This window comes from Nostoc paludosum FACHB-159, assembly GCF_014698835.1.
GTDB lineage: Bacteria > Cyanobacteriota > Cyanobacteriia > Cyanobacteriales > Nostocaceae > Nostoc > Nostoc paludosum.
Genome location: NZ_JACJTU010000023.1, coordinates 1 through 57671 on the forward strand (window position 1 = coordinate 1; position 57671 = coordinate 57671).

Sequence of the window (57671 nt, forward strand, 5' to 3'; positions counted from 1 at the left end):
CCATGCCCCATGCCCAATGCCCCATGCCCCATGCCCCATGCCCCATGCCCAATGCCCAATGCCCAATGCCCAATGCCCCATGCCCCATGCCCCATGCCCAATACCCGTTTCATTGTGCAATCAACGGCAAAATTAGGGTTACGAAATAATAAACTAAAGGTGCGGTAAAAATATAACTATCAGTACGGTCTAAAATACCACCATGTCCAGGAATTAACTGTCCAGAGTCCTTGACTCCAGCATCCCGTTTGAGCATGGACTCGGTGAGATCGCCTAAAAGGCTAGCAATGCCTATTAGCAAACCCAATGCTAAACCAGTAAACAGAGATTTAGGCAAGTGCAAATAATAGGCTCCAGCTAAAGCTACAGCAACGCTGGAGGTAATACCAAACACAGCACCTTCTACGGTTTTTTTCGGACTAATTTCAGACAAACGGGTTTTACCAAAGAATTTGCCAATTGTGTAAGCACCGATATCGGCTGCCCAAATACACAGCAAAGTCAGCAGTGTTGCTGTCAAACCTTGTGGTAGAGAAGTAGAATTTGCCTTTTCCCAGAAACCTGCCCAAGTTGTTGGCCAGTAGCCTCCGAAAGGAAGATTGCTAAAAGCAGCAGTATCAATCGCTCTTAAGCGCACCCAATAACTCGGTAAATAACCTACGTAAAATAGCCCCATAATTGAAGCGGAAATATCCGCGATGGTGGCGAATTTGGGTTGAAATAGCAGGTAAAAACAAATAAGTGTGCCAGCTATTGGCATCACAGCATCGGCTAAACTGCCATCAAGGGTACAAATTATCAGCAAGACTTGGCTAGCAGCCATAGTGGTCTTAGCGGCGGGAGCAATGCCTCTGGCTCGCACCAAATTAAAATATTCCTGTTGACCCAAAAAGACAACAACCGCAAACATAATGGTAAAGTACCAACCCCCCAAAAGGGTCGCACTCAGAGCAAGAGCGATCGCAATAATTCCACTAATAATCCGAGACCAAGGCATAGAAGTATTAAATATTGGGCATAGGGCATTGGGCATTGGGCATTAAGAGTGTGGGAGGGGTGAGAGGTGTGGAAAGGGTAGGAAGCTTTTTTCTAATCTCCTCATACTTCCCCATCTCTCTATGCCCCATGCCCTATGCCCTAATCCAGTTTCTCACCACTGAGGATAAAAATGGGATCGACGGCGGTAAAGGTTTGAGAAAAGCCGCGTGTTTCTAAACGGTTGACCGCAGACTGGACGACTTCGATATTTCTAGCCCTTAATAGGGAAAAACTCTGGGAAATAGCATATAGACTCTCTAGATTAGCAGCTGTGGCTACAACCCGACCTGATGGCGGTAAATATTGCCAAGCTGCTTGCAGAATTTCTTGAATGGGGCGTCCTCCCTCGATACAAACGCGGTGAGGGGTCACCTTGAGATCCTGCAAACACTCTGGGGCGCTACCTTCAATGACTTCGACGTTGTTGACTTCAAAGCGATCGCAGTTACGCTTAATCAGATTAGCTACTTCTTCATCCCTTTCAACAGCAATAATCTTTCCTTTTGGGCACAGCAATCCCACTTCTACTGGAATTGTACCCGTCCCTGCACCAATGTCCCACAACACTGAATTTGGTTGTAGCCGCAGTTGAGCAATTAACAACAGTCGGACTTCTCGCTGGCTCAGGGGAATCCCTGGCAAATGCTCGAACAACTCATCGGGAATACCAGGGGTAATATAAGGCCAAAGTTGGGAAGGCATAGAACTACGCAATTATACTAAAGATATTGGCAAACTACATTGAAAAGCCATTAATTATGAAAACTTTTCAAAAGTAGCTTTATCACAAACAATAATGATTGGCGAAATATTGGACGAGCGCTACGAAGTTCAGCAGCTATTAGGAAAAAAAGCAGGGCGACGGACGCTGTTAGCTCGTGACTTGAAAACTCAGGAATTAGTCGTCATCAAGTTACTCTCTTTTGGTAGTGACTTTGAATGGGACGATCTCAAGCTGTTTGAGCGAGAAGCTCAAACGCTAAAATCTTTGTCACATCCTTTAATACCTCGCTATTTAGACTATTTTGAGGTAAATTCACCAACTATCAAAGGATTTGCCCTAGTACAAACTTATATTCCAGCACAAACTTTAGAGCAATATTTACAAACTGGACGGACTTTTACGGAAGCTGAGGTAAAACAGATAGCCTTAGCTCTTTTAGAAATTCTGATTTACTTACATGGGCTGCATCCGCCTGTTATCCATCGTGATATTAAGCCTAGCAATATTTTATTGGGCGATCGCTCTGGCAATAGTGTCGGTGAAGTTTATCTCATCGATTTTGGTTCGGTGCAAACTGTCCTCGCCACAGAAACCGGAACTAGGACTGTGGTGGGAACTTACGGTTATATGCCTCAGGAGCAATTTGGCGGGCGCACCGTTCCGGCTTCTGATATTTACAGTTTAGGCGCGACGTTAATTTACTTGGTAACGGGTACTCACCCCGCGGATTTACCCCAAAAGGATTTTCGGATTCAGTTTGAGCAAGTGGCTAATCTCAGCCAGAATTTTACTCGCGCTTTGCAACAAATGACTGAACCGAGTTTAGAAAAACGTTTGAGTTCTGCCTCACAAGCCTTAAAAATTTTAGAACAGCCACAGTTTGAACTTGATAAAGCTTTAGCTGTTGGCAAACCAATAGGTAGCAAAATTCAAGTAATTAAAAATTGGAATACTCTCGAAATTCTTATTCCATCAGCAGGGTTTCATCCATCAATAATATTTACAGGTTTGTTTGCGATCGCTTGGAATTCATTTACTCTGTTTTGGATAATTGCCGTAATCTCTGCACCTATTACGAACGATTATTCAACCTTCCTGTTTACGTTGTTCTCACTCCCTTTTTGGGGTGCTGGCTTTTACATGATGTATCAATTTTTGTTCCCTTTGTTGGGGCGCATTCGACTGCGTTTAAATGCTCAGCAAGTTACTTTTACAAATGAACTGTTGGGATTTAAATTCAACCGTACCCATCCAACGCCAAGACAACATGTACGCAAGCTGGTTTATAGTCCGAAACGCTATGAGATAGATTTGAACACCGGTACTAGAGTTGAGGTGAAGCCAGAGTTGATCCTTTGGGTTGGAGTGCATAAGTATCAACTGGCTGGTTCTGGTGGTGTAATTAACTCTGAACTGGAAATAGAATGGTTAGCTCAGGAATTGAGTAATTGGTTAGATATACCAATTACGCGAGAATAAACAAAATAAATAATTTTTGATATTTTTACTTTTTATGAGTGGTCAAATATTAGGCGATCGCTACGAAGTCAAGCAAATATTAGGTAAAAAAGCTGGGCGCAGAACGCTATTAGCTTGTGATTTACAAACTCAGGAATTAGTTGTTATTAAATTACTTTCTTTTAGTAATGATTTTGAATGGGATGATTTGAAGTTATTTGAACGGGAAGCTGAAACTTTAAAAAATCTTGCACATCCCTCTATTCCTCGTTATTTAAATTATTTTGAAATCAATTCGCCTCAACAAAAAGCATTTGCCTTAGTCCAAACTTATATTCCAGCCAAAACTCTAGAACACTATTTAAAAAGCGAACGCACTTTTACAGAAGCAGAAACCAAAGAAATAGGTAAAGCTGTTTTAGAAATTTTGATTTATCTGCATCAGCAAAACCCGCCTGTCGTCCATCGCGATATTAAGCCTAGCAATATTTTATTGGGCGACAGGTCTGGCAATAGTGCCGGGCAAGTTTATCTAGTAGATTTTGGCTCAGTACAAAATGTGGCTGCCACTGAAGGCGGGACAATTACTATTGTGGGAACCTATGGCTATATGCCACCAGAACAATTTAGTGGTAAAACGGTTCCAGCTTCCGACCTTTATAGCTTAGGTGCAACTTTAATTTATCTGATGACGGGGACTCATCCTGCCAATTTTCCCCAAAAAGATTTGCGGATACAGTTTGAACATTTAACTAATTCTAGTCTGGCTTTTAACTATTGGTTAAGGTTGATGATTGAGCCTAGTTTAGAGCGGCGTTTAACTTCTGCCTTTGAAGCAATTCAAGTATTACAAAGAAACTTTGCTCCGGTAGCTGTTCAAAAACCAACTGGTAGCAAAATCAAACTTATTAAAGATGAAAACTCTCTGAAAGTTTTCATTCCTCCTGTTGGCTTTCATCCGTTATTTGGGTTAACAAGTTTGTTTGCGATCGCTTGTAATTCGTTTATCCTTTTGTGGACAATAGGTGTTATGACGACGCCTTTTCCGGCAAACTTCATCTTGAGTTTGATATCACTCCCTTTTTGGGGCGCTAGCTTTTTAATGGCAAACACAGTCCTGTTTGCTTTGTTTTTAGGCATCCGTCTGCGGCTCGATCGCCAGAAAATTGCTTTAAACTGGGAAATATTCGGATTGAAATTCCATCGTCCTCGTCCAGCCCCAAGAGAACATATTACTAAGTTGGTGTATATTCCAAAACACTCTCAAACAGGTTTCCTGGGTGCCAAAATCGAGGTTCCGCCCCAATTAACTATTTGGGCAGGAACGCGCAAGTATCAACTGTGTGGTGCAGGTAGCAGTATGAACTCGGAAGCAGAGGTTCAATGGCTAGCTCATGAATTGAGTGATTGGTTGGGCATACCAATTCAGGGAGAATAAACAAAACGCATAATCTTAAAGGGGGTCTAAAAATGGAAACTACAAGCAAAAGAAAATTCCTAATGGAATTAATTGAAAAACATTTAAATATCGCACCCGAAAGCACTTTAGAAAAAGTTTTAGAACTTTTAGAGGATGAAGAAGATATTAGAGATGCTCGTGCTGAAATAGCAGACGCAAAAGTTAACGGTACTATTTCTTGGGATGAATACAAGAAAGAAACCGCGTGACTTACCAAATTGAATTTACCAAGGGAATAAACAACTGAAGAAACTACCAAGCCCTATTAAAGAATGTATCGACTCAAAAATTGAGCAATTAGCAATAGAACCACGTCCAGTGGGTGTTAAAAAATTGGCGGATGAAGAATCTTTATATCGAATTAAAATAGGTGATTATAGAGTAATTTATCAAATATTTGATACGATTTTATTAGTGAGTGTGATTAAAGTGAAACATCGTAGAGACGTTTATAGAGATGAGTCTTGAGAGAGAACAGTTAATTAAAAATTATTGAGAGGAACTGTGTATGTTGTTTGGACTGGGATGGCCAGAAGTAAGTGTAATTGCCATAGTAGCTATTCTAATTTTTGGCCCAAAAAAAATTCCCGAACTGGGAACTGCACTGGGTAAAACCCTACGCGGCTTTAAGCAGGAGATGAAAGCTCCCAGTGACGAAACCAATCCGGAACAAGAAAAACAATAGTCAAGGGTCAAGGGTCAAAAACTTTTAGCTGCTTGACTTTTAACCCTTGACTTTTGACTACAGCAATGTATTTACTACAGAAGAAGGTGCAACTCCATTTTGGGAATCAACGATCGCTGTACCAGTATTTTGTTGGTGTGTCTCTTCTTTAACCACACCACGTGCTCTAATTAATTTAATCGCCCGACTAACGCTTTCTGGTAAAATCACCACGAGGCTGTTATCGGGTGCCATGTCCAAGCCTTTGTTAATCGCTTGTGTTTCATCCAAAATTGATTCGTAGCGACTATCAGGCTTGACTTGGGTAATGCCTTGAATAATCAACTGGGCGGCCGATCCCCGCGGTCTTCCTCTGGTGTCATCGTCTTCTTTGACGATGATGTAATCAAAAATTTGTGCTGCTAGTTTGCCCAAGGTCACAAAGTCTTCGTCACGGCGATCGCCAGGGCCACCAATTACGCCAATGCGTTGTCCGGTCGTCCAGTTCCGCACGAAAGCACCTACAGCTTCGTAACTAGCTGGGTTGTGGGCATAATCCACCAAGGCGTTATAATTCCCTAAATTAAACAAATTCATCCGTCCTGGGGTTTGACTCACGGAAGCCCGGAAGGTCTTCAATCCTGCACGAATCTGCTCAATTGTGACGTTTTGCACGAATGCTGCCAAACTTGCTGCTAAGGCGTTGGCAATCATAAATGGCGCACGTCCGCCCATTGTTAAAGGTATATTTTCTGCTCTTTCTATACGGTGTGTCCAATCGCCTTTGACAATGGACAGATAACCATTTTCATATACCGCTGCGACTCCGCCTTTTTGGATGTGCTTGTGCACCAATTCCGAGTCGGGATTCATGGTGAAGTAAGCAATGTTGGCTTTAGTTTTTTCTGACATGGCAGCGACGCGGCGATCGTCGGCGTTGAGTACTGCATAGCCATCAGGAAATACAGCTTCTGCGACTACGCTCTTGAGGTTAGCTAACTGGTCAATTGTATCTATATCGCCTATTCCTAAGTGGTCGGCGGCTACATTCAATACTACGCCCACATTTGCTGCTTCAAAGCCCAGCCCAGAGCGAAGAATTCCACCGCGAGCTGTTTCCAGCACTGCTACCTCCACTGTGGGGTCTTGCAGGATCAGGTGGGCACTTTGGGGGCCTGTATTATCGCCAGATTCTACTAAGTAATCACCGATATATGTTCCATCTGTAGTAGTATAGCCTACTACCTTTCCAGTCTGCTTATAAATATGTGCTAGGAGTCGGGTAGTGGTGGTTTTACCATTAGTACCCGTGACGCTGAGAATCGGAATTTGGCAAGATTGTTCGTTGGGAAACAACATATCCATCACCGCGCCGGCGACGTTGCGGGGAATGCCAACACTGGGGGCGACGTGCATTCTAAAGCCGGGAGCGGCGTTAACTTCGACAATCACGCCATCTACTTCTCGTAGGGGACGGCTAATGTCGGAGGTGACGATATCTAAGCCGGCGATGTCCAAACCGATAATCTTAACTACTCTTTGTGCCAACCAGATATTTTCTGGGTGGATTTCGTCGGTACGGTCTACAGCAATGCCACCTGTACTCAAGTTAGCTGTTGCCCGCAGGTAGCAAATAGTACCTTTGGGTAGTACGCTGTTTAAGGTGTAGCCTTGCCTTTCTAGCAGTTGGTAGCTAGTGCGATCGAGTTCAATCTTAGTGAGGACATTATCATGCCCTTCGCCGCGATTTGGGTCTTGGTTTGTTTCTTCAATCAATTCGGCGATGGTGGATCTGCCATTACCAGTTACATGAGCCGGGACGCGTTCGGCTACTGCGACTACTTTGCCATTTACTACTAGTACTCTGTGGTCGCGGCCAACATAATATCTTTCGACAATAATTGAGCGAGAAACTTGTCTAGCAGCTTCATAGGCAGCTTCAGCTTCTTCCCAAGTTCTAATATCAATGGTGATACCCCGTCCGTGATTGCCATCAAGGGGCTTAATCACAATTGGATAACCACCTACATATTCAATGGCTTCTTCCAAATCGTCCAAGAAGTTGATGGTTGTACCTCTGGGCACTGGGGTACCAGCGGCTGCGAGGATGCGTTTGGTGGCTTCTTTGTCGCAAGCTAGTTCTACACCCAAAATGCTGGTGTTGTCGGTCATTGTTGCCTGCATTCGCTTTTGGTTGATCCCGTAGCCTAGCTGGATCAAAAAGCGGGCTTCCAGAGCCATCCAGGGAATACCCCTTTTTTCAGCTTCTTTGATGATCGCTTCTGTAGAAGGCCCTAGTGAAGCATCACGGCTAAAATCTTTCAGGTCTTGAATATCTTGTTCTAGCTCTGCTTTGGGATAGCGACCGCGATCGACAATACTCTGGCACAATCGCACCGCAGCTCGTCCGGCGTAACGCCCTGCTTCCTCATTCAAGTACTCAATCACTACTTGGTAAATTCCAGGTGTAGCAGTTTCACGAGTGCGACCAAAGCCGACATGCATTCCAGCTAATTCTTGGAGTTCTAGCGCTACATGTTCCACGATATGGCCCATCATCGTGCCTTCTCTGACTCGCATTAGAAAACCACCACGACAGCCAGGGGAACAATAGTGACCCTCCAGACTTGGCAGCGCCTCAACTAATCCTTCGTAAAAGCCAGGGATTTCATTCGAGGGCGTCTCGGCAAGGTTTTCTAAATCGAGGCGCATGACGATCAGCTTGTGGCGTCGAATGCTCCAGTAGTTTGGGCCGCGTAAGGTCTGGATCTTGAGGATTCTCATGGGAATAGGTAGATGGAGATTCGGAACCAAAATTCTAGTTTCTTACTGCATTTGACCGCTAAACTGTTCACTGCAAACAGTTTTTTCTTTTTACATGCTATTCTCATCATTTTTCTACAACAAAAAATAAATGAGCGGTCAACCAAATTTTGGATTTTAGACTGGCGATTTTGGTGAAGCAGCGCGGTCTTGGTGAGTCCACTTGCCGTCTTGGCGCTTTGCGTCAATGGCAAAGTGACGAACCCGAAGGGGGGTTTCTCCATAAGCGACTGCTGAACCTGAAGGGATTGAAAGAGACCACAAGGGTACTTATGCTCTCTGAATCATTAGATTTACGATAGCGTAGCTAAGCCGAGTGCGGATAACGGTACGCTTTAAAACGAGCATTTTGGAGATTGGTTTCGCCGACTTTGTGGCGAAGGATAAACCAAAAAGCTGTTTTAATCTCAAATCCCCAACCCCAAATCTAAAATTTATGGTCAACTCAGTGTAACCTCAGGTACTTTATCCCGTCAGCTGGAGATTCGGTGTACAGCAGGCAATACAGTGCGCTGGTACAGGTGGAAGCGATCGCCATAGCTGAGGATATGCAGACGTAGATTATGCACCGTTAGGGGTTCGTTAGCACCAACATGAGGTTCGTTTGTGTGGGTTAGCTCAGTGGGATCGACAATGGTGACACTGCCTTTACCCATAACTTGTAGCCAGCCATCACGTTCAAACACAGCACAAGTATCTTCGTCAATGCCAATACCCAAGCGATCGGGATGAGCTGCGATCGCGCTGATCAGCCGTCCCATCCGATTGCGGTTATGAAAGTGTTGGTCAACGATCACTTCAGGAATAAATCCCAAACCCGTTGCCATATCCACTAAAGAACGATTTGGCGACTCTCCACTACCGCCGCCAGCAATCATATGATGCCCCATCACTGCCGCTCCGGCACTGGTGCCTGCTAAGGTAAGTTGCCCTGACCTCACCCGTTGCCGGATAATTTCCATCGCTGGCGTATCTGCCAATACGCCACAGAGACGCAGCTGATCCCCTCCGGTCAAAAATACCCCACTACAGGCTTCTAAGGATGCTTTGATTTGGGAGGCTTCACACTGTTCTCGTTCGCGGATGTCTAAAATCTCTACCTTCTGGGCACCCATTTCTTCAAAAATCCGGATATACCGACCACCGATGATAGCGGGTTCGCGAGAGGCAGATGGAATAATTGTAATATAGCCTTTACTAGCACCGGCACGTCCAAAAAAAGTTCTTAGGATATCCCGCCCATGAACTTTGTCTTCTGCGCCTCCGATAACTAGAACGGCGGTTTTAGTTGCTTGGGGTGTCCTCATTTCCAGCGATTTAGCTTTTAATTCCGGCATTGTGTTTCTCCTGTCAACAACTTCAGGAGCCATCGCCTTGGTAAGGCAGCGCGGTCTTTTTGGTTTCCAAAATGAGCGACTGCCGAAAGGGTTTCCAAGGCACTCCGTTGGGCGGCTTCGCCGACTTGAAGGAAGTGCCGTCGGCTTGTGGCGAATGGCATGTGAATTTAGCAAGATCGGGAGTCCGATGTTTTTGCACTTTGCAACTTCTGAGAGGACACTTTTGTGAAGTTTGGATTCTCCTGGGTCAAAGTTCCAAATTCTTGTTTAACGCACACGAGACCTCAGTTTAAACGTGTTTGTTGTCCTTCCTCTGCTGCTAGCGCCTTGTTTTTCACCTGTCCACTCCAGACTGGCAAAATAGTCCTTACTTAGTAAGCTAGGGAGGACACTTTTTTGGTGGGGTTTACCCTCCATTTGGGAGCCAGTGGTCTGGAGAGACATTGCGCCCTTAAACTTTCGCAAACTTGTTCGCCCTTGGGATTGGCAAAGGTTAACAAGTGGCCTCGATTGTGCCGACTTATTTGCCTTGTGTCTCCCTCAAGAGAAGAAACTGGCATCAAAGTGTCAGTTTTCCCCTTTGAGATTGGGGATGAACAGGTCAGACCACGTTTTTTTCTGAGGCTGGCTCGATGCATCCTGAAAGTTGTTAACTTGATATGATTATTAATTTAAATGTAGTTGTGACAACATTTAAACATAAATTAAGTAATTAGAAAAACTTTAGATCCCATCTAAAATCCAAGAGTCCTGGTACTTTTAGATACTATTGATAAAGTTTAACTGTAGTTTGACCCAACATTGGCTTCTTTTGTTTGCTAGACATTCATTATTTAGATTAGTGTCCTTGAATACGAATTACTGTGCGTTTTGATATAGTTACACTTTTTCCTGACTGTTTTCACTCTGTTCTTAGTTCTGGACTGCTGGGTAAAGCCTTAGCTAAACAGATTGCCCAAGTGCATCTGATTAATCCACGGGACTTTACAACTGACAAGCACCGTAAGGTAGATGATGAACCATATGGTGGCGGCGTAGGGATGCTAATGAAGCCAGAGCCAATCTTCAATGCTGTGGAGTCGCTGCCGATTCTACCTCGAAGAGAAGTTATTTTGATGAGTCCCCAGGGTCAAACAATTAATCAGCCTTTGTTGCGAGAATTAGCAACAAATTATGACCAATTAGTAGTGATTTGTGGGCATTACGAAGGAGTAGATGAGAGGGTGCTGCATTTGGTGACTCGTGAGGTATCTTTAGGAGATTTTATTCTGACTGGCGGTGAAATTCCAGCAATGGCATTAATTAATGGCGTAGTGCGCCTTTTACCAGGAACTGTAGCCAAAACGCAGTCGTTGACAGCAGAAAGTTTTGAAGAGGGATTATTGGACTATCCCCAATACACTCGCCCAGCGAATTTTCGGGGCTTAAAAGTCCCGGAGGTATTGCTATCTGGGAATCACGCCGCCATCGCCCGCTGGCGTTACGAACAACAAATTCAAAAAACACGCGATCGCCGTCCCGATCTGCTGGAAAAATGGGAGGAGGGGAAGGGGAATGGTGAATAGGAAGATGGGGAGTGTGGGGAGTGTGGGAGGAAAGATTTCTTCCCCATCCTCCCACGCCTTCCATACCCCTGTTTGCCTAATGACTAATGACTAATGACTAATGACTAATAACTAAATAACAAATGACTAAAATTCGTATTGGTAACGGCTACGATATTCACCGATTGGTGAGCGATCGCGCTTTAATTTTAGGAGGAATCGAAATTCCCCACGAACTCGGTTTGTTGGGTCACAGTGACGCTGATGTACTCACCCATGCCATTATGGATGCCATGCTTGGGGCATTATCTTTGGGGGATATTGGTCATTATTTTCCTCCCAGCGATCCCCAATGGGCGGGGGCAGATAGTTTAATACTATTAACTCAAGTACATCAACTAATTCGGGAGCAAGGTTGGCAAATAGGAAATATTGACTCGGTGGTAGTGGCAGAACGTCCCAAATTAAAACCGCATATTCACAAGATGCGCGACAAATTAGCGACGGTTTTAGAATTAGAATCAAATCAAATTGGCATCAAAGCTACTACTAACGAAAAATTAGGCCCCGTTGGACGGGAAGAAGGTATCTGTGCTTATGCTGTTGTTTTACTAGTTGCTTTAGAGTAACTTTTCTTGACTCACCAGTGAAGCTATTTAATCATCATCAGGGTGTTAATCACATGGGAATCTAGCTAGAAATATCCTTAAAAAACATTTTATTCATTAGAGAGCGTATAGTTCATCATGCATGGTTACACTCAGATAGAATAAAAATATTTTTCAGCGCTCATCCCAATAAATTTTTTGGGAAGGATGAAGCTCTGGAGGTTTTACAAAATAGTGAAATTCAGTATTTTAATAAAACCTAAAGCTTTCTTAGTTAGCTACAGTCTCAGTCAAATTAATTTTCTTATTCGTGTATTGAAATTATGAGTTTTTTGAGGAAAATATTTCTAGCAATTAAAGATTTTTGGTTACCAATACTTCTAAGTTTAGCAACAGCACTTACACTTACTGCCTGCAACCCTAGTAACTTCAAAACCGCAGCTGCTCAAGTTCCACAAATTGTTAGCGCGGTTTTAAGTGAGCCTTCAACTTTTAATTATGCTTTGAATGAGTCAGCATATAGTGTTTTTGGGTTCATCTATGACTCATTGATTAATGAGAATCCCATCACTACAAAACTAGAACCTGGTTTGGCAGAATCTTGGGAAGTTTCGGAAGATGCACAACGGGTTGTAATCACCCTACGAGAAGGGCTTAAGTGGTCAGATGGTAAGCTAATGACTGCTGATGATGTTGTCTTTACTTATAACGAAATCTACCTTAATCCAAAAATCCCGACTTCTTTAAAAGATAGCTTAAAAGTTGGAGAAAAAGGCACTTTACCGAAGGTAAGCAAAATCGACGATCGCCGGGTTGAATTCACTATTCAGGAACCCTTCGCTCCTTTTGTCAGATATGTAGGCGGCATCCCAATTATGCCAGCCCATGCTCTACAGGAAGCAATTCGCACAACTGAATCTGATGGAAATCCTAAGTTTATTTCTATGTGGGGAACAGGCACAGATCCCAAACAAATTGTTGGCAACGGCCCCTATGTTATGGAAAGTTATGTTCCCAGCCAGCGAGTTATATTTCGACGCAATCCATACTACTGGCGCAAAGATGCTCAAGGTAATTCTCAGCCGTACATCGAGCGTATTGTTTGGCAAATTATTGAATCCACTGAAAACCAGCTAATTAGTTTTCGTTCTGGACAATTAGATGATTTAGAAATTCCTCCAGAAGGTTTTAGTTTAATAAAACGAGAAGAAAAACGAGCGAAGTTTAAAATTTATAACGGCGGCCCAAATACAAGTACAACTTTTATTTCTTTCAATCTCAATAAAGCTAAGAATGCTCAAGGTAAGCCTTTGGTAGACCCCATCAAATCCCGTTGGTTTAATCAAAAGGAATTTAGACAGGCTATAGCTTATGCCCTAGACCGCGAAACAATGAAAATCAATGCTTACCGGGGATTAGGCGAACTGCAAAATTCATTTGTTTATGTGAAAAGCCCCTACTTTCTCCCTCCAGAAAAAGGATTAAAAGTATATAATTTTGACCAAGAAAAATCGAAAAAGCTTCTGTTAGATGCTGGGTTTAAATATAATGCCCAAAATCAACTCCTAGATGCTGATGGCAACCGAGTCAGATTTACACTCTTGACCAATTCTGAAAGAAAAGTTAGAGGAGATATGGCTGCTCAAATCCAACGAGATCTGGCCAGAATTGGAATTCAAGTTGATTTACAAATTCTCAGTTTCAATTCTTATTTAGAAAAACTGAAAGTTACACAAAATTGGGATTGTTATCTTGGAGGGTTTGCTGGAGGTGGTGTTGAACCCCACAGTGCTAGTAATATCTGGAGAATTAATGGTGCATCTCACGCATTTAATCAAGGCGCACAACCAGGAGATCCGCCGTTAATTGGTTGGGAAGTTTCTGATTGGGAAAAACAAATTGATAGCCTTTATATTAAAGGCGCACAGGTATTAGATGAAAACAAGCGCAAAGAAATTTATTACGAATATCAGCGCATCGCCTCAGAACAGCTGCCATTTATTCATTTGGTGGAAGGGTTGAATTTACAAGCAGTGCGCGATCGCTTCCAAGGTATTCAGTATACTGCTCTTGGTGGCCCATTCTGGAACCTCTACGAACTGAAAGTAGTTGATTAAATGGGGCATGGGGCATAGGGCATTGGGCATTGGGCATTGGGCATTAGTTATTTGCAAAAGACTAATGACTAGTGACTAATGACTAATGACTAATGACTAATGACAAAGGACTAATGACTGATGACGAATGAAAAAAATTTGCGATCGCTTTTAGAAGCGGTTGCCAATGGTAAAGTTTCCCCAGATATAGCCTTAGACTCTCTCAAAGGCTTAACCTATGAAAGTGTAGGTGAGTTTGCCAAAATTGACCACCATCGCCAGTTAAGAACCGGTTTCCCAGAGGTGATTTGGGGCCCTGGAAAAACACCAGATCAAATTGCTCAAATTATCGAGGTGATGCGCCTCCGTAACCCGGTAGTAATGGCAACTCGCATTGAAAGTGCAGTTTATAGCGCACTGCAAGCAAAAGTTAGAGGTTTGCGATATTACGAAATGGCGCGAATTTGTGCGATCGCTCCTCCTACCATCGAACCACAATTTCAAGGCGAAATCGGTATTCTTTCGGCTGGTACCGCCGATTTACCTGTTGCTGAAGAAGCCGCTGTTACCGCTGAACTTTCTGGTTTTCAAGTAAAGCGTCTTTGGGATGTCGGCGTTGCAGGTATTCACCGCTTACTAAATAATCGTCACGTCATCGATTCGGCATCGGTATTGATTGTCGTTGCCGGAATGGAAGGCGCTTTACCTAGCGTCGTTGCGGGTTTAGCAAATTGTCCCGTGATTGCTGTACCCACTAGCGTCGGTTATGGTGCCAGTTTTAGCGGTCTGGCACCTCTGTTGACAATGCTCAACTCTTGTGCTGCGGGAGTAGGTGTAGTGAATATCGATAACGGTTTTGGCGCAGCAGTTTTGGCAGGACAAATTTTGCGGACAGCCGAGAAATTGCGGTTGGCATCGCCTGAATCTTGAGTTAAGACATTAAAGTCATAACCAAGCTCTCAGTATTTTTCAGTAATTTATTTATAAATAAACTGGTACTGAAATTTGGCATCTCCAATCTATATAATCAGTGAACATGAGCCACTACAGCGATTTGATATCTCAGTTATTTTGGCATTTACCTGTTAATTTAATGGTGCTAGCACAAACAATTACCGATCCAGACTTGATGGGTCAGATACAAAAATCTTGGAACCATTTTATACAAACAGGTCAAGTGTGGGCATTGTTGATTGGTTTAGTCATTGGCTATATCATTCGGAATCTAACTAGCTACGGTTAAATTAATTTTAGATTTTGGATTTTAGATTTTAGATTAATCCAAAATCTAAAATTTAAAATCCAAAATTGATGCCCAATCTCTCATAATGTATGACTAAAGAACAAACTTGGAGTCAGCGGTTTGAATCAGCATTACATCCAGCGATCGCTCGTTTTAATGCCAGTATCAATTTTGATATTGAATTAATAGAATATGACTTAACTGGTTCTCAAGCTCATGCAAAAATGCTGGCTCACACCAGCATAATTTCCCAAGAAGAAGGCGAGCAATTAATTGCAGGTTTAGAGCAAGTTCGCCAAGAGTACCGCCAAGGAAAATTTCAGCCTGGTGTCGATGCTGAAGATGTGCATTTTGCAGTGGAACGACGATTGACGGAAATTGTCGGTGATGTGGGTAAAAAACTGCATACAGCGCGATCGCGTAATGACCAAGTTGGTACTGATACTAGACTCTACCTCCGCGACCAAATCCAACAAATCAAAAGTCAATTGCGCGAATTTCAAGGTGTTCTGCTAAATATAGCCGAAAAACACGTTGAAACTTTAATTCCTGGCTATACTCACCTGCAACGCGCCCAACCCCTAAGTTTAGCTCATCATCTTTTGGCATACTTTCAAATGGCACAACGCGACTGGGAACGCCTAACTGACGTTTCTCGTCGTGTGAATATTTCACCCTTGGGCTGCGGTGCTTTAGCCGGGACTACATTCCCTATTGACCGCCATTACACAGCTAAACTATTGAATTTTGACAACATTTATGCTAATAGCCTTGATGGAGTGAGCGATCGCGATTTTGCGATCGAATTCTTGTGTGCTGCTAGCTTAATTATGGTTCACCTCAGTCGGCTTGCAGAAGAAGTCATTCTTTGGTCATCTGAAGAATTTCGCTTTGTCACCCTCAAAGATAGCTGTGCAACCGGTTCCAGTATCATGCCCCAAAAGAAAAATCCCGATGTCCCAGAATTAGTACGGGGAAAAACAGGGCGTGTATTTGGTCATCTCCAAGCAATGTTAGTGATTATGAAAGGGCTACCGTTGGCATATAACAAAGACTTGCAAGAAGATAAAGAAGGTTTATTTGATACCGTTAACACAGTCAAAGCCTCTCTAGAAGCAATGACAATTTTATTGGGGGAAGGCTTAGAATTTCGTATCCAGCGCTTAGCCGAAGCTGTGACAGAAGACTTTTCCAACGCCACCGATGTCGCAGATTATCTAGCAGCACGAGGTGTCCCTTTCCGAGAAGCTTACAATCTCGTGGGTAAAGTTGTAAAAACCAGTATTGCCGCAGGTAAACTCCTGAAAGATTTGACACTAGACGAGTGGCAACAACTACATCCAGCATTTGCCCCAGATATTTATGAAGCCATATCCCCCCGTCAAGTCGTGGCTGCCCGCAACAGTTACGGCGGTACCGGCTTTGCACAGGTACATGAAGCACTCATAGCTGCCCGCGCTCAAGTTGGGGAAGATAGCGAGTAGGGGAGATAGGGAAGTGTGGGGAGTGTGGGGAGATGGGGAAGTGTGGGAGAAAGAGAATTTATGCCCCCTTCTCCTCCCTCTCTTCCCACCCCTCCCACCCCTCCCACACCTCCCACACCTCCCACACTTCTCAATGCCCAATGCCCCAAAATAATTGAGGGCGTACAAGTGTACGCCCTCAATTTCTAAAAGACTTAAAAAGTAAGTATATTAACAGGCAACTTACTCAGCGTCAATTGCTGCTGCGCCCTCATCTTCCTCACTCTTCGGTGGTCTTTGTTGGAACCTTCTCTGCATTCTTCCTGTCGTAGTCCGTTTACGAAACTTCCGGGCATATGCCTGGTTCCGTAGCGCCTTTTCTTTTTTCGGGTTACGGCGCTTAGCCATGTTCACCTCATTAATAAACAACAAAAAAATCGCAACTAGGCATAACGTAGGCAATATCAGCTACCAATGTTCTTGATATACTTTTAGCCTAGCGACCAATCGATACGCTTTAAACAGTGTTCTAGTCTACCGTATTCAACCTTATTCTGTCAATCAGAATTTAAAACTATCTGACCAAAGCTAGATAAAAATATCATTTCTGATATTCAAATATCATCTTAAATATATACAGCGATACAGCGTATTTCAGGTAAATAATGAAGTACACGGCTACGGAACATGTTACCTACGATTATCTGTACTTTACTACTTTGCATCTTTTGTATAAATTAGCTAATTAGTTGTTGTAGTGTTGTATCTATAAAAAGCTAATATTATTTATTCAAGGAAAACTTTAATTAAGCTTAGCCGAGTAATATAGCAGTTCTAAATGATTTGTTTTATAAGGTTATGATTTGATTTTTAAAAAGACTTTGTAAAGATTTAAAAACCTGATTCCCTATTCGCTACTCTCAATTCCTTGCCTATCGAGCTTCCCGTGCCACTTAAATAATTTCAACAATCAAATATGATTTTTATATTAGTTATTGTTCATTCTTGATTGGTCATTAACTATTTGCAATGAACAAAGGGCAAAGTGTGAGCACTGCCTTCTGGCGTTGAAAACTTTCTAACAGAGAATAAAGAGGAAATATTATGTGTATATAAATACAGTGCTGCTGAAGGAAACTTGATGTTAGAATTGAGATTGTTCTACGTAAATCGTTAGAATAAAATCTCAAACCACAAACATTTTTGTATAAAACAAAACTCAACAAAATTTTATGAGTTGAGGCTGATGTAAGTGGTAGAGAAATATAGAATACAACACATAAATTTTGAAGATTGAACGTTATTGCTTTTTTTCCGTCAGCTGTCGAGTCCACACGTAGCTTATGGCGTATTGGACAAACAGTATTGGGTATTATATTTCGTCATCCCATTACTGGCACTAGTATCATCCCAATTTTACCCGACGGTCGGATCGTACTGATCCGGCGACGGGACAATGGTCTTTGGTCATTGCCTGGGGGTATGGTTGATTGGGGAGAAGATATTCCCAACACAGTCCGCCGGGAATTAATGGAGGAAACTGGATTAGAATTGGTGAAAATTAACCGTTTAGTAGGAGTTTATTCCTCACCAGAGCGCGATCCCAGAATTCATTCAATTTGTGTTGTGGTTGAAGCCGAAGTAAGTGGGACAATGGAAGTTAAAGATGCTTTGGAAGTGATGGAAATCCAAGCTTTCCCTCCAAATTTGCTACCTCCAGGACAAATGTCTCACGACCATACTCAACAGTTGCAAGATTACTTGAATGGCTTGACAACCTTGGCATAATAATATTTTGTTATTAGTTGTTTGTCATTGGTCATTAGTTATTAGTCATTAATACTCTGTTACAAAGTTCTGTACCCTGTAATGTGGCAAATCAAGACGCTTGCGGACACGGCGAACTGATGATCTATTGCAGGAAGTCTTCTAGAGACTTTACGCTTTGTCCTTGTAAATAACTAATGACCAATGAGCAATGACTATTTATTATGGTGCTAAAGGTTCACTACTAAATTAAAATGGATACACTTTTCCGTAACTCCCGGAGAAAGCTTTCTCAAGGGTTATTATTTTGGCGTGAAGCCGGTGGAGAAATTCCTGTAGTTTTTTTACATGGTGCTTGGAATGATAGCAGTGAATGGTTATCTGTGATGGAGTCCCTTGCAGAAAACTTTCATTGCTTTGCACCTGATTTGTTGGGCTTTGGTGAGTCGGAGAATCCTAATATTCATCATTCGATTGATTTACAAGTCGAGTGTTTAGCTGAGTTCTTGCAAGCTGTCAAGCTAGAGAAAGTTTATTTAGTGGGGCATTCTCTTGGGGGTTGGATTGCTGCTAGTTATGCCTTAAAGTATCCAGAGAATGTTAATGGTATGGTACTGCTAGCACCTGAGGGCGTACAGATAGCAGGACAAGAAGAGTATTGTCGGAAGATGCGGCGATTATTGAATTATTCACCCTTGGTGGTTAAATTATTGCGATCGCTAATTACCTTAACTAAAATCCTGGGCTGGCATGAAAAAATTACACAGGATTTGCAATTACGTCAGGATTTGTTGCGTTACCCCATAGCTTGTCAGTTACTTTTCAAACGGCGACAAGCAGAAATTGAGGCGGAATCACTACAAAAACGCCTTTACATGATTGAAGTCCCAACTTTGATTTTACAAGGTGGCCAAGATACACCAGATGCTTTAGCCAAAAGTCAAGTTTATACCCAACTAATTCCAAAAGTTGAGTTGAAAATGATTCCCCATGCCGGAAATGATTTACCACAATCTTGTGCTGGGGATATAGCAATGGATATTCAAGAGTTTGTGAAAGGTAATTAGAAGAAGTAAAAAAAATTTGGCGTAGCCTCACAAAGAAATGGTATTGTTTCATGTCAATTCTTAATTAAGATGCATTTAATATTTATTTAACAAAATAATGCAATAATCTGTACTAAGCACAAAGCGGCTTTATACAGATAGATCGTTAAATTGGAAAAACTTTTCTGATGAAATTAACTCAAAAGCTTTGTATTGCTACTACTGGAGTAGTGATGAGCCTGGGTTTACAAAAAGCTGCCCCAGTTCACGCAGTTGCACTCAACTTTGATTGGACTGGTGATGCTGGATATTCAGCTAAAGGCTCGTTTTCTTATGATGAAACCCAAGGTTATACAACCATAGACACTTCAAAACTTCAATCCATTACAGTTTCTTTTTTTGATCCAAGTCAAAAACTGTTGAATAGTTTTGCTCCGGTTACTAATGGAAGTATTGTTTATAATTTTTTAGACTTCAACTACGATACAGCCACAAAGTCTTTGTTTGGATTCTTTGATGTAGGTCGAGATAACGGTCAAAGTACAGATTATTATCTGTTCGGAACTGTTGGTTTAGACCTGAGTCTAAGAAATCCTATTGAGGGAACAATAGATCGGAACAATGGATTAATTAATGTTACCTCTATAACCTCAATACCCGAACCATTAACAACAGGTGGCACAGTTCTCACTGCTGGCATCGCTTGGTTGGTGAAGCGTAGAAAAGTTACGGCAAAGAAAGCCAAAGCATAAGCTTCTTAGATAGTTCTCATGAAACTTTATTTTTTTGTTGGGCAAAACATCAAAATTGATTAACTTTTCCCAGACTCATAAAAGCTAGTCACAGACAGTTTAGATGTCCGTAACTAGCTTTCATAAATTTGGGAGAAAAACTCAAAAGCAACTTTTTAACATCAAATAATAACTATATTTTAAGGTCTACTTCCTACTATTGTGCATCTAATACCAATTCTTCGTGAAGCTGCATAGAATTTTACCCCTCCCCAACCCTCCCCTTGGCAAGGGGAGGGTGCGCGCTAGCGCGGGTGGGGTATTTATATGCGTCTTCATATTAAATTGGTATAATCAATCATTTCTTTCAATGAAAACCTAATATTAACAACAGTTAATTTTTCTCTATAGAGAGTGATTAAGAAGTGATTAAAAAAACTATTTAAAACTAAACACTTGTGAAGAAAATTTAAAATTTATTGATATAAAATACCTTTATTAATTGTAGAATTGGTAACAATTGAATGGATGATAAACTCAGCATCAAAATCCAACAAGGATATTTGAGTGTGAGATATCATCTGACAAAATACTACAAGGTATTAGTTCTTTTTCTTTGTACAACGTTGTTTGTCTTGTTTGGTCAGATAGTTATTGCTCAGAGTAACTATAATTTAGGCACTCAAGGGAAGCAAAGAGTAGAACTGATTGTGGGTGGCGATTTCATCGTGACGATGAATGAAGCACAACCGATTATTCAAAATGGTGCGATCGCCATTAAAGACGGGAAAATTGTTGCAGTAGATACACAATACAAAATCATGACATCATACAGAGCCGACAAGACGCTCCCAGGTGATGGTCTGGTGCTGATGCCGGGTCTGGTAAACGGTCATTCTCACTCAGCAATGGTTCTGTTTCGTGGTCTTGCGGACGACTTAGCGTTGCAGGATTGGCTTGAGAATTACATTTTCCCAGCAGAAGGGCAGTTCGTCGATCAAAATTTTGTCCGCGTTGGCGAACAGCTTGCCTGCTGGGAGATGATACGCGGTGGCACAACAACGTTTGTTGATATGTACTTTGAGCCAGATGTTGCTGCTCAAGTGGTTAATGAATGCGGCTTACGTGCCATTATTGCGCCCTCGTCAATAGATTTTCCCAGCCCTGGTTTCAAAGGATGGGATGATGCTTTTGCCTTAGCGATCGATTTTCTCAAACGTTGGAAAGGTAAGAACGAGCGTATAATACCAGCTATTGCTGCCCATGCTCCCTACACCGTCTCTCCAGAGCATCTCACCCAGGCTATTCAAGCTGCGCGTCATTACGATGTCCCCCTGACAATTCACCTGGCAGAAACACAAGGTGAAGTTAAAGATGTCCAGCAGCGCTATAACGCAACCCCTGTCAAACATCTAGATAATCTCAACTTCCTAGACCCGCGTGTATTTGCTGCACACGTTGTCTGGCCTAACGCAAGCGAAATCGCCCTACTGGCGAAACGCGGTGTTGGTGTTATCCACAATCCTGACTCAAATTTGAAATTGGCTTCTGGCTTTGCACCAATTCCGGCGATGTTGCAAGCGGGAGTTAAGGTTGGTCTGGGTACCGATGGAGCCTCGTCAAACAACGTTCTTGATATGTGGAACGCAATTCGCCTCACTGCTCTCATCCACAAAGGAACTACCCTTGACCCCACTGCTGTGCCAGCTAAGACAGTTTTGCGTATGGCAACACTTGGCAGTGCAGAAGCACTCGGCTTATCAAATAAAATTGGTGCGATTAAGGTGGGACTTCAAGCAGACGTGATTCAAATCCAGTTAAAAGAGCCACACTTACTCCCACTTTACGATGTCATCTCCCATCTTGTTTATGCAGCAAATTCCCAAGATGTTGATACTGTGATTGTAAATGGGAAAGTTCTCATGGAAAAACGTCAGATGCTGACACTTGACACTGAAAGAATTCGTCGTGAAGCTACTTCTATTGCCCAGAGGATAAAATCTCAATTCCGACCCTCGAATTAACAGTTGTTTATTCTTGGGGGAAACACTACGCTAAAAGCCGCGATCGCTGTTTACTGTTTTAAGAAATCTCAGCTGCTCTAGGTGTAACCTAGAGCAGTTTAATTATTTCTCGCATTCCCCAAAAGATTAAGTTTGGTTCCACAATTAAATGTGTTGCGATCTCAGGATATAACACTTGGAGATAGTTGATTATTAAAGTGCGATCGCCACCTTTAATTGCAATCTTTCCATTGGGAAATAAATTCCACCACGCCTGAATAAAATCTTTAATTCCACCTAAAAAAGTGTAAATTACCCCACTTTCAATTGCCTCTTTTGTATTCAATGCAAAACGTGGTGGTAGAGACGCATTTTTTGAGATTTCAACTAATGGTAATTGTCCTGTTTTTTGACCGAGAGTTGCAAATTGCAAGCCCAATCCTGGTAGAATTGCACCTCCAACCAAACACTGATTAGCATCCGCAGCCGTAAAAGTTAGCGTTGTTCCTGCATCAATCACCAACATTGGAAAACCCCAGGTTTTTCCCGCACCCCACAAAGCTAAAGCACGGTCAATTCCTAATGTGGGGTACATACCTTTGAGAGGTACTTCATTTAAAGTAATAACCCGAACGTTGGGATAAGTTTCCCAAATAGCAGTTTGGCTGGGAACTACCGAGGCGAGGAGGAGGGGAGGAAGGGATGAGGAGGTGGGGAGATGGGGAGATGGGGGGGATGAACCGCCCGTTTGTTCCTGTGCTTGTTCCCTAGTTTTATTTTGGGTTGCGGAAATTGTCAGTAGTAAATCATCTAATGTTTGAGATTGAGCTAGCTGGCAGATGATAGACTCAGGCAAATACTCAGTATTCCAAGCATTATCGAGAATTTCGCCCCTAAATAATGCCCAGTGCAACCGAGTATTGCCAATTTCCAAAGCTAGCCAAATCTTCTCTCCCGAAGTTCCGTTCGTCGTTCGCGCAGCGTCTCGAAGAGAAGACGTTGGCGTTCGCGGAGCGTCTCGTAGAGAAGCCATCCAAGGAAGCCTTGGCTCAGACTTTTCTCTGTGTTCTCTGTGCCTCTGCGGTTCGATCATTTGATTTTTTTTTAACATGAATATAAATTTTTTAATAAAAATTTACATATAACACGTGGCACAATAAGACAAGAGGAATAAATACTCAATTTGTCAAGGAGGGGGTTATGGTAGCACTCACCGAAAGAACTGAAAAACGGCTCACCATACAGACTGTAGAAATAGCTCAAGATACAACGGCAATTCGCTCACTCGATTGGGATCGCGATCGCTTCGATATTGAGTTCGGTCTGCAAAACGGTACTACATATAACTCGTTTCTCATCCGGGGAGAGCAAACAGCCTTAGTCGATACTTCCCACGAAAAGTTTCGTCAATTATATTTTGATACCCTTACGGGACTAATCAACCCCAAAGAAATAGATTATTTGATTATCAGCCACACCGAGCCAGATCACAGCGGTTTAGTGAAAGATTTACTGCAAATGGCTCCGGATATTACTGTTGTCGCTTCTAAGGTAGCAATTCAATTTTTAGAGGATTTGGTACATCAGCCATTTAAACGGCGGATTGTGAAAAATGGCGATCGCTTGGATTTAGGTAACGGTCATGAATTTGAATTCGTAATTGCACCGAATTTACATTGGCCAGATACCATCTTCAGCTTTGACCACAAAAACCAGATTCTCTTCACCTGCGATGCATTCGGGATGCACTATTGTTCCGATACCACCTTCGATGAAGACTTAAAAACTATTGAAGCAGACTTTAAATATTACTACGAATGTTTGATGGGACCAAACGCCCGGTCAGTGCTGTCTGCCCTCAAGCGGATGGGAGAATTAAAAACCATCGCTATGATTGCCACCGGTCACGGCCCTTTATTATCTCACAATGTTGACGAACTCGTTGGACGTTACCGCACTTGGAGCCAAACCCAAGCCAAGCCAGAAACAGCCATTGGCATATTTTACGTTTCGGAATACGGTTATGGCGATCGCCTCGCCCAAGCAATTGCCAACGGTATCGCTAAAACCAATGTCGCTGTAGAAATTGTGGACTTGGGGTCTGAAATCGATTTACAAGAACTGCGCGAACTAGTCGCCCGCTGTGCGGGATTGGTTGTTGGTTTACCTCCTGCTTCTGGTGCTGCTAACATCCAAGCTGCACTCAGCACAATTTTAGGATCTACCAAAGAAAAGCAAGCCATCGGCGTATTTGAAAGTGGCGGTGGCGATGATGAACCGATAGATCCTTTGCTGAGTAAATTCCGGAATTTGGGTTTGACAACGGTTTTCCCAGCAATTCGGATTAAGGAAACACCCACAGAAAACATCTACAAACTGTGTGAAGAAGCGGGTACAGACTTAGGTCAATGGGTAACGCGCGATCGCAACATCAAAGCCATGAAATCCCTTGGTGCAGACTTAGATAAAGCACTAGGCAGAATCAGCGGCGGACTATATATTATCACTGCCAAAAAAGGCGATGTTTCCAGCGCTATGTTAGCTTCCTGGGTTGCTCAAGCCAGCTTCAAACCTTTAGGATTTTCCATCGCAGTCGCCAAAGACAGAGCAATTGAATCATTGATGCAAGTAGGCGATCGCTTTGTTCTCAACGTCTTAGAAGAAGGCAATTTCCAACCACTGATGAAGCACTTTTTGAAGCGGTTCGCCCCTGGCGCCGATCGCTTTGAAGGAGTGAGAACCCAGCCAGCCGAAAATGGTGCCCCCATCCTCACCGACGCCCTCGCTTACATGGAGTGCGAAGTCGTCAGCAGAATGGACTGCGGCGACCACTGGGCAGTATACAGCACCGTCTACGCCGGACGAGTTTCTAAGCCAGATGCCCTAACTGCGGTGCATCATCGCAAAGTTGGAAACCACTATTAAAAGTTAGGAGTTAGGAGTTAGGAGTTAGGAGTTAAGAGTTAAGAGTTAAAAGTTAAGAGTTAGGAGTTAGGAGTGAGGAGTTGAAGAAAGTAATTAATTCAAAACTCTGAACTCACGTGGAGACAATATATCTTGTTAAAACCATCCCTACCACTCCTAACTTCAAACTCCTGTAGAGATGCGATTGATCGTGTTTGAACTCCAAACTCCAAACTCCAAACTCTTAACTTTTAACTCCAAACTCCTCACTCCTAACTCCTAACTCCTAACTCCTAACTCTCTTTTGTGTTATGTCAACAAACAAACCACGCGACGTTCAGGTTTTCCCCATTGCTACAGATACAAAAATATTGCGATCGCGCAGTTGGTCAAGGCTGAGATTTGAAATAGAATACGCTCTGGCTAAGGGGACAACTGCTAATTCTTATTTAATTGAAAGCGATAAAAATGCTCTGATTGACCCTCCTGGGGAAACGTTTACAGAAATTTATTTAGAAGCGTTGCAGCAGCGATTTGATGTTACAAAACTAGATTATGTAATTTTGGGACACGTCAACCCCAACCGCGCTGCAACTTTAAAAGCTTTACTGGAAATTGCGCCGCAAATCACCTTTGTCTGTTCTAATCCAGGGGCGATAAATTTACGCGGGGCGCTAGAAAATCCAGATTTGCCAATTCTGGTGATGCGGGGAGAAGAAACTTTAGATTTGGGCAATGGGCATAATTTACAATTTATTCCCACCCCCAACCCCCGCTATGCAGACCACCTTTGCACCTACGATCCGCAAACAGAAATTCTCTACTCAGATAAGTTATTTGGGGCGCATGTTTGCGGAGATCAGGTATTTGATGAAGGCTGGGAAATCTATAACGAAGACCGCCGCTATTATTTTGATTGCCTCATGGCTCCCCACGCCCGTCAAGTTGAAACAGCGCTGGAGAAGCTTGCAGATTTACCCGTGCGAATGTACGCGACTGGACATGGCGCTTTGGTGCGCTATGGCTTAATCGAACTTACCAAAGCTTACCGACAATGGAGCCAACAACAAACTTCTGCTGACTTGACAGTAGCGTTGATTTATGCATCAGCCTATGGAAATACAACCACCTTAGCTCAGGCGATCGCTCGTGGCATCACCAAAGCTGGCGTCGCGGTAGAATCGATTAATTGTGAATTCACCGACCCAGAGGACATCCGTGCTGCTGTGGAAAAATCCGCTGGCTTTGTCATCGGTTCTCCTACCCTTGGCGGTCATGCACCTACACCCGTACAAACAGCTTTAGGAATTGTCCTAGCCACAGCTACGAATAATAAACTGGCTGGCGTGTTTGGTTCCTTTGGTTGGAGTGGTGAAGCCGTTGATTTAATTGAAGGCAAATTGAAAGATGCTGGTTATCGGTTTGGTTTTGATACCATCCGCGTCAAGTTTAAACCAAACGATCCTACCTTGCAGCTTTGCGAACAAGCGGGTACTGACTTTGCCCAAACATTGAAGAAAACGAAAAAAGTGCGATCGCAAAGTGTTCCCGCCACTAACGTTGAACAAGCTGTTGGACGAATTGTCGGTTCGCTGTGCGTTCTCACAGCCAAACAAGACGATATATCCAGCGCCATGTTAGCTTCTTGGGTATCCCAGGCTAGCTTTAGTCCCCCTGGTTTAACCATCGCTGTCGCCAAAGACCGCGCCGTGGAAAGTTTGACACATTCAGGAAATAAATTTGTCCTGAATATCCTTAAAGAAGGCAATCACTTGGGATTGATGAAACACTTCCTCAAACCCTTTGGCCCCGGACAAGACCGATTTGCCGATGTCGCCGCCGGAGAAGCACAAAACGGTTCTCCGATTCTGACGGATGCTTTAGCATATCTCGAATGTTCTGTACAAAACCGGATGGAATCTGGCGACCATTGGCTGGTTTATGCAACCGTGGATAATGGCAAATTGTTAGATACTGATGGTGTCACAGCCGTGCATCATCGCAAATCGGCAACTCATTATTAATCAATCCTCGCCAATTTACGACCCCAGGATATTTTTGCCAGTACAATGTTACCCTCCTCGCCTCCCTTGCGGGGTAGGGTACTTTGACTTTGGCTAATCTGGGAAGAAACCGAAAAGTTAATTTTCAACTATTACTTACGCCGTCAACCATCTGTGCTATTATATTTTTGTAAGTGACTTACAAATCAAGTCACTTACAACATAGAAGACAAGCTAAAAAACACTTAAACTCTACTTTTGCAGAAGTAGTGTATAAGCTAAAACAAAACAAACAGAACAACAATTAGATTTTATCTGCGTGCCTACTTCTCCTTTAGTAGTTTTAATACTAAAACTAGAGATTTCAGGATAGAGTCTGTATTGCGTGAAATATAAGCTACTACTACCAGTTGCGGTAAAAGTAGCAAAAAAAGAAGATAGATTTCCTTCACTTTTCTCCTTGTTTTTATTTTGTGGTAGACAAGCAAATAAATTCGACAAGCACCTCGATTTAAATCAAGGTGCAAATCTTTTTTTTTGCATTATTTAGTCATATTGTACTATATTCTATTTTTTTTATTACAGTTGTGCTAAATTTAGAGCCAATTTTTCGCCTTACAGATGAACAGTTTTATCAACTATGCATGGCCAATAAAAATTTAAACTTAGAACTGGATGCAAAAGGAGAACTGATTATTGCGCCACCAGTAGGCGGAGAAAGTGGAAATCAAGAGGCAGACTTAATTACTGATTTGAATATTTGGAATCGCCAAACAAAATTAGGAATAGTTTTTAGTTCTTCAACTATTTTCAGCTTGCCAAATGGAGCAAAGCGATCGCCTGATGCAGCTTGGGTAGAATTGTCACGATGGCAAGCGCTAACTCTTGAGCAACGTCAAAAATTCCCACCATTGACGCCTGACTTTATAATTGAACTGAGATCCCAGAGCGATCGCTTAAAAACTCTGCAAGACAAAATGCAAGAGTATATAGAAAATGGTTTACGCTTGGGTTGGCTGATTGATCCTCAAGGCAAGCAAGTAGAGATTTACCGACCAACACACCCTGTAGAAATAGTTAAAGTGCCAGCATTACTTTCTGGAGAAGAGGTTTTGCCTGGGTTTGAATTAGAAGTTTGATTCTGAGAATTCACGAGTCAGAATAAAGACTTTTACAAAAAATCTATTTTTCCCGATTAAAGTTTCCCTTATCTGTGGCTAATTACTAACATTATTTTTGATTTATCGACTAAAAAGTCAGTTGACAAGACACCGAAAAATCTGTTAATTATTAATCAACTGACAAGTCAGTCGATTAACAAAAATGCCCACAAATAAGAAAATTATCATTATCGGCGGCGGAATTGGCGGCGCTGCAACTGCACTTGCTTTGCACAGAATTGGTTTAGAAGCAGTTGTCTATGAGCAAACAAAGCAACTGCGGGAGGTAGGCGCTGGAATTGCACTTTGGGCAAATGCCACACACATCCTGAAAAATTTTGGTTTGTTAGAAGAAGCCCTTGGGGTTGGTTATGTAACGACAAATTACCAATTCAACTCGCAAAACGGTAAGGAGTTAGTTAATATACCTGTTGATGGTTTTGAGTTGCCTGTTATTGCCATACATAGGGCTGAATTACATCAGCTATTGTGGCGTAATGTACCGAATGAAAATTTTGTTTTAGGGCAAACTTTTGAGAAATTGGAAATCGCAGAAAATAAGGTTTGCGCTCATTTCAGTTCTGGTTTAATTGTTGAGGGAAATGCTTTAATTGGCGCTGATGGTTTGCGATCGCGGGTACAGGATGCCCTCAAGTGCCATGCGCCACTCATCTATCGCAACTTTAAGACTTGGCGCGGTCTGACAGATTACGTTCCCAGAGGATACCGTCCCGGCTACATTCAGGAGTTTTTAGGAGGCGGTCAAGGCTTCGGCTTCATGATGCTGGGCAAAGGGCGGATGTATTGGTATGCGGTCGCCACCGCCACTGAGGGACAGCCAGATGCCCCAATCGGTCGGAGAAAAGAGCTAGAAAGCATGTTTCAAGATTGGTTTGCATCGGTTCCTGAGTTGATTGCAGCGACGGATGAAGCCAATATTCTGACAACAGATTTGTACGATCGCCCCCCAACTAAACCTTGGAGCAAGCAAAATATTACACTGTTGGGTGATGCTGCACATCCAATGCTGCCAACTATGGGGCAGGGAGCCTGTACGGCATTAGAAGATGCTTTTGTGGTGGCCAAGTGTCTCAAACAACCTTTCAATCCAACACTAGCTTTCCAACAGTATGAATTAGAGCGGTTTCCCCGCACAAAGGCGATGGTTGAGCAATCCTTACGAGCAGGGAAAATGGGTGAATTGCATCATCCTTTGAGCGTGGCAGTACGAAATACATTTATGAAACTTATGGGAGCAACTATTAGTAGTAGTTTTAAGTCACTCCATGCTTACAGAGCTTGAATATCAAGGGATAGGTGAAAGTAATGCCTAAATGGCAACATTGCTTCCCTGAGTTTAGCTATTGTCAGTGTTGAGTTTATCCATTGTGGACTCGACATCTAGAGCGATCGCCTAATTACGTAGTTTTTGTATCTAAGTTTATATTTAAGTTGCAATTTCGTACTGAATTTACCAATTGCACTCTCATCTGCTCAAATATATATAGCTAGGAGGAATAAATTTGGTATACCTAATGATCTGTGCATACCAAAATCTACGTTAGAAAGACAAGAGATTAAACATGTAAGCAAGAGGTAGTATAACAACGTAAAACTACGACAGAGCGTCTAATAGAAGTTAATTTAGCTGCACGCAGTTAATATAAACGCAATTTGTAGCTTTTCCGTAGTTGACTAGTGGTAGATTTGAGTTATTCTTGGAGCGATCGCTTCGTGTAGGAATCTACCCTGACAGGAGTGTATAAAGACATAAGTTATATTTAACAATTCTGTCCCAGATTTTGAACTTCCAAACTGAATAGTTTGATACGGCGCTCAAAACTCCGATGCTCTACCCTAAACAAGGTAGTCAATTAAAGACTCAATATCATCTATCTTGTAATTGTAATGAATAGTTTACAATACCAGTGGATGGGAAAATCTAAAGAAAATATAAAAGTAACTCAAACGACTGTGGTGTCTGGAGGACAAAAGTGTTTCTGAGACTAGCACATCAACATAGACAATTCGTTCAAGACTTGGTAATGAACCTGCAAGCCTTGGCGATTGTACTGGAGCGACGTGGGTATCCTGCGTCCTGTTATACGTGTGGCGACCAGATGAATAGTGCATCATTTATGGTTAGCTTGGGTGATAACCACCTGATTCGGTTTTTAGTGTCCGACTACGGGATTACTTGGACGGAAATGCGGGATGACCGCGAATTAATGAAGCTAGAAGGTGCAGAGGCAATTAACCAATTACAAGAGTTGGCTAATCTTGTCAAACAATCTATGCAAATCGATACAGACTCCAAAACTTTGGCCAAGAAGTGTTAAGGTTCCAAAAGTCAATGGTGAATGACAAATTGATTCTCGGTAACTGGTGATTGGTAATAGCGGCTTGCTTAGCGATCGCTAATTACTCATTCTCCGTTACCCTTCAGTGGTTGGCTGGTGATTGCCTGCCGCATATTTTTTTTGTATCTACCAAAACTTCACAACGAAAATTGAGCTATCAGGTGCTAAAACGCACCACACTTAGAGGTGGCGTATATGGCTGCCCAATCCTGCAACGCGATCGCTCCTGTTGTGGGAAAATCTCATCAAAATTTTTATGCGATCGTAAAAGGATTCAGTAATGGGATACCGCAGCTATCAAAATCGCGGGTGTTGCGCGTTACTAGAGTTAGCTGGTGAATTTGGGCAGTAGCAGCAATCATCATATCTGCTTGAGTGTGCGTTTTTCCGATTAATCTTAGTTGACCCCGTAGTTCGCCAGAACGTTTAGCAATTTCAGCGGTAATAGGCAATATTTGGCAGTAATTCTCCAGAAAATTCTCAAACCAATTTTCAATTCTGGGGTTCGGCTTTAATGTCAGTCCATAAGATATTTCCTCAACAGTAATGACGCTGATAGCAATTGAAGAAACTCTTGCCGCCCATGTTAATACACCAGAATTCGGTTGAGGTCGCGCTAGTTCGCTGAGAATGTTGGTGTCACACAGAAACGTCATTGAGGACATCAGCGAAAGAATCAAAACGGTCTTGACGAGGAGATATTTCTAGGGTGTAGTCTTCCTTGGCAGCAATTTGGTGTAGTTCTGTAAAAGCATCTGCTAGAGATAGTTTTCCCTTGTTTTGTTGCCAAGACAAGAATTCTTCAAAGACTTTAGCCTCTATAACAACTGCCACCAAGCGATCGCGATTGTAAATCCGTTGGGGTTCTTGAAGTGCAGCGTTAATCAATTCCGAGAACTTCTGTTTGGCTTGTGCAATTCTCCAATTCATCGCGCCATTTCTTGTAAATCGTAATTATGTCCATTATAGGCATGAATCATGTCTATGATTTTGTAACAAAACTTGACAAAAAAATCAAAATTCCAACTTTCAAATTATTAGCTCAGAACAGTTAGGCATAAAAGGCTTTTAATCCAAAATCCAAAACTTGTACTGAGCCTGTCGAAGTATCCAAAATCCTAAAGTCCGTTACCAATCAAAATAAACGGTGCCCAGTAATAGGGATGACTAAAGTTACTAATTCGCCTTGCAGGTGCATTGCCATTTTTTATCGAGTATCCACTAATTAATGAGATTTGAGCTTGTCGTAAGGCTTCGGTTTTAGTCAGTTTCTTAGAAGAGAGAATATTATAAAAAGCACTCATCAGTGCTTGTGTACCACCATCATCCACAGACCATAACGAGGCGATGGCTGCTCTAGCGCCGGTTTGCTGCATTTGATAGCCAAAGCCCAAAATTTCCTCACCGTTACCTAACTTGCCTCCCAAGCCAGTTTCGCAGGCACTCAACACTACCAAATCTACATTGGGGAGTGACCAAGTAGAGACATTTCTAAAATTAACGCGATCGCCATTCCCGAATAAAATAAACGAATCTTCTGGTTTACCCACCACAAAGGCTGCATGAGTCGCTAAATGGACAATTGTATAATCATCCATTTGAGGTACAGCGACTTCAGGACTAAAGTCATCATCTAAAAGCTTCTTAGTTTCAGGAACCGCCGCAGCTAAACTTTCCACTTCCCGCGTTGCAAACGGCAAACCAGCGAAAGCAACCTGCCGATTACCAACTTTGATTTCATAATTACCTTTAGTAAAAGCACCTGCTAAAGCCCGCAAATTAGATTGTTTTGCAGTGTTTAAGTTAGTCAGACTCGCAGATGTAATGTGATTCACACTAAAGCGCTGCACTAGCCATTGTTTGCCATCATATAAAGCAGTTAAAGGAATGTAGCGTAACTGCTCATCTGGAGCGTAAATCAGAGTTTGTGTACCTAAGACCTGCAAGTCTTTTTCTATTGGTTTAATTAGCCAGTTATATAATTGGCGTGCAGGTGCTTTGACATTTTCACTAGGATTGATTAAAGCTTCGCGGAAGTTCTCAATTGTCTGATGGAGATTTTCGCTTTTCACCGCAACAGTGCGATGAATTGGTGGAGAATCGGGAGTTACTAATACCAATTCCAAGCTATCTTTTAAAATCAGTGGGTAGATTAGCGCAGATTTTTGGGGCAATCGCGCTAGATTATCCCGAATTTGATTGAGACTTTCCAAATCCAGATTTTGCCGCCTAGCTGTACGGCTAATTTGTTCTATTTGCGCTTTTACTTGAGGACTATCGAGAAACTTGTTAAATTCATCCAAGAGTTGCTGCTGGTTTAATACTAACTGTTCAATGCGTTGTTTTTGTTGTGGCGATCGCTCTTGCGGAGGAATTTTTCGGAGTTTTGTTAGTTCTTTACCCAGTACAACAGCATTATCTAGGGTTTTATCTAACTTTTGTTTAATTGGTTTTTCTTGTGCCACTATATCAATGCCTTTAGCAGTACGTTGATTACCTGGCACATTTTGGAGATACTCCTCTAGTTCTTCAACTTTGAGTAAATCTATTGTTCGTTGAGCTTCAGGAATACGTTTTTGCTTGAGCAATCGCTCACCTAAAATTCGATATGTCTGACTAACAGTAATGCTGTAAGCATTTGGTTGTGGTGCAGCTAGTGTTAATGGATTCAAACGAGCTTTTTCCCGGTTGATTACGCAACCTTTATAGAAAAGAATTGCTAACTCTGGTTTGTTTTGGATATCAAATAAGTAACCTACATTACTATAGGTTTTACCAAGTTGAACTAGATCTCCGAGTTCTTTATTAATCACTATCGCTTGCTGATAAGATTGAAGTGCTTCGGGATACTTTCTTTGACTTTGATATACTCTACCGATGTTATTAAATGTTACAGCTTCCCAAGAGCGATCGCCGTATTCTCTACTAATAGCTAATGCTTTTTCTAATGTTTGCAATGCTTGTTGCGATTGATCTTGCTGAGATTGTTTGATAGCTTGTTCGTTGAGCCTTTCAATTTCTGAGACTTGATTCTTCTGGGGTAAAGCTTGAGCTTTTTCTCCCAAATGCAATCGCAACTTTGTATTTGTACTTACTTGGTTATTTTCTGGGTATGCCATCCCAAAACCTAGTAAACTAAGTAGAGTCAAAGTCACAACTCTAACATATCCGAGATTAGGCTGCATAACAAAACACTCTTTATACTCAGAAGTGTAAATCTTAAATCAACAAGTCGGGGAAAGCAATTAATTTTTAAACTACTCTATATTTCGATAATTTATAGCTTCTCAAAATAGATGTCCAGAAACTTGAAAATGTCAGAAGAAAAACCCAACCAACCAAAACTACCACCAACCAGTGCCCTTGACGTTCCATCAAATCAGGCATTTGAGAACTGGTTTGAATATCCTGTAAGAGTGCAACCACACCACACTGACTATGCAGGTATTGTCTGGCACGGTTCCTATCTGACTTGGATGGAAGAAGCACGGGTTGAATGCTTGCGGTCTATCGGGATTGAATTTGCTGATTTAGTAGCTTTAGGTTGCGATTTACCAGTTGTAGAATTGTCGGTGCGCTATCATCGTTCAATTCAATTAGGTATGGCAGCGGTAGTTAAAACCCGTATGGCTGAAGTGACTGGCGTCCGCATCAATTGGGATTATGCCATTGTCTCATCTGATGGACAAGAATTATACGTCACTGCCAAGGTAACCTTAGTAGCTTTAGATCGCGAAAGAGGCAAGATTATGCGTCAGTTACCGCCAAGTGTTAAAGATGCCTTGGCTAAAGTTTCAGCATTGAATAATACTTAAGCGATAAATTAATTCTGAATGCACAATTCAGAATTAATTTTTTACTTGCCGCGTTGGATCTGCGAGATAGTTTGAGCGAACTGCGTTATATGATGCCAAATATCTTGTGGAGTAATGCCAAAACCGATGTTTAATAAAACTAGGATTGCCGCAATAGTTAATGCACTACTCACCGTTGCTTTTAGCAACTTCCACAATATTATAAAGACAATCCAAGCTACAATCAACGTAGCAATCATAATAGATAAATTCCTTAATAATACCCTTTATTTGAAAACGTGTTGAGTCAGAAAAAATAAACTTTTATTCCAGTAACAATTACTAATGTTAAAGCTGTTAGGCCTAATTGTGAGTAGATACTAAAGCTAAGATTTGTGTAACTGTACCAATGTCATATTACATGAAAATACGACAAAAATTCACATAAGAGGCTACTTATTTGGCAATTTGGCAGAATTCCTAGAAAAAATATTTTCTATAATTTTTGTATCAATAATCACACAATACAAAGTTATATATAACAATCCTAGATGAATTATGAAAATTTGCGGTGTCTAGATCCCCGACTTCTTTGAGAAGTCGGGGATCTAATTTTTCACGAATGATTTAGGACTGTTATAGTAATTTAATGATTAAGGAAGGGCAAATGATGTACTTGCTATAATCTCTTCATAAGCATTTAGGAAAGCTTGAAAATGCGCCAATTTAGCCTTGGAGACATCCAAAATCTCCACAGCGATGTTTTAGAACAGGCTGCGACGGAACCAGTGGTACTGACAAGCAAATCGCAAGCTAGTTACGTAATTATGTCGGTGGACAATTACGAGCAATTAATGAATCGAATTGCTCAATTAGAAGATTTTATTTTAGGTCAACAAGCACAAATGGCTGTGGCTAATTCTAGAATGGTTGGTTCGGAGATTTTTACCACAGAACTTGAACGTTTAGCAGCGCTTGATGATTAATTTCAAGTATGGCGAAGTTAGACGGTTTAGAGACGGTTCTCGATTTTCTCAAAGGTTTACAACCTAAAATAGCTGCTCAAATAGCGAAAAAAGTAATGTCACTCAATGTTGACCCCTTACCCGTAGATTATAAAGAATTAATCGGTTATCCAGGATATTATCGGATAGATTCTGGAGAATATCGTATTGTTTACCGCTTTGATATAGATGCAGATTTGGTCGAGGTGATTTTAGTTGGTAAACGTAACGATGATGAAGTATATAAACAACTCAAACGTTTGCTGGGCTAGAGATTTATAGAGCCATATCTGACGACAAGCGGCTGTACATCTACGCATTTCTTGGGAGCGAGAAATTTGAGCAAAATCGTTAGCCTTCAGCATTAGACTGAAGGCTAAACAAGAATCGATCGAGAGCCAGAAAATGTGCCTTTTGGGTATTTGAGTAAAGGGTTTTATCGCAGAGAAATTATCCGCGAGTGAGTTTCTAACTTTTCAGTCGCGATTAAAACTTCTTGTCTTGCCCATCGATCTGCTGCCAAAATGTCATCTAAAGAGGGATTTGCACGGTTATCATTTTGATGGCGATCGCACACCAATTCGATACAACGAGGAATATCTAAAAAGCGAATTTTTTCTTCTAAAAATAAAGCTACAGCTTGTTCATTTGCGGCATTTAATACAGCAGGCATGGAACCACCAGCTTTACCCACAGCATAAGCCAACTGCATACAAGGATATTTCTGGTGATCTGGTTCGCGGAAGGTTAAATTTCCAGCTTTCACCAAATCTAAGCGTTCCCAGTTGGTGTAAATGCGATCGGGCCAAGATAAAGCATACAGTAAAGGTAAGCGCATATCCGGCCAACCGAGTTGGGCTAAAACTGAAGTATCTTGCAATTCAATGAGTGAGTGAATAATACTTTGGGGATGAATGACAATTTCGATATCGTCATAATCCAAGCCAAACAGGAAGTGAGCCTCAATTACTTCCAGTCCTTTATTCATCAAAGTAGCAGAGTCTACAGTGATTTTACGCCCCATCGACCAATTTGGATGTTTCAAAGCATCAGCAACAGTCACTTCTGCTAATTTTTCTACATCCCAATCCCGGAAAGCCCCACCCGATGCTGTCAGTAAAATCCGCCGCAAACCATTTTTTGGCACACCTTGTAAGCATTGAAATATCGCGGAATGTTCGGAATCCGCAGGTAATAATTTTACTCCGTGCTTTTGAATTAGGGGTAGAACTACGGGACCGCCAGCAATCAGAGTTTCCTTGTTTGCCAAGGCGATATCTTTACCAGCTTCTATAGCTGCGATCGTCGGTAGCAAACCAGCACAACCGACGATTCCCGTCACAACCGTTTGGGCTTCACCGTAGCGGGCAACTTCTATGACTCCAGCTTCCCCAGCCAGTAGAATCGGTTGCGGATCGAGGTCTTTAACGGCTTCTTTGAGTGCTGGTAATCCATCTTCTAAGCAAATTGCTGCTATTTGCGGCCGAAATTGCCGAATTTGAGCAGCCAACATTTCCACATTGCGCCCAGCTGCCAATCCCACAATCCGAAATTGATCTGGGTACTGACTCACAATATCTAAAGTCTGAGTCCCGATAGAACCAGTAGAACCAACAAGAGTAATCGCTTTCACAATTATTTTAGGATTTACAGATAACTCTCAATATAAATTGCTGAGGACTCTTTGATAACAGCGATCGCCATAATCGATACATTGGATGAGGGGAGTGGGGAGATGGGGGAGACGCGGGGACGTGGAGAATAACCAATGCCCAATGCCCAATGGCAAAAATTGTATTGATAAATACGACATCTTTAGATATGATTGCTGAGAAATTTGCAAAAATAAGCAAAAGAGAAAATATTTTCTAGTAATTGGCAATCTGTTCGATTTGTGAGTGTGTGTGGTGGAGGATTAAATATGCAAAATCTTACTGATAACTTTAAGCTACCTGTGCTGTATTCATAGATAAAAGGATGGATAAAGTAGTATTTTGAAATACTCAAGTCTATGGCCAAAGTTCAGATAGCTATAAGAAAAATTTTATGGAAGACTGATTTCCTATATCCCGCAGCAATATGGCTTGCCAGTCGAATATTCATTTGGATAGCTATGTTGCTGGTTGCGCCAAGGCTACCGTTACCAGCAGATGCGTTTGTGCCGCGTTTTGGCTGGGAGGTTTTTGATGGATGGGATAGTATCCATTACCGAGCGATCGCAACTTCTGGTTATGAATTTGTCGATGACGGTAACCAACATAATCTAGCCTTTTTCCCACTGTTTCCCTTAAGTATCTGGTTTTTGATGAGGCTGGGTTTGCCGTTTGAATTAGCGGGCATCTCGATCAACAACCTAGCATTTTTCGCAGCCCTTTACTGTTTATATTTTTGGATTAAGGAGCATTATGGCAACACTGCCGCCCAGTGGGTGAGTGCTGTGTTTTGTTGCTATCCATCGTCTATGTTTGCGACGGTTATTTACACAGAAGGACTGTATTTGTTTTTGAGTACGGCGGCCTTGCGGGCTTTCGATCGCAAAGAATATCGCTGGACTGCATTGTGGGGCGCAATGGCCACAGCAACACGTCCCACAGGTATGGCACTAATTCCAGCATTAGCGATGGCAGCATGGAAAGAACGCAGACCACCCATTGCTTATATTGCCGCCTTTGCCACCGCTATTGGCGTACTTCTATTCAGTTTGTATTGTGCGATTTATTTTGGTAACCCTTTAGCTTTTATCCAAGCACAACGGGGATGGCGGCCTTCCCTGGGATTTGATTGGCAAGGTTGGTTAAATATGCTGATGCAAATTGTAGTAGGTAGCAAGAATTGGGAATTTGGTTGGGTGAAAAACCCATCTGGCGGCATTCAAGACCCTTGGTATCCCTTATTGGTGGCTGTAATTGTTGGCAGTGGCTATCTTTTATGGCGGTTTCAGAAACATTCAATTTCTGGGAAATTAGTTTATGGCTTTTATGCTTTAGTTGTATTTTTGTTTGTTTTGGCAAGTGAGCAATGGATGAATAACTTGCTGAACTTGTTCATGGTCTTAGGTGGTGGCTTTGTGCTGTGGCGCTTACATCGACAACTCACCCCAGTTACAGTTATCTATGGCTTTTGCGGTATTGGTTTGCTGCTAGCCTCTGGAGGTACCATTTCCTTGAGCCGTTTAGCATATGGAATTGTACCTTTGAGTGTCGCCATTGGTGTGCTGCTATCTCGCCATCCTCGTCAGGGATATTTTATACTAGGCTTATTTGTGACATTTTTAGCCAAAATAGCTGTAGGCTTTGCCCAAGAGCATTGGGTTGGGTAAAAGAGATTGGGCATTGGGCACTTGTACTGAGCTTGTCCTGAGCGTAGTCGTTGGCGCAGCCTCTCGTAGAGAAGTATGGGGCATTGGGGCGATCGCTCTTGGGGGAACGATTACCATTGAATTTGAGGAACTGCAAATCGCCACAGATGAACCAAGTTTGCTCCACAGATCATTCAATTGTGGATCTGCGCGATCGCTGCCGTAGTCATCTTACCCATACTTTTGTTCACTCAAGATTGATCGAATTTTCCCCTCTTGAGCCAATGGGTGGCTTTGGGTTATTTCTCAAGCCGCCATCTGCGAAGTTGTAGGTCACGGGCTTTTGACATATAGCCTAGCTAAGTTTTCCTCTGTGGTTGTCTCTTTAGTACATCTGTTAGAGCCAGTATTTAGCGGCATTTTTGCTTTCTTCATATTTTCGGAAGAATTAAGTTTTTTTAATTTGATGGGTTTCGCTGTGGTTTTAATCGGTCTATACTTAGCCATATCTAGCCAAGTTGCAGCCGAACCACGATTTCAGTAATCAGTCAATACTATTTTTGTTAAAACTTTGCTAAAAATATGACGATAAAACAGGCATTCCTACAACCAAAGTTGTCCTTAACACCAGCTTTAGTAGGAACTTTGTCATTATTTTTCGCCCTTATTCCCATATCTTTGGCGCCATCTCTGACCAAATTATGTCAACTAGAAATTGGCGCAAATGCTGTAGTATTTCATCGCAGTTGGATTGCTACAATCGTCTTTGCTCTTTGGAATGGACTTGAAGCTTTCCGCTACCAACAGTCTGACAATCAAGCGATCGAACACAAGCCTTTAACCAAACAAGAAATTTGCCTGTTGTTAGCAATGGGAACGGCTGCTGCAACCTACCTACTTTTGTGGGCTTGGTCGCTGAGTCAAACTAACGTTGCCAACGTGGCTTTGCTGTCTAATTTGAATTCCTTGTTCGTTGCTTTGGCTGGTTATCTGTTATTCGGTCGGCGCTTCGATTATAGATTCGTTGTTGGTTTGGCGATCGCCTTGCTGGGAGCGATCGCATTTGAAATCAACAAGGTGCAATTTGCCACTGACCAAATAATTGGTGATGCTTTAGCATTTTTGACTGCGATTTTCATGGCAACGTGTATGCTGCTGATAGAAAAACTCCGGTCTCGATTTAGCACCGCAACCATCATGCTGTGGCGCTGTGGAATCACAACAATGTTCCTCCTACCCGTCCTTCCATTTTTAGAAGATAGACTACTCCCCTATTCGTGGCTGGGTTGGTTTTTCATTATTTTTCAAGCCCTTTTCTGCCAAGTCTTGGGTCAAGGACTTTTAGCTTACAGCCTCAGCAGAATCTCTTCAGGAGTCGTCGCCGTCACCCTTCTAGCCGAACCAGTTTTAGCTTCGATTTTTGCTTGGTTCATTTTTTCAGAACAGGTGGGCTTGTTTGACTGGGTGGCTTTTGCCATAGTTTTAGTAGGTATTTATCTAGCCCAATCTAGTCAATCTGTTGTGAAAGTTACGGATGAAGAATTGTAGCCTGATGCTTAACCCAACCTAAATTTTTTCCATTTCACCGAATTTTTGATCTTAAATCTGTACCCTTCCTACACAAATAATTTCAGGAATCAAATCTAATTCCTATAGCGATTCTTAACTATTAATAATTTGTTCTACTGCAACAGAAACATCTGGAAATGCAAGAGGTTGAATTATTCCCTTAGTTAATGTCAGTTTCGTTGCGTAATCTCCGTCTAAAATTTCTCGAAATACAATTAAATTTAGCTTTTTGAGATTGACAACCCAATATTCTAAAATACCTGCTTGGGCGTAGATTTTGGTTTTGATATCTAAATCTTTTTCTAAACTGGAATTAGCATATTCAATCAACCAGAAAATATTTTCTGGATAGGGATGATGTTCTCGATACTCACGTCCTAAAGGTTGAAAAATAGCAATATCTGGTTCTGGTTCTGAATCGTTAGGTAAGGTAATTGGTTTAGCTTGACGAACTTTAGCACGTTCGCCCAATAATTTTGCTAAATATTCACCAGCTTCACTACTGGAATAAGCGTGTGGTTCTCCTTCCGGCGATATTTCAACTATTTCTCCTTTGAGTAGTTCAACTTTGCGATCGCTCAAAATCCCAGCCTCAATCATCCGGTGATATTCTGCGATCGTCCACTTTGCAACAATCAAACTCATAACGATTAATTCCTCCTAATAATTCTTGATATTTTCCCATTTTAAAGGCAGTTCGCATCCGACTCAGAAGACGCGCCAAAAAGTATGTGATAAAACTGATACACAGGCTAAAACTATAGTTGAATATGTAATTATGTTAAGAGTAATTTTATTGGCGTTGGCGCAGCCAGCCGTAGGCATCGCTACTTTTGTTATTCCTTTGACTAGCTATACCCATAGTCAAGTAATTGCTACCACTGCTAATTATCAAATTTCTCAGAATCAATCAAGACAAATAACTATTGAACGGCTAGGAATTGGTGGTGTAAAACTTTCTATGTCCGAGGCACAAGTCAGAAAAATTTTAGGTAAGCCTGTAAAATTCAAAAATGACTTTATGCCTGCTATTGGTAAAGTTCGTACTCTTCAATATTCAGGTATTACAGTTGATTTAGTTGAAGATTCTCAACCAGATAAATTTACTGTTTATCAAATCAAAACAACTAGTTCTAAATATTCCACAATAGATAAAGTAAAAATCGGTGATACACAATCAAAAGTAATTAAAACCTATGGAAAAACTCAAATAAACCAAGAGGGAAAACTCACCTATTTAAATTACATAGTTGAAGAACCAAGCCCCGGAGGCTTAAATTTTACTTTTGAAAAAGGCAAGCTTACAGAAATTTTCTGCTTTTATCTCATGAATTAAAAAAAGTTGTTACCAGAAAACGCCAATGCAAACCCAACATCCACGCTTTCTCTGGACAAATCCGAAAATTCAAGGCAAACCTCCTCAGCCAAGATACTGGCATTCAGCTATTTTGTATCAAAACTCCATGATTATTTTTGGTGGAGAAAAGAATGATACATTTGAAACTCTAAACGATATACATTTGCTAGATTTAGAAACTTGGACTTGGATACAACCTCAAGTTACTGGCGAAATTCCTCCCAAAAGAAGTTTTCATAATTCTGTTTTAGCTGAAGATAAAATGCTAGTTTGGGGAGGATACCAACAGGCAAAAGATGGAGGATATATTTTTAGTGATGTTGATGTTCATATACTAAATCTAAAAACTTGGCAGTGGTCAGTAATTACCCCTACTGGAACATCACCGACACCTCGCTCTCATCATAGTGCAGTGTTGTTTAAAGATAAACTATTAATTGATGGCGGTTCTTACAGCTGATTCAAAATCTACTCTAAGGGGGGTAATCCTGGGAATAATAAGCAGAGTCCAGGAATATGAAAACGCTGATGACAAAACTGTATAACCAAACCTCAGAAAAGCAAAAACGGCAAGCTCTCAGAAACAATATGCCGCCATGTGAAAAAATAGTTTGGGCAAAACTTAGAAATCAACAAATTGAAAGCTGTAAATTTCGCAGACAATACAGTATTGACAAATTTGTAGTGGATTTTTATTCTTCAGAATTGAGACTTGCTATAGAAATTGATGGTGATAGTCACTATCAAGATGGAGTCCCGGAATATGACCGCGAAAGGCAAGCATTTTTGGAATCAAAGGGTACAAGGTTTTTGAGATTTACGAATCAAGAAGTTTATCAAGATATTGATGGTGTGGTGGAGAAGATTAAGGAAGTTGTTTGTAGGTTGAGGGAAGTTACCCCACCCTAACCCTCCCCTTATAAAGGCTACGGTGTACACACAAGTTATCGAATTACTACCAGTTCTCGAATTACCCCACCCTAACCCTCCCCTTAGAAAGGGGAGGGAACTAGATTTCTTATTTCCCCCCTTTATAAGGGGGGATTAAGGGGGGTAATTCGACTGCATTTATCACTTTTGCGATCGCAATTATGATTTCAGCAGTCGTATTTATGATTTTGCGACTGCAATTTCGATTTTGGCGGTCATATTTATGATTTTGCGACTGCAATTTTTATTTTGGCGGTCGTATTTATAATTTTGCGACTGCAATTTTTATTTCGGCGGTCGCATTTATGATTTTGCGACTGCAATTTTTATTTCGGCGGTCGCATTTATAATTTTGCGACTGCAATTTTTATTTTGGCGATTACTTTTGCCAATCGCACTTATTCTCAAACAAAAAATCGATATGAAAAATGAGTAAAAACACAGGCAACCTAGTAATTATTTCGTTGAACTTTTAATTAAAGAAATCCCCAAAACTACCCATCTCAGACAAAAGGATACTCCACTATTTTGAAAAAGGATTATCAAAAAAGGATACCTCATGTCTTTAAGAACTCGTGGTTCTGCTACTGTTGACAAAGCCCAACGTCGTCTCGCCTTGCTTAAATCCATTGATGAAAATCTGAATTTAGGACATGGGTTAAGTATTGAAGCCTATAACAACCTAATCAATAGTACCCGTGCAAGCGTAGAAGCTCATAACACCCTTTTGTCCAATCTTGAAGAATCGCGTAAAACAGTCGCTCAGAACGAGGAAGCTCTCTCCGAAATGTCTGAACGAATGCTAACTGGAGTTGCAACTGTCTACGGCAAAAAAAGTATGGAGTATTCCAAGGCTGGCGGCTCTACTCGAAAACGAACTAAACAATCTAGTTTAAAAGTTACCCCAGTTACAACGATTCTTGCTACCCAACCTGCTCAAGCTGCAATTGCGAATGCGTCAACTAACGGTAACGGCAAAACTCCTTTGCTACAATAATCCACCCGCCTTAAAAATGGGTGTAGTAGTTAGAAATTTTCATACTCTCATTGTCAATTATGTTTATGACTGCTACTTAAACAAGAAATCAGATCCCCGACTTTTATAAAAAGTCGGGGATATTTTTGTCGGCAATCAAAATATCTCTTAACCTCGACTAAATTGAATTGTTATCGCCACCTTACTTAATCCTCTTGTACAGGCGCGATGAATCGCGTCTCTACCCTTAAAATTGTCTAATTCCCATCTCTAAACCTTCACATACACCGCTAAGAAAATCTAAATCCAAACTAGCAACTGTGTCACTAGGTTTGTGATAATGTGGATTCCGTAAAAATGCTGTATCTGTGACCATCATCGCTGGATAACCCAAATCCCAAAAAGGTGCATGATCGCTAAGTCTGGTTTGTGGAACTATTAAACCTCTATTTGGTACGGGTAGCCATTGACTAGGTACGCCAACTTTACGAATACTACGACTCATCCCAATTAAATCGCCAATTGTCCGCCAATTGCCAATTAAAGCAATAAAATCGCCGCTATTAGGGTAGAAGCGGTCTAAAAAAGGTGGATAGCTTTGAGAACCGGCTCTAGAATCTTTATAGCCCAGCATCTCTAGTGAAATCATTAAACGTAACTGTTGGTTTTGTTGGCGCAACAAAGCTGCATAGTCAGCGCTACCCAGTAAGCCATATTCTTCCATATCGAAAGCAACTAGCCTCAAGGGATATCTGACTGGTTCGGCAGCAAACTTTCTCGCTAATTCCAGCAACACTGCTACACCTGTAGCGTTATCATCTGCGCCTGGTGTTCCAGGGACAGCATCATAGTGGGCACCAATTAAAATAGGCGGCAAATCTTTTTTTTGCTGTCCACCTTGCGAAGGTAAATTTAAAATCAAGTTCTTACAAGTTTTACCCCTAACTTGGAAGGTGTGGATTTCCACACTTCCCCATTGGGAAAATTGCTGGCGAATATATTCTTGGACAAAAAAATGGCCAGCTGTTGCTATGTAAGGATCGCGTTCTCGCGCTATCTCATTGAGGGAAGTTTGTAATCGCTCTGTTAAATTCAAATTTGTGAACTATTTAGCAATTTTATAGATACAGTAAACACAATTAACCGGATAACAACAATTGAGGCTGCTTGGACACACCAAGCATGGTCAATGCTATCCTAGTCTTGCAACTATCTCGTCTAGCTGAACTTTTTAACTTACTACCTTAATGACGACTATTATACCATTGAGGTGTTTTCACCCTGTAGCACAAAGCTAGAGGTAGTTCCACCCAATCATAATAAATATATAAGACACTTTAGGAGAAGAGTAACGCATGGGCAAGGTAGTCGGCATCGACTTGGGTACAACCAACTCAGTAGTCGCCGTGATGGAGGGTGGCAAGCCGGTGGTGATTGCCAATGCTGAAGGAATGCGAACAACCCCCTCCGTGGTTGGCTTTAGCAAAGATGGCGAAAGGGTGGTTGGGCAAATGGCACGGCGACAAACCGTCCTCAATCCCCAAAATACATTTTTTGCAGTCAAGCGCTTCATCGGGCGCAAGTATGGCGAACTTAGTCCAGAATCAAAGCGCGTACCCTACACGATTCGCAAAGACGAAGTAGGTAATATTAAAATAGCTTGCCCCCGGCTGAATAAAGATTTCGCCCCGGAAGAAATCTCAGCAATGGTGCTGAAGAAATTAGCCGACGATGCTAGTCGCTATTTGGGCGAACCAGTGACAGGGGCAGTGATTACAGTACCCGCTTATTTTAACGATTCTCAGCGGCAAGCAACCCGTGATGCTGGCAGAATTGCTGGTTTAGAAGTACTGCGGATTCTCAATGAACCAACTGCTGCATCTTTGGCTTATGGATTAGATCGGGGTGAGACGGAAACGATCTTAGTATTTGACTTGGGTGGTGGCACCTTTGACGTGTCGATTTTAGAAGTGGGTGATGGTATTTTTGAAGTTAAAGCTACCAGCGGAGACACACAACTTGGTGGCAATGATTTTGACAAAGTAATAGTAGATTGGTTAGCAGAGCAATTTCTGGAAACAGAAGGGGTAGACTTAAGACGCGATCGCCAAGCTTTGCAACGTCTGATGGAAGCTGCGGAAAAAGCCAAAATTGAACTTTCTGCTGTCAGCGTTACTGATATTAACTTACCTTTTATTGCTGCCGACCAAGAAGGCCCCAAACATTTGGAAACTCGTCTGACTCGTTCCCAGTTTGAAGGCTTATGCGGTGATTTGATTGGGCGATTGCGGACACCAGTTAAACGCGCCCTCAAAGACGCCGGACTCACACCTAGAGATATTGAAGAAGTTGTGTTAGTTGGCGGTTCCACAAGAATGCCAATGGTGAAGCAGCTAGTACGCGATTTGATTGGCATCGAACCTAACGAAAATGTCAACCCGGATGAAGTAGTAGGAGTGGGTGCAGCCATTCAAGCAGGGATTCTCGCAGGCGAACTCAAAGATGTGCTGCTTTTGGATGTTACACCTTTATCTTTGGGATTGGAAACCATCGGCGGCGTGATGAAAAAACTGATTCCCCGCAATACCACCATCCCAGTACGTCGCTCTGATATATTTTCCACATCGGAGAATAATCAAAATACTGTGGAAATTCACGTAGTCCAGGGCGAACGAGATATGGCAGCAAATAACAAGTCTTTAGGACGGTTTAAGCTGTATGGCATCCCACCAGCGCCACGGGGTATTCCTCAAATTCAAGTATCCTTTGATATCGATGCCAATGGAATTTTACAGGTAACAGCTTTAGACAGAACCACTGGTAGAGAACAGAGTATCACCATTCAAGGCGCTTCTACCTTAAGCGAATCAGAAGTAAATCGGATGATTCAGGATGCTCAAAAATACGCCGATGTTGACCGAGAACGTAAAGAAAGAGTAGAAAAACGGACTCGTTCGGAGGCGTTGATTTTCCAAGCAGAACGCCAACTCAGAGAAGTAGCCTTGGAATTTGGGATGCAGTTTGCCCGCAACCGCCGCCAAAGAATTGATAATATTTGCCAAGAATTACGAGAAAGCCTCAAGGAAAACGACGATCGCGGTATTGACCAAGCCTATGCCGACCTGCAAGATGCTTTGTATGAGCTAAATCGAGAAGTCCGCCAGTATTATGCTGAAGACGAAGACGACGATTTGTTTGGCACTATCCGGGACATCTTTACTGGCGGCGAAAAAGAACGGGAACGCGACTCTTTTAGAGATACATATCGCGATCGCGACTCTTATAGTAGAGACTATAACAGAGACCGAGACTATGGCAGAGACTATAACCGAGATAATAGCCGAGATAATAACCGAGATAATCGTTTTTCCTCCTATGAAAACCGTCCTCCCCGCAAATCTCGTCCAAGTTACCAAGATAATTGGGATGATGAAGAAGACAATGATTGGTTGTAGTTTCTGATAAAAGTTAGGAGTGAAGAGTTAAGAGTTAGGAATTAAGAGTTAAGAGTTAGGAGTTAGAAGTTAAAACTGAAAACTGAAAACTTTCAACTCCTCACTCCTAACTCCTCACTTCTAACTCCTGATTCCTCACTTTTAATTCATCTAAAATTTAAATAACTCAGCTATGCAAAATTTGCAGAATTTCCGCGATTACTACGAAATTTTAGGAGTATCTAAAGACGCCTCGAATGAGGAAATTAAAAAGGTTTATCGGCGGTTAGCAAGACAGTATCACCCCGATCTCAATCCTGGAAATAAAGCAGCCGAGGATAAATTTAAGGATATCGGCGAGGCTTATGAAGTGCTTTCAGATCCAGCCAAGCGATCGCAATACGACCAGTTTAGCCGCTACTGGAAGCAAAAAGGCTTTGCAGGCAATAAACAGACCCCAAAAGCTAAAAGCTGGCAAACTGGTGCTAACGGTCGCAATGATAAGCAGGAAGTAGACCCAAGTCAGTTTTCCGACTTTGAAAGCTTTATTAATCAAGTTATCGGCGTCAAAAATAACAATGGGGCAAAGAACTCGAATAATGGTGCTAGTGGCGATCCGTTTCGTTCGCCGAGAACAAAAGTTGCCTACACAGTTAACAACCCACCCCGCACTGCGCGTAGAGATATAGAAGCTCGATTGACTATACCATTAGAAAAAGCTTATCAAGGTGGTAACGAACGCATTCGCTTAGAAGATGGGCGATCGCTAGAAGTTACTATGCCTCCAGCGATGGTTACAGGTCAAACTATTCGTTTGCGAAACCAAGGCGTTGGTGGTGGCGACTTATACTTAAAAATTACCGTTGAGCCTCATGCATTGTTTAAGCTAGATGGTTTCAACATCCTCTGCCAAGTACCTGTGACTCCCAGCGAAGCAGTTTTAGGAGGACAGGTAGAAGCACCCACCCTCGATGGCCCTGTAAAAATGACCATCCCTGCCGGAGTTAGGTCTGGTCAAAAATTTCGACTAGGCAACAAAGGCTACCCCAATGATGATGGCAAACGTGGCGATCAATTAGTGGAAATTCAGATAGTGACACCGAAAAATATTAGTCAAGAAGAACGAGAACTTTACGAAAAATTACGTCAAATCGAAACCTTTAAACCCCGCGCTGACTTAATAGGTTAGTCTTCATCTTGAAAAAGAGTTTCTACATCTTGTGAACCATGCAAGATGCGTACAATTTCTATGCCTTCGTCTATTGGACGATAAAAAATTAAATAATTTTTCACCGGAAAACTCCGCAACAAAGGAGCCAATTCAGACCTTTGTTTGCCCATTTGCGGAAATTTTGCTAGTTTTGGAAAACTTTCTCGTAGAGTATCAAAAATTTGATTAGCAGCTTTTAAATTATTCTGGGCTAGATATTTCCAGATATTCTCAATATCTTGTGCTGCTTGAGTAGAAATCCGAAATCGACTCATAGAGAATCGCTGTCAGCTAAATTTTGCTGTCCTCGTGCTTTAATGTCTGCAAAAAAAGCTGAAAGCGACTCTTCATCATATTCACTATATTGTCCAGTCTCAAGTTGCTTAACTCCAATGTCAATCTGACTGCGTAAAGCTTCTAGCTTGAGTTTTTGCAGTTCTTCTTCAAGGTGCTGGAGTCGATTTATCATTTGCTGAAACGCTTGGGCTTCATGTACTACAACCTCAGCTTTACCATTTACAGTTAGTACAAGCGGAGATTTTGTGGACTTGATCCTCTCTACGTAGTCCTTGGCATTGCGCTTGAAGTCAGTGAGAGTTTGAATATTTTCGAGATTAATTTTGACGTGCATGGCATCTAATTAAATGCTTTATTAAATATTTTATCAGATGCTAGATTTGTTGTGTCTTCACACTGTCTTCAGCAATTGACAAAGGATTTAAAATAAAAAAAATATCTTTGAGCAAAGTGACTCAAACAGCCGTGAATCAGAAAGGGAAAATGGCACAAAGCAGTGAACCAACTTATTACTCCCTGCTAGGACTGCATCCCTCGGCATCGGTAATCGATATTCGTCGGGCTTATCGGCAACTGAGCAAACGCTATCATCCTGATACTACAGAATTGCCTGCTGCTGTAGCTACTGCCAAATTTCAACAACTCAACGAAGCCTACGCCACCCTGAGCCATCCAGAACGTCGGTTAAGCTACGATTTAAAAATTGGCTATTCCCGTTTTGGCGTGATTCAATCACCTGCTGATTTAAATCATCCGGTGTCGGCCTCTTATGACTTCTCAAAATCAGCTTATCTCGATGCTAGCGATCGCCCACTCTCATCTGGCGAAATCTTCGCTTTATTTATGCTGGTGTTAACATTTGTAGGTTGTCTGTTACTAGCAATTGCCATTGGCTTAACTCGTGGTGACACTGCTTTGCAAACGCATTTAGAGCAACCAAACCTATCTGTACAGCACAATTCAGAATGGATTGCGCTAACACAATTCAGGAGTCAGAAGTAAAACAGCCTTAATGTTTGATACCAAACTGAGTTTGTGTACTTTACGCTTCTTGAAACCTCTTGTAATTACCTTGATGGTAATTAAATATTAAAAATTAAAAAATTTCCTAATCCAAAATCCAAAATTCCTATGTCTCTTCTTCCCGCAGATACCCCCTTATACAATCATCCGCTGCCACAAATTGAGCAGTGGCTAAAAGACCAAGGTTGTCAACAAGATGAAACACACAGACATTGCTGGCGCGTGCAGCGGCCGAGTTGGCAAGCTGAACTTTGGCTTGATGTTGAACAAATCATAGTCCGATATACCCAATCTGGGGAAAATGGGCAAGATATCCAACGCTCATTTAAGTATTCTCTGAGTCGGGAAGATATAGAACAAGCGGTGTTTTCTGGGCCGTAAGCTAAGTGGTAAGTACAGCACACTGTCAACTAATTACTAATTCGTAATTCGTAATTCGTAATTCGGAATACTCGCCAAGGCGTGAGAAGCAAGCTACGTAATAATTGAATTTGAATCCCCACTAAAATCCAATAAGGTTCAGTTAAAGGCTAACTGTACAAAACTCTGGGTTTACCAGACGCGATAAATCGCCGTCTCTACAAGTGTTTTGGTTTTATCTGAACTGTATTGCACTAAAATCTGCTATTTGGTGGGGAAGGGTCCCAAAGGGGCGAAGTCGTTGATGGCTCGACAGCAATGGCTCAAATTCGCGTTAATCTACGTAGTTTACCCCCGCAGGCATCGCGCTAGAGTATTTTCAGACAAAGCATTACCAGTGAGGGAGATAAGGAGATGGGGAGATGGGGAGATGGGGGAGACACATCAATTCAAAATTCAAAAACTTCTGCTTCTGCCTCCTCTTTTCCCATGCCCTATGCCCTTCTTTAAACTTTTCCAAACCGCCGCTCCCGTTGCTGGTAGGCACACAAGGCGCGATGAAATTCAGCGCGATCGAAATCCGGCCAGAGAGTATCGGTGATGTAAATTTCCCCGTAAGCCATTTGCCAGAGAAGGAAATTAGAAAGACGCATTTCTCCACTGGTGCGAATTAACAAATCTGGGTCAGTAATTCCCGCTGTGTATAAATGGCTTTCAAATATTTGTTCATCAATTTCATCAGGTTGTAGTAAACCTTGTTGGACTTGTTTGGCGATCGCCCGACAAGCTTGTAAAATTTCTTGGCGTCCGCCATAATTAGTTGCTACTGAAAACCTGATAGCGCGGTTATTTTTGGTTTCTTCCATCGAACGGGAAATTTCTTGTTGGAGCGATCGTGGCAAGGCCTGTAAATTTCCCACAAACTTGATTTGCACGTTCTCTTCAACCATTTCCCGCAGTTCTTGACGTAAAACTTTTTGGAAAAGAGTCATCAAAAAATCTACTTCTTCCTGGGGTCTTTTCCAGTTCTCGGTGGAAAAAGCATAAGCCGTTAGTGCTTGGATTCCCCAATCCTTGCAGCAACGAAGCAAATCCTTGAGAGCATCGACTCCTCGCTTGTGACCCATAATGCGCGGTAGACCTTGACGTTTAGCCCACCGACCATTGCCATCCATAATCACTGCAACGTGCTGGGGCAATAGCTCTGGTTTCAAGTCTGTGGGCAAATCCTGGAGTTTAGTTTGTTGTACTGTCATTTTTTATCTCGAGAAGCGGTCGATGGTAATCCGAGTAAACGTGAAACCAATGCTAGTGCCTTTCCACCTATCTGACGACCCAAGCTCAAAAGACCAGGAGCAACAGCTTCCCGATCTACCGTTGGGGACAACACAGCCTCTAACGACTCTTTGAGCTTCCTAATTGTCAGTGGTCTATTTAGGGTTCCCCGCTCCGCTAAGGAAATAGAACCCGTTTCTTCTGATACAACGACACAAATGCAGTTTTCGACCCGCTCAGTAATTCCCATTGCCGCCCGGTGGCGTGTTCCCAGCTGGCGCGAGGCTGTGCGTCCCGAAAGTGGTAAAATTATACCCGATGCTATAATCCGCGAACCACGGATTAATGTCGCTCCATCGTGTAACAAAGTTTTCGGCTGAAAAATTGTTTGGATTAGTTCTTTAGAAACTTCCGCGTTTAGCTTTACTCCTGGCACAGAAAAATCCCGCTCATCAATCGGGCCTGTGGTTTCCAAAATTAGTAAAGCTCCAATGCGGTTTTTTGACAATTCTTTAACAGCTTCAACAATTTCATCAATTACACTATCAGATTTGGGGATTGCCAAGCGATCGGGTTGGAACAGCAAACGAAATTCGCCGCGCCCCAATTGCTCTAAAAACCGCCGAAACTCTGATTGCAGAGCAACTGCCATCGCCACAGCACAACCAATCACCAATTTTTCCAAAACAAAATTTAGCAAGGGTAGGCCGAATCTGTTACTTAGTGCTGAGGCTAGCATCAAAACAATGAATCCCCGCACCATCCATAGTGTCCGACGCTCGCTAATAATAACTAGTATCATGTACGTCAGCGCCAGCACTAATACAATATCCAGAGTCCCAAGCAGCAAGGACTGTGACCATCCCAGGTTTATCAGCCATTGCTTCCACCAATCTCTCATGACATCTGGATTACACTTTTGCCGCTAATTACGATTGAGAGTTAGGAGTTATGAGTTAGGAGTTATGAGTTAGGAGTTATGAAAAAAACTTTAATTGACAACTCATAACTTAAAATTCACAACTCCTAACTTCTAACTATTAACTCCTAACTCTTGATTTTTCAGTCTTTCGGGTAGGCGATCTTGCCGAATTAAGTCTTGATAAGTTTCACGTTGCAAAATTAAATTTGCTTCACCATTCGCCACTACCACTGCTGCCGATCGCGGCAAGCGGTTGTAGTTAGATGCCATACTGTAATTGTACGCACCAGTTCCCATAACTACGAGAATATCTCCCGGTTCTGTCTTTGGGAGTAGAGCATTTTTAATTAGAATATCTCCTGATTCACAATGTTTACCAGCAATTGTGACGGTTTCGCTTAGGGGAGAGGACATTTTATTGGCAACTACCGCCCGATAAACTGATTGATAAGTAATCGGACGTGGGTTGTCAGACATGCCTCCATCAATTGCTACGTAGGTGCGAATTTCGGGGATAACTTTGGATGAACCAATAGTGTAGGCTGTAACGCAAGCCGTGGCAATTAGCGATCGCCCCGGTTCACAAAGTAATTTTGGCAAGGGTAAATTTTCGGCTGCACAAGCTTCTTGAATTACCTCGCAAATCGGTTTCACCCACTCTTCAATGCTAGGGGGATCGTCTGATTCTATATACTTAATCCCTAAACCACCACCGACATTTAACTCTGTCAAATTTAACCCATACTTCGCTGCATCGCGGAACCACTGCACCATGAGAGCAGCTAAATCTCGATGCGGTTGGCGCTCAAAAATTTGAGAGCCAATATGAGCATGTAACCCTACGCACTTAAGGACAGATTGTTTACTGACAAAAGTAAATAATTCCTCTAACTCATTTGGGTCAAAACCAAATTTACTATCTAGTTGCCCCGTGCGGATATACTCATGTGTGTGACATTCAATACCCGGCGTCAGACGCAACAAAAATCTAGGCTGTAGGTCAGGGGCATTTGCTGTCTCAACAATTTCCACCAAAGTACGTAACTCGTGCCAATTATCCACCACAATAGTGCAGCCGACTTCTGTGGCAAAAATCAATTCTTCACGAGATTTATTGTTGCTATGAAGATAGATTTTCTCAGGATTGACGCCTGCTTGCAGGGCAGTGTAAAGTTCACCGCCTGATGCGACATCGATTCCTAAACCCTCAGAAGCAGCGATCGCACAAATAGCTAGACAATTCCAAGCTTTTGAGGCATACAATACTTGAGATTCGCCTTTGTAGTATTGCTTAAAAGCATCTCGGTATTGCTGACAACCCAAACGCAGGGTTTCTTCATCTAAAATATACAAAGGTGAACCAAACTGCTTAACTAGGGTTGTGACATCACACCCACCAATTTCCAAGAAGTCATGATTATGAACTCTGGCTGTTAAGGGTAAAAGTTCCTGATTAGGCGAGGAATTTGCTTGGCTGCTGCGCCTTGGAGGTAAATATTGACTTCCAGAATGTTGAACCCCAGTGGGGTGAGTCGATACCATAACTATAATTAATTGTCCTTGTTCAAAATACCGGGGTGAGTGAGTCTCCCGTTTCCCAGTTTACAAAGGGTTTGTAATCTTATTCAACTCTCTTCAAAAGAGGGAAAAGGCAACGCGCAAGGGGCAACATCAAAAAAATTTGACGCAAGGAGATGTTTGTTGCTCGTTCGTTCCCTGATGATGCAGGGTCTTGAGCCGTCCGCTTACACCCAACAAACCTGGATGGTGGAGTTTAAATCCCCAATCATATACAGCCCCTGTTGCCTGTTGCCTGTTGCCTTTTGCCTATTCCCTGTTCCCTGTTCCCTCTTAATAAATGTGAGCTTATTAGACTTAGAAATTCAATTACTCAACAAAGAGCATCTAAGTGCATTACTGCAACTAGATCAAGCTTGTTTTGGTGGTCTGTGGACAATGGAGGGTTACCAACGAGAGTTGGATAGTCCCAACAGCGATTTGTTGGGTTTGTTTTCCCCTGTCTCTAATTCCAGACTTCTGGGAATGGGTTGCTTTTGGTCAATTTTAGACGAAGCTCACATTACAATTTTGGCGGTTCATCCCCAATATCAGCGCCAAGGTTTAGGACAGGCTTTACTATATTCACTCATCAAGACAGCCTGCGATCGCGGTTTAGAGCGAGCCACCCTCGAAGTGCGAGCTTCTAACTTAGGGGCTATATCTTTATATCAAAAATTTGGCTTCAAAACAGCAGGTCGCCGTCGGGGTTATTACCAAGATAACGGCGAAGATGCACTCGTTCTCTGGCTTGGTGACCTCCAACACCCGAAATTTCACACAACTTTAGACCACTGGCATTCTATTGTTAGCGATCGCTTGAGCAAATCTTCTTGGAAGTTGGTTTTTAAAGGGAATGGGGCATGGGAAGACGCGGGGACACAGGGATGCTCTGACGCAAAGAAAAACAAATGACCAATGACAAAAGCTTCAGCAAAAAAGTGTAACTTTGCTGTCTCTTATTATATTTAAATATTTCATAGTAGATATTTTTTAAATAAGCAAAAGCTATGTTAATATTTATGTCTTGATTAATATAAATAAATGTGTTAATAATAAATGTTTGGGATAAACTAATAAACTCTTAAAATTAACAGTTAGCTATTCGTCATAAATCCCAAAAAGGCTGGTAGACTAAAGCTCCTCAGTACACCAGCCACAAGAAAGTAGTCGCAAGGTAGTAATTTCCGCATAAACCTAAATCAGAAGCTTTGGATGTCTATAATCTGTTATACAGGCGTCCAAAAGCTTAGCCTGTGCTAAAATCAGCGTACCGGCACGACGCAGGTGATGGGATAAAGCCATGTTTGAACGCTTCACAGAAAAAGCCATTAAGGTAATCATGCTGGCCCAAGAAGAGGCCCGCCGTTTAGGCCACAATTTTGTCGGCACTGAGCAGATCCTCCTGGGTCTGATTGGTGAAGGCACCGGTGTGGCCGCGAAGGTGCTGAAATCAATGGGCGTCAATCTCAAAGATGCTCGGATTGAAGTTGAAAAAATTATAGGCCGGGGATCGGGCTTTGTGGCCGTGGAAATTCCGTTTACGCCACGGGCAAAGCGAGTTCTAGAACTCTCCTTGGAAGAAGCACGCCAACTGGGGCATAACTACATTGGCACCGAGCATCTGCTGTTGGGCCTAATCCGCGAAGGGGAAGGTGTAGCAGCCAGGGTGCTAGAAAACCTCGGTGTGGATCTATCTAAGGTGAGAACCCAAGTCATCCGCATGTTGGGAGAAACTGCTGAAGTTTCACCAGGCGGTTCATCAGGTCGCACAAAAACCCCGACTCTGGATGAATTTGGCTCTAACCTGACCCAAATGGCCACAGACAACAAGCTCGATCCTGTAGTAGGACGCGCCAAAGAAATTGAGCGGGTGATTCAGATATTGGGTCGCCGGACAAAAAATAACCCAGTGCTGATTGGGGAACCAGGTGTTGGTAAAACAGCAATTGCTGAAGGTTTAGCTTCACGCATTGCCAACAAAGATGTCCCTGACATTCTGGAAGATAAACGCGTAGTCACACTGGATATCGGTTTGCTGGTAGCAGGTACCAAGTACCGGGGTGAATTTGAAGAACGTTTGAAAAAAATCATGGATGAAATCCGCTCTGCGGGTAACGTCATCCTGGTAATTGATGAAGTTCACACCCTAATTGGTGCAGGTGCAGCCGAAGGTGCCATCGACGCCGCCAATATCCTCAAGCCAGCTTTGGCCAGAGGTGAGTTGCAATGCATCGGTGCGACAACCCTAGATGAATATCGCAAACACATCGAACGGGATGCAGCCCTAGAGCGCCGTTTCCAACCAGTAATGGTGGGCGAACCCAGTGTAGATGAAACAATTGAAATTTTGTATGGTTTGCGCGATCGCTACGAGCAACACCACAAGCTGAAAATCTCCGACGAAGCATTGGTGGCGGCGGCGAAATTGTCAGACCGTTATATTAGCGATCGCTACCTACCAGATAAAGCCATCGACTTGGTGGATGAAGCTGGTTCACGGGTGCGGTTGATTAATTCCCAACTTCCACCCGCAGCGAAGGAATTAGACAAAGAACTGCGTCAAATCTTAAAAGAAAAAGATGATGCAGTACGTTCTCAAGACTTCGATAAAGCTGGGGAATTGCGCGATCGGGAGATGGAAATCAAAGCCGAAATCCGAGCGATCGCTCAAAGCAAGACCAATGCAACTGGCTCTGAAAGTGAAGAACCCGTAGTTACAGAAGAAGACATTGCCCACATTGTCGCTTCTTGGACTGGGGTACCGGTGAACAAACTCACCGAATCCGAATCTGAAAAGCTGCTGCACATGGAAGACACCTTGCACCAGCGTTTGATTGGTCAAGACGAAGCTGTGAAAGCAGTTTCACGCGCTATTCGTCGCGCTCGTGTCGGTTTGAAGAATCCCAATCGACCCATTGCTAGTTTCGTCTTCTCCGGGCCTACTGGTGTAGGTAAAACCGAGTTAGCGAAATCCTTAGCTGCTTACTTCTTCGGTTCCGAAGAAGCCATGATCCGCTTAGATATGTCCGAATACATGGAGCGTCACACCGTCAGCAAGCTGATCGGTTCGCCTCCAGGTTATGTTGGTTATAACGAAGGTGGTCAACTAACCGAAGCCGTGCGGCGGCGTCCTTACACCGTGGTGCTATTCGACGAAATCGAAAAAGCGCACCCCGATGTATTTAACATGCTGCTGCAAATTTTGGAAGACGGTCGGTTAACTGATGCCAAAGGTCGCACGGTGGACTTTAAGAACACCTTGCTGATTTTAACTTCCAATATTGGTTCTAAGGTAATTGAAAAAGGCGGCAGCGGTATTGGCTTTGAGTTCTCCGAAGATGTTACCGAGTCAGCTTACAACCGGATTCGCTCCTTGGTGAACGAAGAATTGAAACAATACTTCCGTCCAGAGTTCCTCAACCGACTCGATGAAATTATCGTCTTCCGTCAGTTGAGCAAGCCAGAGGTGACCCAAATCGCCGAAATCATGCTCAAGGAAGTATTCGGTCGTCTAACAGAAAAAGGTATCACCTTAGAAGTCAGCGATCGCTTCAAGGATCGTTTAATCCAAGAAGGTTACAGTCCCAGCTACGGCGCAAGACCATTACGCCGAGCGATTATGCGCTTGTTAGAAGATAGCCTCGCAGAAGAAATCCTCTCTGGTCGCATCAAGGATGGCGATGTAGCCTTCGTTGATGTTGATGAGAACGGTACTGTTCAGGTGAGCGCTCAAGAGCGTCGGGAATTGTTACCCCAAGGCGTTGAGTAAGATTTCAAATTTGGGATTTTAATCTCAAATAAAAAATTAGAAAGCGGTAGAGTGTTTATTCCTCTACCGTTTTTTTACTGACTCTATGAGACAAAAAATTTAAATTAATTTGAATATTTTAACTGTGTCTGGCTTAAAGTTTTTAAGCAAAGTTCAGTAGTTATTCAAAAAGATAAAAAGGTATTGGACAAGATATGTGCAAAAAGCGAGGGTTTGTAAATATTGAGTCTCTTTTAAAACACGCTCACTCTTGACTATTCCTAATTTATCCGTATTATCGGTAGTGGAGTTTTCAATTTCTAATGAATTAGCATTATTGGTCGTAGAGTCTTCAATTTTTAATTGAAAAGTTTCTAATTGAAAAGTATCATCAGTAGTACAGTTAAGAAATAACCCATTTAGTAAATCATTCTTACGCGGTAATCCTAGACAAAGCGATAGTGGTAGAGCAGACTGACTCAC

59 protein-coding genes are annotated in these 57671 nt (G+C 42.3%); 37 read left to right on the forward strand and 22 right to left on the reverse strand.

Going from position 1 to position 57671, the window contains the following annotated elements; translation table 11 throughout:
• Positions 1-109: 109 nt before the first annotated feature.
• From H6H03_RS22165 to cbiT, 3 genes are read right to left on the reverse strand one after another with little or no spacing between them, the layout of a single operon-like run.
• On the reverse strand, positions 110-997 hold the full coding sequence (locus tag H6H03_RS22165) for a phosphatidate cytidylyltransferase (protein ID WP_190957237.1): 888 nt from the start codon (positions 995-997) through the stop codon (positions 110-112).
• 7 nt (positions 998-1004) lie between these two features.
• Positions 1005-1127 (reverse strand): hypothetical protein, encoded by a 123-nt coding sequence (locus H6H03_RS41405; protein WP_277926165.1) that lies wholly within the window; start codon positions 1125-1127, stop codon positions 1005-1007.
• A 10-nt stretch (positions 1128-1137) separates the two neighbouring features.
• Positions 1138-1740, reverse strand: a complete 603-nt coding sequence (cbiT, locus tag H6H03_RS22170; RefSeq protein ID WP_190957238.1) for a precorrin-6Y C5,15-methyltransferase subunit CbiT — start codon at positions 1738-1740, stop codon at positions 1138-1140.
• A gap of 94 nt (positions 1741-1834) precedes the next feature.
• Here cbiT and H6H03_RS22175 point away from each other — a divergent pair, with 94 nt between their 5' ends.
• From H6H03_RS22175 to tatA, 5 genes are all read left to right on the forward strand, one after another.
• The gene (locus H6H03_RS22175; RefSeq protein ID WP_190957239.1) at positions 1835-3241 is read left to right on the forward strand and encodes a serine/threonine protein kinase; all 1407 of its coding nucleotides are present in this window, start codon (positions 1835-1837) and stop codon (positions 3239-3241) included.
• Positions 3242-3275: 34 nt separating this feature from the next.
• The gene (locus H6H03_RS22180) at positions 3276-4658 is read left to right on the forward strand and encodes a serine/threonine protein kinase (RefSeq protein WP_190957240.1); all 1383 of its coding nucleotides are present in this window, start codon (positions 3276-3278) and stop codon (positions 4656-4658) included.
• A 32-nt stretch (positions 4659-4690) separates the two neighbouring features.
• A complete protein-coding gene (locus tag H6H03_RS22185) occupies positions 4691-4888 on the forward strand; it encodes a hypothetical protein (protein ID WP_190957241.1) in 198 nt (65 codons plus the stop codon).
• A gap of 79 nt (positions 4889-4967) precedes the next feature.
• Positions 4968-5147, forward strand: coding sequence for a type II toxin-antitoxin system RelE family toxin (locus tag H6H03_RS22190; protein ID WP_313931895.1), 180 nt, complete (start codon positions 4968-4970; stop codon positions 5145-5147).
• 43 nt (positions 5148-5190) lie between these two features.
• Positions 5191-5364, forward strand: a complete 174-nt coding sequence (gene tatA, locus H6H03_RS22195; RefSeq protein ID WP_277926167.1) for a twin-arginine translocase TatA/TatE family subunit — start codon at positions 5191-5193, stop codon at positions 5362-5364.
• 57 nt (positions 5365-5421) lie between these two features.
• Here tatA and cphA read toward each other — a convergent pair whose 3' ends face one another.
• From cphA to H6H03_RS22210, 3 genes are all read right to left on the reverse strand, one after another.
• A complete protein-coding gene (gene cphA, locus H6H03_RS22200; protein WP_190957350.1) occupies positions 5422-8127 on the reverse strand; it encodes a cyanophycin synthetase in 2706 nt (901 codons plus the stop codon).
• Between the two features lie 512 nt (positions 8128-8639).
• Positions 8640-9503 carry a cyanophycinase gene (locus H6H03_RS22205; RefSeq protein ID WP_073641765.1) on the reverse strand — a complete coding sequence of 288 codons (864 nt, stop codon included), beginning with the start codon at positions 9501-9503 and terminating at the stop codon, positions 8640-8642.
• On the reverse strand, positions 9491-9664 hold the full coding sequence (locus H6H03_RS22210) for a hypothetical protein (protein WP_190957243.1): 174 nt from the start codon (positions 9662-9664) through the stop codon (positions 9491-9493). Before H6H03_RS22210 ends, H6H03_RS22205 begins: the two co-directional genes overlap by 13 nt.
• Positions 9665-10366: 702 nt before the next feature.
• On the opposite strand from H6H03_RS22210, the gene trmD reads away from it, so the two are divergent.
• The 6 genes from trmD (at position 10367) to argH (ending at position 16478) form a co-directional block, all read left to right on the forward strand.
• Positions 10367-11068 carry a tRNA (guanosine(37)-N1)-methyltransferase TrmD gene (gene trmD / locus H6H03_RS22215; protein ID WP_190957244.1) on the forward strand — a complete coding sequence of 234 codons (702 nt, stop codon included), beginning with the start codon at positions 10367-10369 and terminating at the stop codon, positions 11066-11068.
• Between the two features lie 122 nt (positions 11069-11190).
• The gene (gene ispF, locus H6H03_RS22220; RefSeq protein ID WP_190957245.1) at positions 11191-11676 is read left to right on the forward strand and encodes a 2-C-methyl-D-erythritol 2,4-cyclodiphosphate synthase; all 486 of its coding nucleotides are present in this window, start codon (positions 11191-11193) and stop codon (positions 11674-11676) included.
• Between the two features lie 302 nt (positions 11677-11978).
• Positions 11979-13772, forward strand: coding sequence for an ABC transporter substrate-binding protein (locus H6H03_RS22225; RefSeq protein ID WP_190957246.1), 1794 nt, complete (start codon positions 11979-11981; stop codon positions 13770-13772).
• 120 nt (positions 13773-13892) lie between these two features.
• Positions 13893-14681, forward strand: coding sequence for a nickel pincer cofactor biosynthesis protein LarB (gene larB / locus H6H03_RS22230; protein ID WP_190957247.1), 789 nt, complete (start codon positions 13893-13895; stop codon positions 14679-14681).
• A 106-nt stretch (positions 14682-14787) separates the two neighbouring features.
• On the forward strand, positions 14788-14994 hold the full coding sequence (locus H6H03_RS22235) for a hypothetical protein (protein ID WP_190957248.1): 207 nt from the start codon (positions 14788-14790) through the stop codon (positions 14992-14994).
• Between the two features lie 89 nt (positions 14995-15083).
• Positions 15084-16478 (forward strand): argininosuccinate lyase, encoded by a 1395-nt coding sequence (gene argH, locus H6H03_RS22240; protein ID WP_190957249.1) that lies wholly within the window; start codon positions 15084-15086, stop codon positions 16476-16478.
• Here the strand turns inward: argH and H6H03_RS22245 are convergent.
• The gene (locus tag H6H03_RS22245) at positions 16454-16627 is read right to left on the reverse strand and encodes a hypothetical protein (RefSeq protein WP_190957357.1); all 174 of its coding nucleotides are present in this window, start codon (positions 16625-16627) and stop codon (positions 16454-16456) included. The genes argH and H6H03_RS22245 overlap by 25 nt on opposite strands.
• A 1123-nt stretch (positions 16628-17750) precedes the next feature.
• Here H6H03_RS22245 and H6H03_RS22250 point away from each other — a divergent pair.
• The 4 genes from H6H03_RS22250 to H6H03_RS22265 all read left to right on the forward strand — a co-directional run bounded on the left by H6H03_RS22250 (position 17751) and on the right by H6H03_RS22265 (position 22025).
• Entirely contained in the window at positions 17751-18245 is a 495-nt protein-coding gene (locus tag H6H03_RS22250) for an NUDIX hydrolase (protein WP_190957250.1), read from the forward strand.
• Between the two features lie 233 nt (positions 18246-18478).
• A complete protein-coding gene (locus H6H03_RS22255) occupies positions 18479-19291 on the forward strand; it encodes an alpha/beta fold hydrolase (RefSeq protein ID WP_190957251.1) in 813 nt (270 codons plus the stop codon).
• 167 nt (positions 19292-19458) lie between these two features.
• Entirely contained in the window at positions 19459-20022 is a 564-nt protein-coding gene (locus H6H03_RS22260) for a PEP-CTERM sorting domain-containing protein (protein ID WP_190957252.1), read from the forward strand.
• A 503-nt stretch (positions 20023-20525) separates the two neighbouring features.
• The gene (locus H6H03_RS22265; RefSeq protein ID WP_190957253.1) at positions 20526-22025 is read left to right on the forward strand and encodes an amidohydrolase; all 1500 of its coding nucleotides are present in this window, start codon (positions 20526-20528) and stop codon (positions 22023-22025) included.
• A gap of 88 nt (positions 22026-22113) precedes the next feature.
• Here the strand turns inward: H6H03_RS22265 and H6H03_RS22270 are convergent, their stop codons facing one another.
• Entirely contained in the window at positions 22114-22950 is an 837-nt protein-coding gene (locus tag H6H03_RS22270) for a pantothenate kinase (protein WP_313931896.1), read from the reverse strand.
• A gap of 254 nt (positions 22951-23204) precedes the next feature.
• Between H6H03_RS22270 and H6H03_RS22275 the strand changes: the two genes are divergently transcribed.
• From H6H03_RS22275 to H6H03_RS22295, 5 genes are all read left to right on the forward strand, one after another.
• Positions 23205-24929 carry a diflavin flavoprotein gene (locus tag H6H03_RS22275; RefSeq protein ID WP_190957254.1) on the forward strand — a complete coding sequence of 575 codons (1725 nt, stop codon included), beginning with the start codon at positions 23205-23207 and terminating at the stop codon, positions 24927-24929.
• A 290-nt stretch (positions 24930-25219) separates the two neighbouring features.
• Entirely contained in the window at positions 25220-26932 is a 1713-nt protein-coding gene (locus H6H03_RS22280; RefSeq protein ID WP_190957255.1) for a diflavin flavoprotein, read from the forward strand.
• Positions 26933-27489: 557 nt separating this feature from the next.
• A complete protein-coding gene (locus tag H6H03_RS22285) occupies positions 27490-28050 on the forward strand; it encodes a Uma2 family endonuclease (protein ID WP_190957352.1) in 561 nt (186 codons plus the stop codon).
• Between the two features lie 184 nt (positions 28051-28234).
• Positions 28235-29374 carry an FAD-dependent monooxygenase gene (locus H6H03_RS22290; protein WP_190957256.1) on the forward strand — a complete coding sequence of 380 codons (1140 nt, stop codon included), beginning with the start codon at positions 28235-28237 and terminating at the stop codon, positions 29372-29374.
• A gap of 691 nt (positions 29375-30065) precedes the next feature.
• Entirely contained in the window at positions 30066-30410 is a 345-nt protein-coding gene (locus tag H6H03_RS22295; RefSeq protein WP_096541181.1) for a DUF1815 family protein, read from the forward strand.
• Between the two features lie 275 nt (positions 30411-30685).
• Here H6H03_RS22295 and H6H03_RS22300 read toward each other — a convergent pair whose 3' ends face one another.
• The 3 genes from H6H03_RS22300 to H6H03_RS22310 all read right to left on the reverse strand — a co-directional run bounded on the left by H6H03_RS22300 (position 30686) and on the right by H6H03_RS22310 (position 33616).
• A complete protein-coding gene (locus H6H03_RS22300; RefSeq protein WP_190957257.1) occupies positions 30686-31087 on the reverse strand; it encodes a type II toxin-antitoxin system VapC family toxin in 402 nt (133 codons plus the stop codon).
• Positions 31071-31361 carry a type II toxin-antitoxin system Phd/YefM family antitoxin gene (locus tag H6H03_RS22305; RefSeq protein ID WP_190957258.1) on the reverse strand — a complete coding sequence of 97 codons (291 nt, stop codon included), beginning with the start codon at positions 31359-31361 and terminating at the stop codon, positions 31071-31073. Before H6H03_RS22305 ends, H6H03_RS22300 begins: the two co-directional genes overlap by 17 nt.
• A gap of 188 nt (positions 31362-31549) precedes the next feature.
• Positions 31550-33616 carry a CHAT domain-containing protein gene (locus H6H03_RS22310; RefSeq protein WP_190957259.1) on the reverse strand — a complete coding sequence of 689 codons (2067 nt, stop codon included), beginning with the start codon at positions 33614-33616 and terminating at the stop codon, positions 31550-31552.
• Positions 33617-33745: 129 nt separating this feature from the next.
• Between H6H03_RS22310 and H6H03_RS22315 the strand changes: the two genes are divergently transcribed.
• Entirely contained in the window at positions 33746-34246 is a 501-nt protein-coding gene (locus H6H03_RS22315; protein ID WP_190957260.1) for an acyl-CoA thioesterase, read from the forward strand.
• A 41-nt stretch (positions 34247-34287) separates the two neighbouring features.
• Here H6H03_RS22315 and H6H03_RS22320 read toward each other — a convergent pair whose 3' ends face one another.
• Entirely contained in the window at positions 34288-34485 is a 198-nt protein-coding gene (locus H6H03_RS22320; RefSeq protein WP_190957261.1) for a hypothetical protein, read from the reverse strand.
• A 456-nt stretch (positions 34486-34941) separates the two neighbouring features.
• Between H6H03_RS22320 and H6H03_RS22325 the strand changes: the two genes are divergently transcribed.
• On the forward strand, positions 34942-35211 hold the full coding sequence (locus tag H6H03_RS22325; protein WP_190957262.1) for a type II toxin-antitoxin system prevent-host-death family antitoxin: 270 nt from the start codon (positions 34942-34944) through the stop codon (positions 35209-35211).
• An 8-nt stretch (positions 35212-35219) separates the two neighbouring features.
• The gene (locus H6H03_RS22330) at positions 35220-35501 is read left to right on the forward strand and encodes a type II toxin-antitoxin system RelE family toxin (RefSeq protein ID WP_190957263.1); all 282 of its coding nucleotides are present in this window, start codon (positions 35220-35222) and stop codon (positions 35499-35501) included.
• Between the two features lie 164 nt (positions 35502-35665).
• Here the strand turns inward: H6H03_RS22330 and H6H03_RS22335 are convergent, their stop codons facing one another.
• Positions 35666-36862, reverse strand: a complete 1197-nt coding sequence (locus tag H6H03_RS22335; protein WP_190957264.1) for a 1-deoxy-D-xylulose-5-phosphate reductoisomerase — start codon at positions 36860-36862, stop codon at positions 35666-35668.
• Between the two features lie 14 nt (positions 36863-36876).
• Positions 36877-37005 (reverse strand): hypothetical protein, encoded by a 129-nt coding sequence (locus tag H6H03_RS41410; RefSeq protein ID WP_277926166.1) that lies wholly within the window; start codon positions 37003-37005, stop codon positions 36877-36879.
• A gap of 235 nt (positions 37006-37240) precedes the next feature.
• Between H6H03_RS41410 and H6H03_RS22340 the strand changes: the two genes are divergently transcribed.
• The 4 genes from H6H03_RS22340 (at position 37241) to H6H03_RS22355 (ending at position 40075) form a co-directional block, all read left to right on the forward strand.
• Positions 37241-38548, forward strand: coding sequence for a mannosyltransferase family protein (locus H6H03_RS22340; protein WP_190957265.1), 1308 nt, complete (start codon positions 37241-37243; stop codon positions 38546-38548).
• Entirely contained in the window at positions 38541-38753 is a 213-nt protein-coding gene (locus tag H6H03_RS22345) for a hypothetical protein (protein ID WP_190957266.1), read from the forward strand. Before H6H03_RS22340 ends, H6H03_RS22345 begins: the two co-directional genes overlap by 8 nt.
• Before the next feature lie 117 nt (positions 38754-38870).
• Positions 38871-39071 (forward strand): EamA family transporter, encoded by a 201-nt coding sequence (locus H6H03_RS22350; protein ID WP_242057908.1) that lies wholly within the window; start codon positions 38871-38873, stop codon positions 39069-39071.
• Between the two features lie 38 nt (positions 39072-39109).
• Entirely contained in the window at positions 39110-40075 is a 966-nt protein-coding gene (locus H6H03_RS22355; protein ID WP_190957267.1) for a DMT family transporter, read from the forward strand.
• Positions 40076-40189: 114 nt separating this feature from the next.
• Here the strand turns inward: H6H03_RS22355 and H6H03_RS22360 are convergent, their stop codons facing one another.
• Positions 40190-40741 carry a Uma2 family endonuclease gene (locus H6H03_RS22360; RefSeq protein ID WP_190957268.1) on the reverse strand — a complete coding sequence of 184 codons (552 nt, stop codon included), beginning with the start codon at positions 40739-40741 and terminating at the stop codon, positions 40190-40192.
• 133 nt (positions 40742-40874) lie between these two features.
• Here H6H03_RS22360 and H6H03_RS22365 point away from each other — a divergent pair, with 133 nt between their 5' ends.
• The 4 genes from H6H03_RS22365 to H6H03_RS22380 all read left to right on the forward strand — a co-directional run bounded on the left by H6H03_RS22365 (position 40875) and on the right by H6H03_RS22380 (position 43380).
• Positions 40875-41432: a hypothetical protein gene (locus H6H03_RS22365; RefSeq protein ID WP_190957269.1), complete on the forward strand. Its 558-nt coding sequence runs from the start codon at positions 40875-40877 to the stop codon at positions 41430-41432.
• A 25-nt stretch (positions 41433-41457) separates the two neighbouring features.
• Entirely contained in the window at positions 41458-41913 is a 456-nt protein-coding gene (locus H6H03_RS22370; RefSeq protein WP_190957270.1) for a Kelch repeat-containing protein, read from the forward strand.
• Between the two features lie 68 nt (positions 41914-41981).
• Entirely contained in the window at positions 41982-42362 is a 381-nt protein-coding gene (locus H6H03_RS22375; protein WP_190957271.1) for an endonuclease domain-containing protein, read from the forward strand.
• Positions 42363-42942: 580 nt separating this feature from the next.
• Positions 42943-43380, forward strand: a complete 438-nt coding sequence (locus H6H03_RS22380; RefSeq protein ID WP_190957272.1) for a hypothetical protein — start codon at positions 42943-42945, stop codon at positions 43378-43380.
• A gap of 226 nt (positions 43381-43606) precedes the next feature.
• Here the strand turns inward: H6H03_RS22380 and H6H03_RS22385 are convergent, their stop codons facing one another.
• Positions 43607-44455, reverse strand: coding sequence for a M28 family peptidase (locus tag H6H03_RS22385; RefSeq protein ID WP_190957273.1), 849 nt, complete (start codon positions 44453-44455; stop codon positions 43607-43609).
• A 259-nt stretch (positions 44456-44714) separates the two neighbouring features.
• Here H6H03_RS22385 and dnaK point away from each other — a divergent pair, with 259 nt between their 5' ends.
• Both dnaK and H6H03_RS22395 read left to right on the forward strand, forming a co-directional pair.
• Positions 44715-46814, forward strand: coding sequence for a molecular chaperone DnaK (gene dnaK / locus H6H03_RS22390; RefSeq protein ID WP_190957274.1), 2100 nt, complete (start codon positions 44715-44717; stop codon positions 46812-46814).
• A gap of 172 nt (positions 46815-46986) precedes the next feature.
• Complete coding sequence (locus tag H6H03_RS22395; RefSeq protein ID WP_190957275.1) at positions 46987-47982, forward strand: DnaJ C-terminal domain-containing protein; 996 nt, start codon at positions 46987-46989, stop codon at positions 47980-47982.
• Here the strand turns inward: H6H03_RS22395 and H6H03_RS22400 are convergent.
• Positions 47979-48278 carry a type II toxin-antitoxin system RelE/ParE family toxin gene (locus H6H03_RS22400; RefSeq protein ID WP_190957276.1) on the reverse strand — a complete coding sequence of 100 codons (300 nt, stop codon included), beginning with the start codon at positions 48276-48278 and terminating at the stop codon, positions 47979-47981. The genes H6H03_RS22395 and H6H03_RS22400 overlap by 4 nt on opposite strands.
• Positions 48275-48634: a type II toxin-antitoxin system Phd/YefM family antitoxin gene (locus tag H6H03_RS22405; RefSeq protein ID WP_190957277.1), complete on the reverse strand. Its 360-nt coding sequence runs from the start codon at positions 48632-48634 to the stop codon at positions 48275-48277. Before H6H03_RS22405 ends, H6H03_RS22400 begins: the two co-directional genes overlap by 4 nt.
• A 149-nt stretch (positions 48635-48783) precedes the next feature.
• Here H6H03_RS22405 and H6H03_RS22410 point away from each other — a divergent pair, with 149 nt between their 5' ends.
• Positions 48784-49302 (forward strand): J domain-containing protein, encoded by a 519-nt coding sequence (locus tag H6H03_RS22410; protein WP_190957278.1) that lies wholly within the window; start codon positions 48784-48786, stop codon positions 49300-49302.
• Between the two features lie 129 nt (positions 49303-49431).
• On the forward strand, positions 49432-49704 hold the full coding sequence (locus H6H03_RS22415; protein WP_190957279.1) for a DUF3143 domain-containing protein: 273 nt from the start codon (positions 49432-49434) through the stop codon (positions 49702-49704).
• A gap of 485 nt (positions 49705-50189) precedes the next feature.
• On the opposite strand, the gene H6H03_RS22420 is transcribed toward H6H03_RS22415, so the two are convergent.
• From H6H03_RS22420 to lysA, 3 genes are all read right to left on the reverse strand, one after another.
• A complete protein-coding gene (locus H6H03_RS22420; protein WP_190957280.1) occupies positions 50190-50939 on the reverse strand; it encodes an isoprenyl transferase in 750 nt (249 codons plus the stop codon).
• Complete coding sequence (gene cdaA, locus H6H03_RS22425; protein WP_190957281.1) at positions 50936-51859, reverse strand: diadenylate cyclase CdaA; 924 nt, start codon at positions 51857-51859, stop codon at positions 50936-50938. Before cdaA ends, H6H03_RS22420 begins: the two co-directional genes overlap by 4 nt.
• Positions 51860-51991: 132 nt before the next feature.
• A complete protein-coding gene (lysA, locus tag H6H03_RS22430; protein WP_190957282.1) occupies positions 51992-53422 on the reverse strand; it encodes a diaminopimelate decarboxylase in 1431 nt (476 codons plus the stop codon).
• Positions 53423-53740: 318 nt separating this feature from the next.
• Between lysA and rimI the strand changes: the two genes are divergently transcribed.
• Both rimI and H6H03_RS22440 read left to right on the forward strand, forming a co-directional pair.
• On the forward strand, positions 53741-54352 hold the full coding sequence (gene rimI / locus H6H03_RS22435; RefSeq protein ID WP_190957283.1) for a ribosomal protein S18-alanine N-acetyltransferase: 612 nt from the start codon (positions 53741-53743) through the stop codon (positions 54350-54352).
• A 388-nt stretch (positions 54353-54740) separates the two neighbouring features.
• The gene (locus H6H03_RS22440; RefSeq protein ID WP_190957284.1) at positions 54741-57209 is read left to right on the forward strand and encodes an ATP-dependent Clp protease ATP-binding subunit; all 2469 of its coding nucleotides are present in this window, start codon (positions 54741-54743) and stop codon (positions 57207-57209) included.
• 153 nt (positions 57210-57362) lie between these two features.
• Here the strand turns inward: H6H03_RS22440 and H6H03_RS22445 are convergent, their stop codons facing one another.
• A complete protein-coding gene (locus tag H6H03_RS22445; protein ID WP_190957285.1) occupies positions 57363-57671 on the reverse strand; it encodes a hypothetical protein in 309 nt (102 codons plus the stop codon).

Coding starts and splice junctions, on each gene's coding strand:
- H6H03_RS22165 (WP_190957237.1), bottom strand. CDS start 997: ATGCCTTGGTCTCGGATTATTAGTGGAATTATTGCGATCGCTCTTGCT.
- H6H03_RS41405 (WP_277926165.1), bottom strand. CDS start 1,127: ATGGGGCATAGAGAGATGGGGAAGTATGAGGAGATTAGAAAAAAGCTT.
- cbiT (WP_190957238.1), bottom strand. CDS start 1,740: ATGCCTTCCCAACTTTGGCCTTATATTACCCCTGGTATTCCCGATGAG.
- H6H03_RS22175 (WP_190957239.1), top strand. CDS start 1,835: ATGATTGGCGAAATATTGGACGAGCGCTACGAAGTTCAGCAGCTATTA.
- H6H03_RS22180 (WP_190957240.1), top strand. CDS start 3,276: ATGAGTGGTCAAATATTAGGCGATCGCTACGAAGTCAAGCAAATATTA.
- H6H03_RS22185 (WP_190957241.1), top strand. CDS start 4,691: ATGGAAACTACAAGCAAAAGAAAATTCCTAATGGAATTAATTGAAAAA.
- cphA (WP_190957350.1), bottom strand. CDS start 8,127: ATGAGAATCCTCAAGATCCAGACCTTACGCGGCCCAAACTACTGGAGC.
- H6H03_RS22205 (WP_073641765.1), bottom strand. CDS start 9,503: ATGCCGGAATTAAAAGCTAAATCGCTGGAAATGAGGACACCCCAAGCA.
- H6H03_RS22210 (WP_190957243.1), bottom strand. CDS start 9,664: ATGCCATTCGCCACAAGCCGACGGCACTTCCTTCAAGTCGGCGAAGCC.
- ispF (WP_190957245.1), top strand. CDS start 11,191: ATGACTAAAATTCGTATTGGTAACGGCTACGATATTCACCGATTGGTG.
- H6H03_RS22225 (WP_190957246.1), top strand. CDS start 11,979: ATGAGTTTTTTGAGGAAAATATTTCTAGCAATTAAAGATTTTTGGTTA.
- larB (WP_190957247.1), top strand. CDS start 13,893: ATGACGAATGAAAAAAATTTGCGATCGCTTTTAGAAGCGGTTGCCAAT.
- H6H03_RS22235 (WP_190957248.1), top strand. CDS start 14,788: ATGAGCCACTACAGCGATTTGATATCTCAGTTATTTTGGCATTTACCT.
- argH (WP_190957249.1), top strand. CDS start 15,084: ATGACTAAAGAACAAACTTGGAGTCAGCGGTTTGAATCAGCATTACAT.
- H6H03_RS22255 (WP_190957251.1), top strand. CDS start 18,479: ATGGATACACTTTTCCGTAACTCCCGGAGAAAGCTTTCTCAAGGGTTA.
- H6H03_RS22260 (WP_190957252.1), top strand. CDS start 19,459: ATGAAATTAACTCAAAAGCTTTGTATTGCTACTACTGGAGTAGTGATG.
- H6H03_RS22265 (WP_190957253.1), top strand. CDS start 20,526: ATGGATGATAAACTCAGCATCAAAATCCAACAAGGATATTTGAGTGTG.
- H6H03_RS22275 (WP_190957254.1), top strand. CDS start 23,205: ATGGTAGCACTCACCGAAAGAACTGAAAAACGGCTCACCATACAGACT.
- H6H03_RS22280 (WP_190957255.1), top strand. CDS start 25,220: ATGTCAACAAACAAACCACGCGACGTTCAGGTTTTCCCCATTGCTACA.
- H6H03_RS22290 (WP_190957256.1), top strand. CDS start 28,235: ATGCCCACAAATAAGAAAATTATCATTATCGGCGGCGGAATTGGCGGC.
- H6H03_RS22300 (WP_190957257.1), bottom strand. CDS start 31,087: ATGACGTTTCTGTGTGACACCAACATTCTCAGCGAACTAGCGCGACCT.
- H6H03_RS22305 (WP_190957258.1), bottom strand. CDS start 31,361: ATGAATTGGAGAATTGCACAAGCCAAACAGAAGTTCTCGGAATTGATT.
- H6H03_RS22310 (WP_190957259.1), bottom strand. CDS start 33,616: ATGCAGCCTAATCTCGGATATGTTAGAGTTGTGACTTTGACTCTACTT.
- H6H03_RS22315 (WP_190957260.1), top strand. CDS start 33,746: ATGTCAGAAGAAAAACCCAACCAACCAAAACTACCACCAACCAGTGCC.
- H6H03_RS22320 (WP_190957261.1), bottom strand. CDS start 34,485: ATGATTGCTACGTTGATTGTAGCTTGGATTGTCTTTATAATATTGTGG.
- H6H03_RS22325 (WP_190957262.1), top strand. CDS start 34,942: ATGCGCCAATTTAGCCTTGGAGACATCCAAAATCTCCACAGCGATGTT.
- H6H03_RS22330 (WP_190957263.1), top strand. CDS start 35,220: ATGGCGAAGTTAGACGGTTTAGAGACGGTTCTCGATTTTCTCAAAGGT.
- H6H03_RS22340 (WP_190957265.1), top strand. CDS start 37,241: ATGGCCAAAGTTCAGATAGCTATAAGAAAAATTTTATGGAAGACTGAT.
- H6H03_RS22355 (WP_190957267.1), top strand. CDS start 39,110: ATGACGATAAAACAGGCATTCCTACAACCAAAGTTGTCCTTAACACCA.
- H6H03_RS22360 (WP_190957268.1), bottom strand. CDS start 40,741: ATGAGTTTGATTGTTGCAAAGTGGACGATCGCAGAATATCACCGGATG.
- H6H03_RS22365 (WP_190957269.1), top strand. CDS start 40,875: ATGTTAAGAGTAATTTTATTGGCGTTGGCGCAGCCAGCCGTAGGCATC.
- H6H03_RS22370 (WP_190957270.1), top strand. CDS start 41,458: ATGCAAACCCAACATCCACGCTTTCTCTGGACAAATCCGAAAATTCAA.
- H6H03_RS22375 (WP_190957271.1), top strand. CDS start 41,982: ATGACAAAACTGTATAACCAAACCTCAGAAAAGCAAAAACGGCAAGCT.
- H6H03_RS22380 (WP_190957272.1), top strand. CDS start 42,943: ATGTCTTTAAGAACTCGTGGTTCTGCTACTGTTGACAAAGCCCAACGT.
- dnaK (WP_190957274.1), top strand. CDS start 44,715: ATGGGCAAGGTAGTCGGCATCGACTTGGGTACAACCAACTCAGTAGTC.
- H6H03_RS22395 (WP_190957275.1), top strand. CDS start 46,987: ATGCAAAATTTGCAGAATTTCCGCGATTACTACGAAATTTTAGGAGTA.
- H6H03_RS22400 (WP_190957276.1), bottom strand. CDS start 48,278: ATGAGTCGATTTCGGATTTCTACTCAAGCAGCACAAGATATTGAGAAT.
- H6H03_RS22405 (WP_190957277.1), bottom strand. CDS start 48,634: ATGCACGTCAAAATTAATCTCGAAAATATTCAAACTCTCACTGACTTC.
- H6H03_RS22410 (WP_190957278.1), top strand. CDS start 48,784: ATGGCACAAAGCAGTGAACCAACTTATTACTCCCTGCTAGGACTGCAT.
- H6H03_RS22415 (WP_190957279.1), top strand. CDS start 49,432: ATGTCTCTTCTTCCCGCAGATACCCCCTTATACAATCATCCGCTGCCA.
- H6H03_RS22420 (WP_190957280.1), bottom strand. CDS start 50,939: ATGACAGTACAACAAACTAAACTCCAGGATTTGCCCACAGACTTGAAA.
- cdaA (WP_190957281.1), bottom strand. CDS start 51,859: ATGAGAGATTGGTGGAAGCAATGGCTGATAAACCTGGGATGGTCACAG.
- lysA (WP_190957282.1), bottom strand. CDS start 53,422: ATGGTATCGACTCACCCCACTGGGGTTCAACATTCTGGAAGTCAATAT.
- H6H03_RS22440 (WP_190957284.1), top strand. CDS start 54,741: ATGTTTGAACGCTTCACAGAAAAAGCCATTAAGGTAATCATGCTGGCC.